The 49,421-nt window shown below is 55.9% G+C and carries 39 protein-coding genes and 1 pseudogene; 30 read left to right on the top strand and 10 right to left on the bottom strand.

Annotated elements, in window-relative coordinates:
- The first annotated feature begins 176 nt into the window (after positions 1 to 176).
- From MDG893_RS14915 to MDG893_RS14870, 11 genes are all read left to right on the top strand, one after another.
- Entirely contained in the window at positions 177 to 794 is a 618-nt protein-coding gene (locus tag MDG893_RS14915; RefSeq protein ID WP_007154644.1) for an NUDIX domain-containing protein, read from the top strand.
- A 1-nt stretch (position 795) separates the two neighbouring features.
- Positions 796 to 1,281, top strand: coding sequence for a DUF1249 domain-containing protein (locus MDG893_RS14910; protein WP_007154643.1), 486 nt, complete (start codon positions 796 to 798; stop codon positions 1,279 to 1,281).
- Positions 1,282 to 1,476: 195 nt separating this feature from the next.
- Positions 1,477 to 2,283: a 3',5'-cyclic-AMP phosphodiesterase gene (cpdA, locus tag MDG893_RS14905; protein ID WP_007154642.1), complete on the top strand. Its 807-nt coding sequence runs from the start codon at positions 1,477 to 1,479 to the stop codon at positions 2,281 to 2,283.
- Between the two features lie 108 nt (positions 2,284 to 2,391).
- Complete coding sequence (locus tag MDG893_RS14900) at positions 2,392 to 4,512, top strand: type VI secretion system Vgr family protein (RefSeq protein WP_007154641.1); 2,121 nt, start codon at positions 2,392 to 2,394, stop codon at positions 4,510 to 4,512.
- A gap of 1 nt (position 4,513) precedes the next feature.
- The gene (locus MDG893_RS14895) at positions 4,514 to 5,326 is read left to right on the top strand and encodes a DUF4123 domain-containing protein (RefSeq protein ID WP_157132854.1); all 813 of its coding nucleotides are present in this window, start codon (positions 4,514 to 4,516) and stop codon (positions 5,324 to 5,326) included.
- Positions 5,326 to 7,437, top strand: coding sequence for a LysM peptidoglycan-binding domain-containing protein (locus MDG893_RS14890; protein WP_007154639.1), 2,112 nt, complete (start codon positions 5,326 to 5,328; stop codon positions 7,435 to 7,437). The genes MDG893_RS14895 and MDG893_RS14890 overlap by 1 nt, the downstream gene beginning before the upstream one ends.
- A gap of 10 nt (positions 7,438 to 7,447) precedes the next feature.
- Positions 7,448 to 8,404 (top strand): formylglycine-generating enzyme family protein, encoded by a 957-nt coding sequence (locus MDG893_RS14885; protein ID WP_244264437.1) that lies wholly within the window; start codon positions 7,448 to 7,450, stop codon positions 8,402 to 8,404.
- Positions 8,405 to 8,436: 32 nt separating this feature from the next.
- Positions 8,437 to 9,048 (top strand): hypothetical protein, encoded by a 612-nt coding sequence (locus MDG893_RS14880; RefSeq protein WP_007154637.1) that lies wholly within the window; start codon positions 8,437 to 8,439, stop codon positions 9,046 to 9,048.
- Positions 9,049 to 9,184: 136 nt separating this feature from the next.
- Complete coding sequence (locus MDG893_RS14875) at positions 9,185 to 9,478, top strand: hypothetical protein (protein ID WP_167319400.1); 294 nt, start codon at positions 9,185 to 9,187, stop codon at positions 9,476 to 9,478.
- The gene (locus tag MDG893_RS20530; protein WP_007154635.1) at positions 9,475 to 9,966 is read left to right on the top strand and encodes a hypothetical protein; all 492 of its coding nucleotides are present in this window, start codon (positions 9,475 to 9,477) and stop codon (positions 9,964 to 9,966) included. The genes MDG893_RS14875 and MDG893_RS20530 overlap by 4 nt, the downstream gene beginning before the upstream one ends.
- Positions 9,930 to 10,562: a hypothetical protein gene (locus tag MDG893_RS14870; RefSeq protein ID WP_050776512.1), complete on the top strand. Its 633-nt coding sequence runs from the start codon at positions 9,930 to 9,932 to the stop codon at positions 10,560 to 10,562. Before MDG893_RS20530 ends, MDG893_RS14870 begins: the two co-directional genes overlap by 37 nt.
- 30 nt (positions 10,563 to 10,592) lie before the next feature.
- Here the strand turns inward: MDG893_RS14870 and metE are convergent, their stop codons facing one another.
- Positions 10,593 to 12,866 carry a 5-methyltetrahydropteroyltriglutamate--homocysteine S-methyltransferase gene (gene metE / locus MDG893_RS14865; protein ID WP_007154633.1) on the bottom strand — a complete coding sequence of 758 codons (2,274 nt, stop codon included), beginning with the start codon at positions 12,864 to 12,866 and terminating at the stop codon, positions 10,593 to 10,595.
- 113 nt (positions 12,867 to 12,979) lie between these two features.
- On the opposite strand from metE, the gene MDG893_RS14860 reads away from it, so the two are divergent.
- From MDG893_RS14860 to MDG893_RS14850, 3 genes are all read left to right on the top strand, one after another.
- Positions 12,980 to 13,876 (top strand): LysR family transcriptional regulator, encoded by an 897-nt coding sequence (locus MDG893_RS14860; protein ID WP_007154632.1) that lies wholly within the window; start codon positions 12,980 to 12,982, stop codon positions 13,874 to 13,876.
- 93 nt (positions 13,877 to 13,969) lie between these two features.
- Positions 13,970 to 14,362 (top strand): glycine cleavage system protein GcvH, encoded by a 393-nt coding sequence (gene gcvH / locus MDG893_RS14855; RefSeq protein ID WP_040474656.1) that lies wholly within the window; start codon positions 13,970 to 13,972, stop codon positions 14,360 to 14,362.
- Positions 14,363 to 14,562: 200 nt separating this feature from the next.
- On the top strand, positions 14,563 to 15,759 hold the full coding sequence (locus tag MDG893_RS14850) for a class I SAM-dependent rRNA methyltransferase (RefSeq protein ID WP_007154630.1): 1,197 nt from the start codon (positions 14,563 to 14,565) through the stop codon (positions 15,757 to 15,759).
- Positions 15,760 to 15,808: 49 nt separating this feature from the next.
- Here MDG893_RS14850 and MDG893_RS14845 read toward each other — a convergent pair whose 3' ends face one another.
- On the bottom strand, positions 15,809 to 16,465 hold the full coding sequence (locus MDG893_RS14845; RefSeq protein ID WP_007154629.1) for a histidinol-phosphatase: 657 nt from the start codon (positions 16,463 to 16,465) through the stop codon (positions 15,809 to 15,811).
- A 174-nt stretch (positions 16,466 to 16,639) separates the two neighbouring features.
- On the opposite strand from MDG893_RS14845, the gene MDG893_RS14840 reads away from it, so the two are divergent.
- From MDG893_RS14840 to MDG893_RS14830, 3 genes are all read left to right on the top strand, one after another.
- Positions 16,640 to 17,170 carry an RNA pyrophosphohydrolase gene (locus tag MDG893_RS14840; protein WP_007154628.1) on the top strand — a complete coding sequence of 177 codons (531 nt, stop codon included), beginning with the start codon at positions 16,640 to 16,642 and terminating at the stop codon, positions 17,168 to 17,170.
- Positions 17,171 to 17,185: 15 nt separating this feature from the next.
- Positions 17,186 to 19,492, top strand: coding sequence for a phosphoenolpyruvate--protein phosphotransferase (gene ptsP / locus MDG893_RS14835; protein WP_007154627.1), 2,307 nt, complete (start codon positions 17,186 to 17,188; stop codon positions 19,490 to 19,492).
- A gap of 98 nt (positions 19,493 to 19,590) precedes the next feature.
- Positions 19,591 to 20,835, top strand: a complete 1,245-nt coding sequence (locus MDG893_RS14830) for a patatin-like phospholipase family protein (RefSeq protein WP_007154626.1) — start codon at positions 19,591 to 19,593, stop codon at positions 20,833 to 20,835.
- Between the two features lie 93 nt (positions 20,836 to 20,928).
- Here the strand turns inward: MDG893_RS14830 and hslU are convergent, their stop codons facing one another.
- The 6 genes from hslU to MDG893_RS14800 all read right to left on the bottom strand — a co-directional run bounded on the left by hslU (position 20,929) and on the right by MDG893_RS14800 (position 28,670).
- Positions 20,929 to 22,257 (bottom strand): ATP-dependent protease ATPase subunit HslU, encoded by a 1,329-nt coding sequence (gene hslU / locus MDG893_RS14825; protein WP_040474655.1) that lies wholly within the window; start codon positions 22,255 to 22,257, stop codon positions 20,929 to 20,931.
- A 12-nt stretch (positions 22,258 to 22,269) separates the two neighbouring features.
- Complete coding sequence (gene hslV, locus MDG893_RS14820; protein WP_007154624.1) at positions 22,270 to 22,800, bottom strand: ATP-dependent protease subunit HslV; 531 nt, start codon at positions 22,798 to 22,800, stop codon at positions 22,270 to 22,272.
- Positions 22,801 to 22,897: 97 nt separating this feature from the next.
- Positions 22,898 to 23,533 (bottom strand): SPOR domain-containing protein, encoded by a 636-nt coding sequence (locus MDG893_RS14815; protein ID WP_007154623.1) that lies wholly within the window; start codon positions 23,531 to 23,533, stop codon positions 22,898 to 22,900.
- A 55-nt stretch (positions 23,534 to 23,588) separates the two neighbouring features.
- Positions 23,589 to 25,274, bottom strand: a complete 1,686-nt coding sequence (gene argS / locus MDG893_RS14810; protein WP_007154622.1) for an arginine--tRNA ligase — start codon at positions 25,272 to 25,274, stop codon at positions 23,589 to 23,591.
- 183 nt (positions 25,275 to 25,457) lie between these two features.
- Complete coding sequence (locus MDG893_RS14805) at positions 25,458 to 26,306, bottom strand: hypothetical protein (protein ID WP_040474654.1); 849 nt, start codon at positions 26,304 to 26,306, stop codon at positions 25,458 to 25,460.
- A 183-nt stretch (positions 26,307 to 26,489) separates the two neighbouring features.
- Positions 26,490 to 28,670: a primosomal protein N' gene (locus MDG893_RS14800; protein WP_007154620.1), complete on the bottom strand. Its 2,181-nt coding sequence runs from the start codon at positions 28,668 to 28,670 to the stop codon at positions 26,490 to 26,492.
- A gap of 260 nt (positions 28,671 to 28,930) precedes the next feature.
- Between MDG893_RS14800 and rpmE the strand changes: the two genes are divergently transcribed.
- Both rpmE and MDG893_RS14790 read left to right on the top strand, forming a co-directional pair.
- The gene (gene rpmE, locus MDG893_RS14795) at positions 28,931 to 29,152 is read left to right on the top strand and encodes a 50S ribosomal protein L31 (protein WP_007154619.1); all 222 of its coding nucleotides are present in this window, start codon (positions 28,931 to 28,933) and stop codon (positions 29,150 to 29,152) included.
- Positions 29,153 to 29,383: 231 nt separating this feature from the next.
- On the top strand, positions 29,384 to 30,649 hold the full coding sequence (locus tag MDG893_RS14790) for a malic enzyme-like NAD(P)-binding protein (RefSeq protein ID WP_007154618.1): 1,266 nt from the start codon (positions 29,384 to 29,386) through the stop codon (positions 30,647 to 30,649).
- 100 nt (positions 30,650 to 30,749) lie between these two features.
- Here the strand turns inward: MDG893_RS14790 and MDG893_RS14785 are convergent, their stop codons facing one another.
- Entirely contained in the window at positions 30,750 to 33,236 is a 2,487-nt protein-coding gene (locus tag MDG893_RS14785) for a penicillin-binding protein 1A (protein ID WP_040474653.1), read from the bottom strand.
- 214 nt (positions 33,237 to 33,450) lie between these two features.
- Between MDG893_RS14785 and MDG893_RS14780 the strand changes: the two genes are divergently transcribed.
- The 11 genes from MDG893_RS14780 to hemE all read left to right on the top strand — a co-directional run bounded on the left by MDG893_RS14780 (position 33,451) and on the right by hemE (position 49,060).
- On the top strand, positions 33,451 to 34,515 hold the full coding sequence (locus MDG893_RS14780) for a pilus assembly protein PilM (RefSeq protein ID WP_007154616.1): 1,065 nt from the start codon (positions 33,451 to 33,453) through the stop codon (positions 34,513 to 34,515).
- Positions 34,515 to 35,078 (top strand): PilN domain-containing protein, encoded by a 564-nt coding sequence (locus MDG893_RS14775; protein WP_007154615.1) that lies wholly within the window; start codon positions 34,515 to 34,517, stop codon positions 35,076 to 35,078. Before MDG893_RS14780 ends, MDG893_RS14775 begins: the two co-directional genes overlap by 1 nt.
- Positions 35,078 to 35,689, top strand: a complete 612-nt coding sequence (locus MDG893_RS14770; protein ID WP_007154614.1) for a type IV pilus inner membrane component PilO — start codon at positions 35,078 to 35,080, stop codon at positions 35,687 to 35,689. The genes MDG893_RS14775 and MDG893_RS14770 overlap by 1 nt, the downstream gene beginning before the upstream one ends.
- A gap of 2 nt (positions 35,690 to 35,691) precedes the next feature.
- The gene (locus tag MDG893_RS14765; protein WP_007154613.1) at positions 35,692 to 36,240 is read left to right on the top strand and encodes a pilus assembly protein PilP; all 549 of its coding nucleotides are present in this window, start codon (positions 35,692 to 35,694) and stop codon (positions 36,238 to 36,240) included.
- A 65-nt stretch (positions 36,241 to 36,305) separates the two neighbouring features.
- Entirely contained in the window at positions 36,306 to 38,390 is a 2,085-nt protein-coding gene (locus MDG893_RS14760; protein ID WP_007154612.1) for a type IV pilus secretin PilQ, read from the top strand.
- A 130-nt stretch (positions 38,391 to 38,520) separates the two neighbouring features.
- Positions 38,521 to 39,087, top strand: coding sequence for a shikimate kinase AroK (gene aroK / locus MDG893_RS14755; protein WP_040474651.1), 567 nt, complete (start codon positions 38,521 to 38,523; stop codon positions 39,085 to 39,087).
- Complete coding sequence (gene aroB / locus MDG893_RS14750; RefSeq protein ID WP_007154610.1) at positions 39,080 to 40,174, top strand: 3-dehydroquinate synthase; 1,095 nt, start codon at positions 39,080 to 39,082, stop codon at positions 40,172 to 40,174. Before aroK ends, aroB begins: the two co-directional genes overlap by 8 nt.
- A gap of 29 nt (positions 40,175 to 40,203) precedes the next feature.
- Complete coding sequence (locus tag MDG893_RS14745; RefSeq protein WP_040474650.1) at positions 40,204 to 41,667, top strand: AAA family ATPase; 1,464 nt, start codon at positions 40,204 to 40,206, stop codon at positions 41,665 to 41,667.
- 255 nt (positions 41,668 to 41,922) lie between these two features.
- Complete coding sequence (gene gltB, locus MDG893_RS14740) at positions 41,923 to 46,371, top strand: glutamate synthase large subunit (RefSeq protein WP_007154608.1); 4,449 nt, start codon at positions 41,923 to 41,925, stop codon at positions 46,369 to 46,371.
- A 77-nt stretch (positions 46,372 to 46,448) separates the two neighbouring features.
- Positions 46,449 to 47,867 carry a glutamate synthase subunit beta gene (locus MDG893_RS14735; RefSeq protein WP_007154607.1) on the top strand — a complete coding sequence of 473 codons (1,419 nt, stop codon included), beginning with the start codon at positions 46,449 to 46,451 and terminating at the stop codon, positions 47,865 to 47,867.
- 122 nt (positions 47,868 to 47,989) lie between these two features.
- A complete protein-coding gene (gene hemE, locus MDG893_RS14730; protein ID WP_007154606.1) occupies positions 47,990 to 49,060 on the top strand; it encodes a uroporphyrinogen decarboxylase in 1,071 nt (356 codons plus the stop codon).
- A gap of 18 nt (positions 49,061 to 49,078) precedes the next feature.
- On the opposite strand, the pseudogene MDG893_RS21365 reads toward hemE, so the two are convergent.
- Positions 49,079 to 49,421: pseudogene (locus tag MDG893_RS21365) on the bottom strand (glycosyltransferase); the annotation flags it as partial.

Raw genomic sequence — 49,421 nt, 5'->3', positions numbered from 1 at the left:
CCAAAACTGTGCGGAGCCATGGATGGCGGAGCCCAAGCGCCCCATGGAATGGGCTTGAGCGTGTTTTGGGAGGCTAGCCCCACGTGGTCTTGCACCCAAGTCAGTCCGCAACAAGGCTTGCACCCAAACCAAAACACCGGCTATCGTTCAGAATCGTTCTCAAAAACAGATCTGAAATGACCAAACCGTTCCAGTTTAAAGACCGCGACGTAAAAATCGAAAAACGCGAAACCGTGTTCCATGGCTTCTTCCGCATGGACAAACTCTGGTTGACACATCCGCGCTTTGACGGCGGGCAAATGCCAACCTTCACCCGCGAATTGTTCATCCGTGGCGACGCTACCTGCGTACTACCCTACGATCCCGATCGTGACGAAGTTGTTCTTCTCGAACAGTTCCGCCTCGGTGCTCTGGGTCGGAAGCAGTCCCCGTGGCTACTGGAACTCGTGGCCGGCATGAACGAGGAGGGTGAGTCGCCTGAAGACGTCGCCCAGCGAGAGGGCCAGGAAGAAGCCGGCCTGACCTTCAAACCGCTGAACAAGATCTGTGACTATTTGGTGTCTCCCGGCGGAAGTACGGAGCTGATTCACCTCTACTGCGGTCGCATCAGCACCGAGTCGGCGGGTGGTCTGTTTGGTATGGAGCACGAACATGAAGATATCCGTGCTCACGTATTCAGCGCCGACGAAGCCATCGCAATGATTTATGATGGACGTATCAATAACGCTGCCGCGATCATCGCGCTGCAGTGGTTGCAGTTGAATCGCCCGCGCTTGCGGGAAGGTTGGAGCTGATATGACAGAGTGGGTCATGAAACCCCGGCGCTACGTACCGGATCTGAGACGTTTCGGCGCGCTGTGTGATGGAAATTACATGCGGCTTCATCGCCTGCGGAGGCTGGAGGCGAAAGGCCGCCCCGTTTGTGAATTCGAGCTTCACCGTGAGGACCAGTACCTGGGCCGTGTTCGCATCGAAGTGCTGCAAACCACAAAGTTTACGGAAACCCTGCTGCTTGAGCAGGTTCACAACTCCGGGCGTTGGCTGAATAATCCCCAGTTAACGGTTCGGGTCTATCACGATGCCACCATGGCAGAGGTGATCAGCTGCTACCGCGACCGGCAGATAGCTCCGGTGAACGACTACCCGAACCGCTTTATGCACCACCCGGACGAGAAAGTTCAGGTCAACAGTTTCTTGGCCGACTGGCTTGATTACTGCCTGCGTTTCGGCCACTTGCCGATGGAACATGCCGCCTGGTCCGCCGGAGAGGGCGTGGACTAAGGTTGTATGTCTGCTCTGCATCCAATGGCATAGAGTGCTCGTAGACTGTGCGAGAGTTGTCAAAACCGGCAATTGCCTGGGAAAGCCTGAACAGAATGTGATGAATATTCTGGATGCCGGCGAAAAAACTCAATAACCTGCCAGTAGGTCTGCTTCACCGGTGTGTGTTGCGCAAACGCAAGAACCACGAGTGCCATGACAGAGAACGACAACCAGCGTGCCCTCCGGGTGCTACAACTGACTGACCCGCACCTGATGGCCGATCCGGCGGGTGGGCTGCTGGGTGTCAATACGAGGGATAGCCTCGATGCCGTGATTGCTCAGGTTTTCCGGAACCATGGCCAGCCGGACCTGATCCTCGCTACGGGTGATATTGCCCAGGACGCGAGCGAAGAAGCCTACCGCCTGTTTGGCGACAAACTGAACGTCTTTCAGTGTGACTCGGCCTGGATGGCCGGTAATCATGACGATTCGCCACTGTTATCACGTGTTGCCGCCGAACGAGGAGCTGATCAGCGCCATATTCTTCAGGGTGGGTGGCAGTTTGTGCTGTTGGACACCTCGGTTCCCGGTAAGGTATTTGGTGAGTTGGCGGAGTCTGAACTGGCGTTTCTTGAGACGACGCTGAGTGACAATCCCGATCTGCCCGCTCTGATCGCTCTTCATCACCATCCGATCGAAATCGATACCCGCTGGATGTCACCGATCGGGCTTCGCAATCGAGACGCTTTCTGGCAGGTGATAGACCGTTTTCCGCAGGTAAAAATCGTCCTCTGGGGGCATATCCACCAGGAACTGGATCAAACCCGCAAGGGTGCACGCCTGCTGGCGACGCCGTCTACCTGCATACAGTTTACGGCCGGTTCCGTGGAATTTTCGGTGGAAGATAAGGCACCGGGGTACCGGTGGTTTGAATTGCGGCCGTCGGGCGAATTTTCCACCGAGGTCAGCCGCGCAACGGATTTTGTGTTCGAGTTGGATAGCAACAGCACCGGATATTAGCTGCTTGCTGATCGGCGGTCGGCCTGTTAATAACCACCTTATTGCGTATATAATTCTGGCTTCGCTCAGGACGAGCAAGAGACATTCACTTCTTCAGGGATCGAAGACATGCCCCAGGCAACCGGACTGCAGTTCACGGCCACCCTTGGCCAACTCCCCAAAGACCTGTTCGTGGTCGCCCGTTTCGAGCTGACCGAGACCCTCTCCAAGCTGTGCCACTGCAAGCTGGAACTGGCCAGTACCTCGCCCGACATCGCCCCCGAAGACGTGCTCGAACAGCCCGTGGACCTGGTGATGTGGCAGGACGGAGTACCGCTGCGACGCTTTACCGGCGTGGTCAACGAATTCGTTCGGGGCGACTCCGGCCACCGCCGCACCCGCTACGACGTCATCGTCCAGCCCCCGCTGTGGCGCCTCGACCTGATGCACAACAGCCGCATCTTCCAGACCCAGAGCACCGACACCATCGTGCGCACCCTGCTGGAAGAGCGGGGCATCATCGACACCGTCTTTGATTTGAAACGGACCCCCGAAGAACGGGAATACTGCGTCCAGCACCGGGAAAGCGACCTGGCCTTTGTCGAACGGCTGGCCGCCGAAGAAGGCTGGCACTATCGGTTTAACCACGGCGACGTCAATGGCGAAGAGCCATCCGCCCTCATCATCGCCGACCACCACGGCGACGCCCCCAAACTGGACCCGGTGGAGTACAACGCCAAGGCCGGCGGCAGCACCCGCCAGAGCACCGTCTACCAGTTCCGCTACCGGGAACGGGTCCGGGCCGCCTCCGTGGCCATGAAGGACTACACCTTCAAGAACCCCGCCTATGCCCTGATGCACGAACACCAGGCCGACAAACTCGACGGCCAGCGGGAAGACTACCAGCACTACGACTACCCCGGCCGTTTCAAAGCGGATGCCAGCGGCCAGCCCTTTACCGAAACCCGGCTGGACGCCCTCAGGAACGACGCCGCCATCGCCGATGGCCAGAGCAACCGCCCCGACTTCACCGTGGGTGCCAAAGTCGAACTCACCGACCACGACAACCCGCGCCTGAACCGGGAATGGCTGTTCACCAGCATCACCCACACCGGCGAACAACCCCAGGCTTTGGAAGAGGACGGCAACAACGGCGCCACCACCTACCACAACGCCTTCAACGCCATCCCGGCGGACAGGACCTGGCGGCCCCAGGTGGACCACCGCCCGATGATGGACGGCCCCCAGATTGCCATTGTCACCGGACCGGAAGGCGAAGAGATCCACTGCGACGAACACGGACGCGTCAAAGTCCGGTTCCCGTGGGACCGCTACAGTAACAACGACGAGCACAGCAGCGCCTGGCTCAGAGTCAGCCAGGGCTGGGCCGGTGGCCAGTATGGGTTCATGGCCCTGCCGAGAATCGGCAACGAAGTCATCGTCAGCTTCCTGGACGGCGATCCGGACCAGCCGATCATTACCGGAAGAACCTACCACGCCACCAACACACCGCCGTATGCGTTGCCGGAACATAAAACCAGAACCACCCTCAAGACCCAGACCCATAAGGGCGAGGGCAGCAACGAACTTCGGTTTGAAGACGAAGCGGATAAGCAACAGATCTACGTCCATGCCCAGAAAGACCTGGACCTGCTGACGGAGAACAACCGCACGGAAGTCATCAAAAACGACAGCCACCTGACCGTGGACAACCACCGCAAGGCCCACATCAAGGGCAATGACCACACCACGGTGGATGGTGAGAAGCGGGAGTCCATCGGCGGCGACGTCAGCCTCACCGTCAACGGCAGCCATCACAGCAAACAGGGCAAGAACCAGCTCATCGAAGCCGGCAGCGAAATCCACCACAAGGCCGGCATGAAAATCGTGATCGAGGCGGGTGCGGAAGTGACCCTCAAGGCTGGGGGGAGTTTTGTGAAGGTGGATCCCAGTGGTGTGACCGTTTCAGGGCCCATGGTGAAGATGAATTCCGGGGGTGGGCCGGGTGCGGGCACCCCTGTAGCAGCTCAAGCGCCGGATGTACCGAAGAGTTTAAGTGCAGAAGGATTCAACAAGGGGGAAGGGACCCTGGCGGAAACTGGACAGCGCAACAATGCTTCGCCCCAACCGAGTCCGGTGTCGAAGCTCAAGGCGGTTGCTCGGGATGATGTCGCTCTGAGTAGGCAATGTGGGCGACAGGAAGATGGCATCTGCACCTCCGAGCCCTGTGCATGTGCCGGGGAGGTTTGACGTGACATTTCCCGATTTTGGAGCAACTCATAGCGGTGACCTATTCCTGATTCTGGATGGGGCACGGATCGATGCCCCCCGGTTCATTTACGAGCGTGATGACCGACCTGAAATGGATCTTTTGTACCGAAGTACGCCTCACGAGCCGGTTAAAGAAGTCAGCCCCTGTATTGTCCGCCCTTCTGAAAACAGTCGGTTGCGGGGAGACGTGAATAATTGGAGATCGGATGGAATTGCTATCGAATCGAGTGCAGATATTCATATGCTCGGAAATCATTTGCGTAGTCTGATCAGTGTACGGTTGCCGGACGGGGCTCTCGCCTATCTCCGTTTCTATTCCCCGAGCCAGATTGAACCCCTTCTGTCATCATTTTCAGATCACGAGCTGACGAGATTCAGCGGACCGGTTACGAGGTGGCACTATTTTGCACCGGTAGACGGGTGGAAAACCGTTGAGGTTCCGGGCACAAGTGAGAGTCAGGAGGCGTCGAATGAGGGATGGTTCCAGCTTAGAGAGGAACATCTCCGCGCGATTGAAGCCTGCAATGAAGCTGTGTTCCGGAAAAAGTTAGTTCATCAGGCCGGGTGGCCAGTCACTCCAGAGTCAATGTCTAAAATCGACCAGATCGTGCTGAGGGCCAGATCGTTTGGCTTCCAAGCCCAAGGGGACATCGCCACCTATGCTGAGCTCGCCTGCTATTACGGCGAGCGATTGGAAGAGCCGAACGCTCTGGCTGTACTGAAGTCGGAAGACAAACCAGCGGGGCAGCGGTTGGAGATAATCGACAGCATGATGTCATATGGAGATACATAATGCCTGCAAGCTATGAAGTTGTTTCTGGGGACACCCTGTCCGCTATAGCCAGACAGCACAACGCAACGGTTACTCGCTTGCTTCGTCTGAATCCTTCAATAGAAAACCCCAATCGGATAAATCCGGGCCAGAAACTCGCAGTTCCTGCCGCCGACGAGGTCATCACAGCGCGCTCGGAGCCGGGCAAAGCCGTCGAGCAGTCACCCTGTCAGGACAAGGTCGTGGAGATCTACCACGCGACCGGGTCTAATGAGCTGATCCTGCTGACAGAGGAAGAAGAGAAAGAGCTGGATGCGGAAGAGAAGGCTATTTGTCAGTTGATCGAAGCTTTCTATTCCGAGCTTGAGAGCCTTTCTGAGGGCACAGAGGACGCCGATAGCACACCTTCGGAAGGCGAGGGTCAGGTATTGACACCAGTCCAGCAACGCAAGCAGGAAATCATTGAACATCTAGCGGATTTGGGAGCGATTCCGGAAGGCGTGCAAACAACACCGAAGCTTACCGAAATCAAGCGTTTGTCTGGCAAAAAACACCGAACTTATGTGCGCTCCGACAAGATGAAAATCCACCCGCGTCGTTACAGTATCGCTGCCCGGGACAAAGCCCGCAGTGAGGGTTGGCTAACAGAGGACGGTATTGATGGCGGAAAACTTGCGGATTCACTGCAAAGCAAGCTCAAGGTGAAAGTGAATCTAGAGCTGGGGAGCCCTGACCCGAATGGGGCTATCATGCAGTCGCTCAATCAGTTTTACGATGAAGCAACCTGGTCAATCTGGGGGAAGAACCAGGAAAAACAGGTAGCTGAAACGGGTTTTGATGCCTCCGCCGAGGCACAGTTCATGCGCTTTGCCGCTGGAGCGAGCGGGTATGCAGAAATTAACCCCGCTAACGGGAAAGTGCATCTCCAGGCCAAGGCGGAAGCTCAGTATGCGCTTGCCGAAGGGAAAGTCACCATTGAGCAGGCCTTCCCTGCAAGCAACCGAAGTGAAATCCGTGTTTATTACCGGGAAGGTGGCTGGAATGGCCCGCTAAAGCATGAATCTCTCGGGCATTTTCAGGCTGCTCTCGCGATTACAGCCTCAGGTTTTGCCGGTGCGTCCGCCATTTTGGCAGGCAATATACATGTCGATAGCTCAGAGGGCATCCCGAAGATCAAAGGCATCGCCGCCCGAAAGAAAGGTCAGAGCATGGGGGGCGAGGCTAACGTCTTTGCCGGCATTCGCGGTGGTTGTGAGCTCACAGGTGAACTGCGCTGGCAGGACGTGCTCTCCGCTGACAGCAACTGGGATACGCTCTGTAAGATTGGCCAGAAGGTCGAGGCTGCGTTGGGGGCAGCAGGTGAGTTTGAGGCGCGGCTAATGTTCAGTGATCGGACTGGCAAATTCTACTTTAACCTTCACGCGGGCTTGGTTCTGGGGGTGGGTGCTGCGGGCAGTTTCATTCTAGAAGTGGGTGTCAATCAGATCTTTAAAATGATCCACTTTATTTACAATGCTTTGCTCGAGGTCGATTTTAGATATCTGGAATTGTTTGACCCAGATACGGAAGCCTTTGTTTGGTATAAACGTTTAGCGCTTTTTTCCTTAAGCAAAGGCCTTTCTGGCGTTCAAACTGCCTCAGAGCTTGCAAATGGTACTGTGCTTTATGTGCAGGAATATATTGAAGATTTCTTCTCCGGTCGGGATATGGAAAAGAAGAGCTATAAGCTTGCAGAGAACCTTTCGAATGATCTGGTGCGGGGAGAGGAAGCTGTCTTCATGCACTCCCCTCCGGAAGTGAAAGGGGTCATGCTGGATGCCATTCTTTACGACTGGTGGCTCACACCTGGTTTCTCAGAGGATAGGGAAATAAAGATCGGTGCGGTTAAAAAAGCTATGGAGAGCTTTCAGGGTTGGCGTGACTTTGAGGAAACCCTGAAACGCATGAATAGTGACGGACAGGCGAAAACGGAACAGCTTGATCGAAACCTTGAGCGTTTGTTCGAGTTTGTGGGTAAGAGCAAACCCGAAAGGAACTTGTTTATTCGCCAGCTTAAAAATCGGAAAGCTATTGCGGGCCGTCCCGTTCAGCGTGATCCATTCGGCGCTTGTCGTATCTGTGGCCTTGCCTAGGGAACTTACAATGAATTGGAAATATCTTTGTCGCACCGCCTTCATGCTATCGATTGTTGTGGGAGTGAGCGGTTGCGAGATCTTTAGCGATAGCCCTGAACCTGAAGCGATTGAGTCGGTTGTCAAGCAGGCCGTTGACAATCAGGTGTACGTTAAGGGTGGCACTTTCGAGCTAGGAGATATCGGAGATGAATCGGGGAGGCCCTATGTCACTCTGGCTTCGCATTCCAGACCTGCTGTCAATGTAACCTTGGATAGTTATTCAATCTCCCGTTATGAAACTACTTGGGGAGAATTCCGTGTCTACCTTGAGGATGTCGGTCATCTTGATCAGTACACGGAAAAAGTGTCTACAAGAAAGTATATACAGTCTTCGGATGACCCACTGTCGCCACATTACCACCGAAAGCCGGCCCGGTCGCCAAACTATGTTGAAGCAGAGGGGTTTTGCCAGTGGCTGGCTGAAAAAGCCGGGTTGCCATTTGCGCTCCCTACAGAAGCTCAATGGGAGTTTGCTGCTAGAAATAGAGGTCAGGACGTTCCCTATGCTACCGATTCGGGAAGAGTTGAGACGGATCCCTATCTGCAGCGCCCGACAGAGTATGTTGATCCATCTATTCCACCTTCAGGCAATACGCTAATGCACTCTTCCGCTAAGTTTGAACGGCGTTCTGTGGGTAGTTATCCTCCAAATCCGCTGGGCTTGTATGATATGACTGGCAACGTGTCGGAATGGACGCAGGACTGGTTTCAGGAAGATTATTACCAACATGCCCCTCATCGTAATCCTGCCGGTCCAGCAAACCCCGTGGATCCAAACGACCCTCGCAAAACGGTCAGGGATTGGGCTGGCAGGGGAGACCACTTCGGTGGGGGTGGCACGGTCTTCGCGAGATCCGGGCGACCTTTGGATGCACCTGGCAATGGCTTCCGCTGCGTGGTCAATTCTCCCAAGCCAATCAACTAAATCGTGGTCCAGATACGAAAGGGAGCTTCTAAGTGCAAAGAAAGTCTGGAACCGACTGGTCGCTGCTCTGGTCGGCCGTAAAAGACAACGCCAGTTCCTTCTTCATTTTGCTTGGAATCGGCTTGGCTTTTGGCCTTGTCGGAGGGGGCATCTTTGCTACTGGCTTTGGCGAAGTGGGAGCCATGGCTTTCGGTGGCCTGTTCGCTCTGATTGGATCGGCAACGTTTGTCACAGCTTTCGTCACCGCTCGCTCCAGCGTGAGTTACTACTACGACCAGGCCTTGTTGCGAAAATATGGGGTTGAGGTCGATGGGATCTTGACCGGTAAATCGACTGAATGTCAGTTCCATCAGGAGTACGACCATAATAACAATCCCATGGGTGAGGGCTATCACCTGTGCAATTTGCTCGTAGAGTATGATTTCCAGTTCAACGGAAGAAACTACAGTGGTGCTTATTATCTCAGCAAGGCCGGGCTGTTTGATAAGTTACGAGAGGGTGATCCCCTGCCGCTGAAGGTGCTCCGCCTGGACCCCTCGGTTTATAAAGTGCGGGAGCGTCGGCTTGCCAATATGCTCAAAGGCCGGGAACCAGACGGCCCCTCCCAGATTCCGGACGGAGCCGAAATCAGCCAACTGCTCTAGCGGTTTTTGCTTTGCATCAATCCATGCTCCTGGTTTCATTCCGATCCCCTTTTCTTCCGACAAAGTGTTGCCTAGCAGGTCGCATACTACTGAACGGGCGATGTTCGTGAAGAATAACCATTCACGGGTGACCTGGGTGCCCGAACCGGAAGATCACGCTGTACATTTTCTGACAGAACGAAACTTGGCTGGTGGTGAAACTCATGCGTTTGGTCATAGTGAAAGGCGAACGATCAGCCTGAGGGTGGTTTTGCAGGCACTTATCGAGAGCGAAATAGGGTCATTCAGGGTCCCTATGCCGGTACTGGATGATTACGAGGCGTTTGATACCAGTCGCCATAGTTCGCTGCCGGACAAACAGCCCCAAGCTTTGAACCCGTTCGACAATGAGCCAGTGCCCTACTGGGCAGTGAAAGAGGTTGCCGTGTGAGTGAGAGTGGTCAAACCCATCGCCAAGGGAAAACCGGTTTCCGGGCCGATCAAATCCCCGCATTGCCGAAGTCCCCAAAGAAACGTGAACGGGTAGGTGAGGATCTTCAACCTGTCGGTGATTACGCAGGAATCGAGCCTTATCACCGGGTGTGCGAAGATGTAGGTGCCACCCAACACCAAGATCAGAACGACCCGGATGGCTTTTCCTCTGGAGAGTGGTGGTGGGACCAGCGTCAGATTCGCTTCCTTAACGGGAAAGTATTTATTGGTTTTTCGGCTTTGCTGCTATTTATTCCCTATGTATGGGGCACTGCTTTGGTTGGTGGTGGCGGAATATTGGCGTTATATTTCGCTGATTTGGTAGATATACCTAAAGTTTTAAAGTTTTTTTGGATTCTCTTTGCTGGTTTTGCCTGGATAGCAGCCTCTTTCTATATCCTGATAAAACAATGCCCTGGGTCATGGGCGGTTTCGCCTTGCTACTGAGACCATTCGACAAACTACTTGGCAAGCTCCTGGATCGTGGCCTGGATGCAGGCGAAAGCGCCTTCAACCGTGAGACGGGTGAGGTCAGCTTCGCTCTACCGGGAGGTAAGAAACTGACCGCGCCCTTCGAGGCGTTTGATGCCTACGTGGAGCGCGTGGTCCAGCATGGTGGTATCTTCTACCGCCTGATGTTTGTTCACCGATACACCGGTAAGCAATTCAGCCAGACGTCCCTGAGCCGGATTGAGCCGACCAAGGAAGAAGTAATGGCTTTGTGGGATATGCTGCAGCGGTATATGGATGTCTCCCAGCCCCTGTCGGATGTGCCGAGACTGGAACCCTTCCGCCACCTAGATCCGGTAACGGCGGAGCATGACCAGCGCACCGGTCGCAATCCCCGGTTCTGGCGTGACCTGGATCTGGAAGCCTGGAAGCAGGGTGAAGGAGCCGAATGGCTGAAGCGCCAGGCGGAGTACCCTTGGGATAAACGCACCTGCAAGCTGACACCTCAGATTGGAAAGATTTCCATGGAGGCCTATAGGGCAAAGGTGGCTTCCTCAAGTAACCATGGAGAACTTAAAGAATCGGTGATGTAAGGCAGAGGCATGAGCCTCTGCCTCAGAATACTAAGCCTCCCGCAACTCCCGAGCCGCAGCCACCATCCCCTTGAGCGCCGGAATCACCTCCTCCCAAGACCGGGTTTTCAGCCCGCAGTCCGGGTTGATCCACAGCCGCTCGGCGGGGATCCGCTCTGCAGCCTTGTTCATCAGCGACACGATCTGCTCGGTACCCGGCACGTTGGGTGAGTGAATGTCGTAAACGCCGGGGCCGATGTCGTTGGGGTACTGGAAGCCCTTGAATGCATCCAGCAGTTCCATGTCAGACCGGGAGGTTTCAATGGTGATGACATCGGCGTCCATGCGGGCGATGGCTTCGATGATGTCGTTGAATTCCGAATAACACATATGGGTGTGTATCTGAGTGTCGTCCTTCACGCCGTTGGACGTAATCCGGAAGGCTTCGATGGCCCAGTCGAGATAGGTCTGCCAGTCGCTCTGGCGCAAGGGCAGACCTTCTCGCAGGGCGGCTTCGTCAATCTGGATGATGTTCACGCCAGCCTGTTCCAAGTCCAGTACTTCCTCGCGGATGGCCAGTGCCAGTTGCAGACAGGTGTCTTTCCGGGGCTGGTCGTCGCGCACGAAAGACCAGTTCAGGATGGTGACCGGGCCGGTGAGCATCCCTTTCAGGGGCTTGTTTGTCAGCGACTGGGCGTAACGGATCCATTTCACGGTCATGGCTTTGGGCCGGGAGATATCGCCGAACAGGATGGGTGGTTTCACGCAGCGGGAACCGTAGGACTGTACCCAGCCGAAGCGGCTGAACACGTAGCCTTCCAGTTGCTCGCCGAAGTACTCCACCATGTCGTTACGTTCCGCCTCGCCGTGGACCAGCACGTCCAGCCCCAGTTGTTCCTGCTCTTGGACGCAGTGGCGGATTTCTGTGCGGATTCGGTCCTGGTATTCCTCTGGTGCGAGTTCGCCCTTGCGAAACTTGAGCCGCGTTTGGCGGATATCCTTGGTCTGGGGGAACGAGCCGATGGTGGTTGTGGGGTAGCGCGGCAGCTTCAGGTGGCTTGCCTGGATCGCTGAGCGCTGCTGGTAGCGGCTCTTGCGTTGACCCAGCTCAGGCGTGATCGCCGCGACAGCCTTGCGAACCTGTGGGTCCGTCACGCGGGTTGAGTTCCTGCGGCTGAGTATGGCGTCTGCATTGCTCTTCAGTTCCCTGGCCACTGAATCCTTACCATCGGTAAGCGCCGTTGCCAGCAACTGCAGTTCTTCCAGCTTTTGCCGCGCAAAGGCCAGCCAGGAGCGTATTTCCGGGTCCATGGTGGTTTCGTTGTTCAGGTCCACCGGCGCATGGAGAAGCGAGCAGGATGGCGCTATCCACAGCCGTTCTTGCAGCGTCTGGTAGACCGGTTCGAGCCAGTCGAGGGTTGCCTGCAGGTCTGTCTTCCAGATATTGCGGCCGTCAATCACGCCCAGTGAGAGTACCTTGTGCCCCGGCAGCCAGTCAGTCACGCGGGATACTTCGTCACGGGCGTTTGTCGCATCCAGGTGCAGGCCGGCAACCGGTAGTTCACAGGCCAGTTGCAGGTTTTCCCGCAATTGGCCGAAATAGGTGGTCAGCAACAGTTTTACCGGGCTTGCCTTGAGGTTGTGGTAAGCCAGGTTCAGGGCGTGCCGCCAGTCGCCTCCCAATTCTGTGACCAGGATTGGCTCGTCAATCTGCACCCACTCTGCGCCATTGTCGGCAAGAAGCTGTAACAGCTCAGCATAGACCGGCAGTAAGTCATCCAGCAGGCTGAGCCGGTCTGTATCGTCCTTGGATTTGCCAAGCCAGAGATAGGTGACAGGGCCGATGATAACCGGCTTGGCGTTAACGCCCGCGGCTTTGGCTTCGGCCAGTTGTTCCAGTAAGCGCGATGGATTCAGGGTGAACTGTGTATCCGCGCCAAACTCCGGGACAATATAGTGGTAGTTGGTGTCGAACCATTTGGTCATTTCTCCGGCATGCACGCCACAGCAATCGTCGTCCGCTGGAGAGCGGCCACGGGCAATGCGGAAGTAGCGGGCCAGTTCGTGGTCATCGGCCTTGCCTGAGCGCTTTGGCAGGTTGCCGAGTGTGGCGCTCATGTCCAGTACCTGGTCGTAGAGCGAGAAGTCGCCGACCGGCGCCAGCGTGAGGGGGCGCTGGTGTCGCCAGTTGCTGGCGCGGAGCTCGGCTGCGGTTTGCTGTAGGTTGTCTTCGCTTAACTCGCCTTTCCAATAGCCCTCAAGGGCAAATTTGAGTTCGCGACGTTCGCCAATCCTGGGAAAGCCCAGGTTATGGGTGGTTACCATGATGAATCTCCTGTCGTCATTCAGTCGGGTCATCAAGGCTAGTGCTAATCTGTCATGAAAAATAATGGTAAAATCTCATGAATCCATGAATGTTTTTCAAGTAAGGCCGGCCAATGATCGAGCGCAATCATCTGGAGATCGTCCGTGAAGTGGATCGGAGCGGCTCATTGACGGCGGCGGCGGACGCCCTTTGCCTCACCCAGTCTGCCCTCAGTCATGCCATGAAGAAGCTGGAGCAACAGTTGGGAACGCCCGTATGGGTGCGTGAAGGCCGTAAACTGCGGCCAACTCAATCCGGGTTGTATTTGCTGTCACTCGCGAATCGTTTGTTGCCGCAGTTCGAGCATGCCGAGGAATTGGTGGGTCAGATTGCCCGAGGGCAACGGGGCAGTCTGCGAATTGGTATGGAATGTCACCCCTGTTACCAGTGGTTGCTCAAGGTGGTCGGGCCGTATCTTGAGGAATGGCCCGGCGTGGATGTGGATGTGAAGCAGCGCTTCCAGTTTGGCGGTATCGGTGCTTTGTTTGGCTACGACATCGATGTGTTGGTGACGCCGGACCCATTGCACCGCAAGGGGCTCGTGTACGAGCCGGTCTTTGATTACGAGCAGGTTCTCGTAGTGCCGAGCGATCACCCACTGGCCTCCAGGCCTTGGGCTGAGCCATCTGATCTTGAAAGTGAGACCCTGATTACCTATCCGGTGGATGCCGAGCGGCTGGACATCTATACCCGGTTTCTGGTGCCGGCCCACAGCAGCCCGGCACGGCATAAGACCATTGAAACCACGGACATCATGCTGCAAATGGTCGCGGCAGGGCGGGGGGTATCGGCACTGCCCCGTTGGCTGGTGGAAGAGTACGCCCATCAGATGCCGATCAGCCCGGTACGGCTTGGTCGAGAGGGTATTGATAAGCAGATTTTCCTGGGCCTCCGTGAGCGGGATGTGGATGTGGCCTATCTTCAGTCGTTCATGGAGATGGCGCGGGAGACAACCTGGGGACTGATTTGAAGCCGGAATGGGTTGCAACTTTGGTTGAGATGTTCGCGGGGGCGTCGTTCTTCGGTTAAAATGCGCGAAATTATTCATCGGGGATATCTGACCATGAGCGAAACACCCACGGATCTGAAATACATTGAGACTCACCAGTGGGTGCGTGTGGCCGATGACGGCACCGCAACCATTGGTATTACGGACTTTGCCCAGGATCAGCTGGGGGATATCGTTTTTATCGGTGTTCCGGATGTGGGTTCGACGGTAACTGGTGCTGAAGAGGCGGGAGTTGCCGAGTCGGTGAAGTCGGCGTCAGATGTGTTTAGTCCGGTGACCGGTGAGGTGATTGAGGTCAATGAGAGCCTTGAGGATGAGCCTGAGAAGGTGAATGAGGATCCTTATGGTGATGGCTGGTTGTTCCGGGTGCGGTTGGCGGATGCCGGTGAGTTGGATGGCCTGATGGATGCTGCGGCTTATGCGGAGCATGTTGCTGCCGAGGAATAATTTTGTGCGGATGGTGGAAGAGCGAGCGGTCAGGGCTGCCCAAAACACGCTGTAAATACGTCCCTGTACGCTTGAGCTCCGCCATCCATGGCTCCGCACAGTTTTGGGCAGCCCTGCCCACTCCCTCCCATAGTTCGGCTGCCCGCGCCGACACTTAATGTATAATTTGCGCTTTTTCCCAACTCTGACAGGTGGTTGTTATGAATTTCCCGGTCTTATATTTACGTAAAGGCGCCGAGCGCCGTTTGAGAGCCGGCCATCTGTGGGTCTACAGCAATGAAGTGGATACCCATCGCTCCCCGCTGACCGAGTTTGAAGCCGGAGCCCAGGCTGAACTGCGCGCGGCCAACGATAAACCCATGGGAACGGTGTTTGTAAACCCGCATGCGCTAATCTGTGGCCGGCTGATCAGCCGGAATGCCGCCCATGGCATGACGCCGCAAAGGCTTACCGAGCGGGTGGAGACGGCGCTGGCGTTGCGGGAGCGGTTGTTTGATAAGCCGTTTTATCGCTGGGTGTTTGGTGACAGTGACGGGCTTTCCGGGCTGGTGATTGATCGGTTTGATGATGTGGTAGTGGTTCAGATTTCCACGGCCGGTATGGAGCAGATGAAGGAGTCGATTGTTCGTGCGGTTCAGAGGTTGGCGCATCCGCGGGCGATTATCCTCAAGAACGACGGCAAGATGCGTAAGGTGGAGGGGTTGGATACCTACATTGAGCAGGCCCATGGCCCGGAGATTGATCTCCTGCCGGTTGAGGAAAATGGCGTGCGCTTTGAAGTCCCCATGGAGGGAGGACAGAAAACGGGGTGGTTCTATGATCACCGCATGAACCGGCAGCGCCTTCAGGCCTATGCGCCGGGCAAGCGCGTGCTGGATGTGTTCAGCTATGTGGGTGGCTGGGGGATCCAGGCGGCTTGTGCCGGGGCTACGCAGGTGACCTGTGTAGACAGCTCCGCGGGTGCCATCGATTCCGTTCATCACAATGCGAAGATCAATGGCCTTGATAACATCGAGACGATAGAGGGTGATGCCTTCGACGCCCTGAAAGCGCTGTGCGATGAGAAGGAAAAGTTCGACATTGTTGTGCTGGACCCACCGGCACTGATCCCCCGGCGGCGTGACCAGAAGGCTGGGGAAGAGGCTTATGCCCGCCTGAACCAGTTGGGACTTCGGCTGCTTGATCGGGATGGACTACTGGTGTCGGCTTCCTGCTCTATGCATCTGTCCCAAGAGAAGCTGACGGATATTATCCGTAGTAGTGGTCGCAAAATTGACCGGTTTGTTCAGTTATTGGAACAAGGCCACCAAGCGCCGGATCATCCGGTAGTACCGGGGATTCCGGAGACGGATTATATTAAAAGCTGTTTTGTTCGGTCGTTGACTGGGTTTCTTTGAGGTCCGGGCACTCCCTCCCTGGGGCCTTCCCGGGCACATAGGCAGATAGTTACCCGCGAAGGCTCATAATCTTCCAGCCATTTTCTTTCGCAATGTTTTCAAGCGTCGGGTCCGGGTCTACCGCTACCGGATTTTCGACTTTGCGTAGTAGAGGCGCATCGTTGTGGGAGTCGCTGTAGAACCACGCGCCTTCAAGGCTTTCCCCGGTTGATTCCAGCCAATCATTCAGGCGGGCTACCTTCCCGTCCTGAAAGCTGGGAATACCTGCAACCTCTCCCGTATAACGCCCATTGACCATCTCTGGTTCAGTGGCTATCAGATGTCCAATGCCCAGCAGTTCTGCCACCGGCTCGGTCACAAACCGGTTGGTCGCGGTGATGATCATCAGCGTGTGGCCTTCGGCCCGGTGGCTATCCAGCAATGCCTTGGCCTTGGCAAGCATCATAGGCTGGATTTTTTTCGCCATAAACTGATCGCGCCAGGCCAGCAGCTGTTCCGTGTCATGCCGCGCAAGAGGCTGAAGGGCAAAGCTCAGGTAGCGCATGATGTCCAGCTCGCCATTCAGATAGTCCTCATAGAAGCGGTCGTTCGCCTGCCGGTATTCTTCCGCATCCACGATGGATTCCTCCACCAGGAACTCCCCCCAGGCATGGTCACTGTCTCCTGCGAGCAAGGTGTTATCAAGATCAAAAATTGCGAGCGTCAACTTGTATACCTCCGGCAAAAACGACGACTGTCACAGGCGCGATAGTCTAGCATGACGCGCCGCCGTCGGCTTCGTTTGCCGAAGCCTTGGGATTCTGTAAGAATGAGAGCAACTTGGATAAATCCGGCCGGTGAATTTTTAATCCGGCCAACCGACTTTTAAGAGGACTGTGCCGTGATCGATTCAGACGGTTTCAGACCCAACGTCGGAATCATTCTGGCCAATCACAGGGGGGAAGTCCTCTGGGCAAGGCGAATCGGGCAGGACTCCTGGCAGTTCCCTCAAGGTGGTATCAACCGCAACGAATCACCGGAGGAGGCTCTCTACAGGGAGCTGGCAGAGGAAATTGGCCTCGGCACAGACGATGTGGAAATCATCAGCTGTACTCGTGGCTGGCTGAGGTACCGCCTCCCTCGCAGGATGGTGCGGCACAATTCGCACCCGGTCTGTGTGGGACAAAAACAGAAATGGTTCCTGCTGAGGATGCTTTCGCCGGATGCGCAGGTGCGCGTAGACGGCACGGACTCGCCGGAATTCGACGGCTGGCAGTGGGTTAGCTACTGGTACCCGCTTGGGCAGGTCGTCTCGTTCAAACGCGAGGTCTATCGACGTGCGCTGCGAGAGCTCGCGCCGCGGCTGTTTTACAACATGGAACAGTGGCGCCAGAGCGAGCCTTCCCGACGCGCGAAGGACACACAGAAATGACGGATTGAACCCGCCATGCTGAGCATACTGCGAAGTCTTGTACAAGAGGTAAACAGCGCCCGCGATTTGCAGGAGGCGCTGGATGTCATTGTTTCGCGGGTGCAGAAAGCCATGGATACTGAGGTTTGCTCGGTCTATCTGCTTGATCCAGCTACGAATCGCTACATTTTGATGGCCACGGAAGGCTTGTATCAGCAAGCAGTAGGGCAGGTCAGCCTGGCTTATTCCGAAGGCCTGATTGGTCTGGTTGGCTCCCGGGAGGAGCCTATCAACCTTGAAGATGCTCCGTCCCATCCCCGCTACCGTTACTTTCCTGAAACCGGCGAAGAGCGTTTCCGCTCGTTCCTGGGTGTTCCCATCATTCACCATCGCCGGGTTCTTGGCGTTCTTGTTGTTCAGCAGCGGGAAAGTTCGCGCTGCTTTGACGAGGGTGAAGAGGCGTTCCTGGTAACTGTTTCGGCACAGTTGGCCGGTGTGATCGCTCACAGTGAGGCGACCGGTGCTATAAGTGGTCTCTCCCTGACGGGTGAAGAGGCTACCGATGTGAGTTTCAGCGGTGTGCCGGGCGCTCCGGGCGTGGCCATCGGTAAGGGTGTAGTGGTCTATCCGGCAGCGGACCTGGACGTGGTGCCGGAAAAGCCCACGGATGATGTTGAACTGGAGTTGTCTCTGTTCGACGGAGCGGTAACAGCGGTTCGGGAAGACATTGAGCGGGTAGCGGCCCGGCTTGCTTCCCAGCTTCGCCCGGAAGAGCAGGCTCTGTTCGATGTCTATTTGCGTATGCTTGGCGATGACGCAATGCCGGGTGAGGTGGGCAACCGAATCAAGGAAGGCTTCTGGGCCCAGGGTGCACTGAAACAGGTGGTTCAGCAGTACGTTCGCCACTTTGAAATGATGGACGATCACTACCTGCAGGAACGGGCTGTGGACATCCGCGACCTCGGCCGCCGTTTGTTGTCCCACTTGCAGGAAGGTGAGCAGAAAGACACGGTCTATCCTGAGAACACTGTCCTTGTCAGTGAAGAACTGACACCGGCCATGCTCGGAGAGGTTCCCAAGGGGCAACTGGTCGGTTTGGTGTCGGTTAAGGGCTCCAGCAACTCCCACGTTGCCATCCTGGCCCGTGCCATGGGTGTTCCCACCGTCATGGGGCTTGTGGATATTCCGGTCAACCAACTGGATGGCAAGGACCTGATTGTTGATGGCTTTGAAGGGCAGATTTTTGCGTCACCCTCCACGGACCTGAGGAACTTCTACCAGGAAATCTGTGACGAGGAAGACGAGTTGGTCAAAGGGCTGGAAGCCCTGCGGGACCTGCCTTGCGAAACCACGGATAACCATCGGGTATCACTGCTGGTGAATACCGGTTTGATGACCGATGTGGTGCGTTCTCTGAGCCACGGTGCCGAAGGTATCGGTCTGTACCGCACCGAAGTCCCGTTTATGATCAAGGACCGATTCCCGTCGGAACAGGAGCAACGCGAATACTACCGAGAGCAACTGGAAGCCTTTGCCCCGAACCCTGTCACCATGCGTACGCTGGACATCGGCGGCGACAAGGCGCTGACGTACTTCCCGATACAGGAAGAGAACCCGTTTCTCGGCTGGCGCGGTATCCGGGTAACTCTGGACCATCCAGAGATATTCCTGGTGCAGGTGCGGGCAATGCTCAAGGCGAGTGAGGGTCTGAACAATCTGCAGATCATGCTGCCGATGATCAGCAATATTTCAGAAGTGGAGGAGTCCCTACACCTGATTTACCGGGTTTATCATGAGGTCAGGGAGGAAGGTTACAATATCCATATGCCCAAGGTCGGGGTAATGGTGGAGATTCCGGCGGCGGTGTATCAGATTCGAGAGCTGGCGGATCGCGTCGATTTTCTCTCCGTTGGCTCCAACGACCTGACCCAATACTTGCTGGCGGTGGATCGCAACAATCCCAGGGTCGCGCAGCTGTATCATTCCTATCATCCCGCCGTGTTGCAGGCGCTGGTGCGCGTGGCCCAGGACGCCCATGCGGTGGGCAAGCCCGTCGGTATTTGTGGTGAACTGGCGGGTGACCCTGGCGGCGCACTGCTGTTGATGGCGATGGGCTACGATTCCCTGTCCATGAACGCCGCCAGCCTGCCGAAGGTCAAATCTGTCATTCGCAGTGTTAGCCGCGAATGGTCCGCACAGCTGCTTGAGGATGTGTTGTTGCTGGATTCGCCGCACGTTATAAAAAGCTGCGTGGATCTGGCCCTGCGCAATGCCGGATTTGGCCGCTATCTGCGCCCGGGCAAGTCCAGCGCCATTGCCCATACCGAAAAGGCCCTTTCGTGAAGGCGTATGGCCAATTGGTCCTATATAGGGTGTGTACTCTAAAACTGGCTGCTAGTGTTAAAAACAATAAGCCAACCGCACCCGCATGGGGATATTGAATGACGGCAACCACAACAGCGATTAAGCCCGAACCTCGCATCGGCCTTGCCCTCGGCGGCGGTGGCCCGCTGGGAGGTATCTATGAAATCGGGGCATTGCGCGCGCTGGATGAGGCGTTGGATGGCCTCGATTTTAATAATATTGATGTCTACGTGGGGGTGAATGCCGGCTCTTTTGTTGCGGCTAATCTGGCCAACCAGATGACCACCGCCCAGTTGTGTCGGATTTTCGTGCGCAATGAAGCGGAAGTACACCCCTTCCATCCGGAAGTGTTCTATCGCCCGGCCTTCCGGGAGCTGGGCAGTCGCCTGCTGGCGGTTCCGGGTTTGGTGACGACGGCAGTGCGGCGGTTTGTGAATAACCCTTATGACCAGAGCTTGCTGGAAGCTCTGACGATCCTCGCGCAGGCCGCACCTGCAGGCCTTTTTGATAATGAAGGCTTGCATGAGTATCTGCAGCGGGCCTTCACCATGCTGGGGCGGACCAACGATTTCCGGCAGCTCAAGCGCAGTCTGTACATCGTTGCGGCGGATGTGGAAAGCACCGAGGCGGTCTGCTTTGGTGCCCCCGGTTTTGATCACGTGCCTATTTCAAAGGCTATCCAGGCGAGTACATCGTCTCCGGGTATCTATGTTCCCGTCACCATTGACGGGCGCTACTACGTGGATGGCACCCTGAGAAAGGGACTGCACGCGTCTGTGGCGTTTGAGGATGGTGCGGATCTGGTTTTTGCGGTCAATCCACAGGTTCCCATTGATGCGAGTTCTGCTGTGCGGGCCGGTACCATGGGGCCGGGTGAACTGACCCGGTCAGGTATGCCCAACCTGCTGTCCCAGATGTTCCGCACCATGGTGTACTCACGGATGCAGTCGGGCATTGCGCAGTACACCCGGGATTACCCGGACAAGGATATCCTGCTGTTTGAGCCGACCCGTGACGATGCCAAGCTGTTCTTCTCCAATGTGTTCAGTTTCCAGTCCCGTCGAATGGTATGTGAGCATGCCTACCAGATGACGCGGCGCGATCTGCTGAACCGCGCGGACGAGCTGGAGCCGAAGCTGGCGAAGTATGGTATTCGTCTGCGTCGGGATCGCCTGGAAGACGAGCAGCGGACCATCAGTACCAGCCTGTACGGTGAGATGCTTCCCCTCTATGTGGCGAAAGGCCGCAAGAAACGAGCTCAGAAAGGAAAGCTGGCAACCGGCTTTGACAATGTGTCGGAGCTGTTCAGCAAGGCGCTGTAGTGGGCGTGATTCAGCAATCTGGAGGGAGCTAGGAGGGCGCGCGAAGAACGCGCCCCCCAATCGGGTACATTCGGGCCTTCCAGCCCTTGCGGGTCACAGGATATAGCGGCTCAGGTCTTCGTCTTCAGCCAACTCACCCAGCTTCTCGTCCACAAACGCCGCGGTAACCTCGAAGCTGTCGGTGACCTGATCACCCGCCTCGTAAGACAGACTTTCCAGCAGTCGTTCCAGTACCGTATGTAGGCGTCTTGCACCGATATTTTCCGTGGTTTCGTTGACCTTGTAGGCAACCTCGGCAATACGCGCGATGGCGTCCTCTGTGAAGGTCAGTTTGACGCCCTCTGTGCCCATCAGGGCTTCGTACTGTTGTACCAGAGAGGAATCTGGCTCCGTGAGGATGCGCTTGAAGTCATCCGGGGTCAGTGCCTGCAGCTCAACACGGATCGGCAGGCGGCCCTGTAATTCCGGGATCAGGTCAGACGGCTTCGACAGGTGAAACGCGCCGGACGCGATAAACAGGATGTGATCCGTTCGCACGGAACCATACTTGGTGCTGACGGTGCTGCCTTCGATCAGGGGCAGCAGGTCCCGTTGCACGCCTTCCCGGGACACATCGGATGAGGTGTTCTCGGAGCGCTTGGCCACCTTGTCGATTTCGTCGATGAAGACGATGCCATTCTGCTCGACGGTCTGAATGGCTTTTTGCTTGATTTCTTCTTCGTTGACCAGCTTGGCGGCTTCCTCGTCGCGAACGTGCTTCATGGCGTCAGCAACCTTCATCTTGCGGGTCTTGCGCTTATCAGAGGACATGCTCGAGAACATGTTCTGTAGCTGGCTGGTCATCTCCTCCATGCCGGGAGGTGCCATGATTTCAACGCCCGCGCCGCTGTTGCGCAGGTCGATTTCGATTTCCTTGTCGTCCAGCTCGCCCTCACGCAGTTTCTTGCGGAACAGCTGGCGGGTGGAAGAGTCTTCGGTTTTCTGGCTGTCTTCCTTGAAGTCCCGGGGTGGCGGGATAAGGGCATCCAGAATACGTTCCTCGGCTGCATCCATGGCGCGATGCTCGTGGCGTTTCATTTCCTTCTCGCGCAGCATCTTGATGGCCATGTCCGCCAGATCACGGATAATGGATTCGACATCACGGCCCACATAGCCCACTTCGGTAAACTTGGTCGCTTCCACTTTCAGGAAAGGGGCGTCAGCCAGTTTGGCGAGACGGCGTGCGATTTCAGTTTTGCCAACACCAGTGGGGCCGATCATGAGGATGTTTTTCGGTGTGATCTCCTCGCGCAGACCACTGTCCAGCTGCATCCTGCGCCAGCGATTGCGCAGGGCGATGGCTACGGAACGCTTGGCCTCTTCCTGGCCCACGATGTGTTTGTTGAGCTCGTGGACAATCTCACGGGGGGTCATTGCAGACATGCTAGCTCCGAATCAATCGTTGGCTGAGAGCACTTCGAGGGTGCGATTGTGGTTGGTGTAGATGCAGATGTCGGCCGCGATATCCAGGCCCTTCTCCACAATCTCGTTGGCTTTCAGGTCGGTGTTTTCCAGCAGGGCTCTTGCGGACGCCTGTGCAAACGGACCGCCGGAGCCGATCGCGATCAACCCCTGTTCTGGTTCGATAACATCGCCGTTGCCGGTGATGATCAGTGACGCGGTCTTGTCGGCAACGGCCAACAGAGCTTCCAGCCGGCGTAGAGCCCGGTCCGTTCGCCAGTCTTTGGCCAGTTCGACAGCGGCCCGCGTAAGATTACCCTGGTGTTTCTCGAGTTGGGCTTCAAAGCGCTCGAATAGGGTGAACGCGTCGGCGGTACCACCCGCAAAACCGGCCAGCACCTTGTCGTTATAGAGTCGGCGAACCTTGCGGGCATTGCCCTTCATTACAGTATTGCCGAGGGAGACCTGGCCGTCGCCACCCATGGCCACTTCGTCGTCACGCCTGACAGAAAGTATGGTAGTCATTCTGGCTCCACTTGCCTGATAGAAAACAGTATTCAGCAGTTATGGAGGCGGGGGGCCGGTTTTCAAGGGCGGGAGGAAAGAGAGTCAGGAGGGCGACTTAGCCCTCCTTGGGAATCTTCCTGACCAGAGGCTGGATATTGAGGTTGACCAGCTTGTCGATGGCTGCATTCATCTGGCTGCGAGAGGTGAAGGGGCCCACATTGACGCGGTACCAGATGCTTCCGCTGTCGAGATCAATGCGTTTGACCTGGGCGCGGAGGCCTTGGAACGCGATTTCGGCCCGCTGCCTCTCCGCATCCTGCTGTTGGCGGAAAGACCCGGTCTGCACCAGGTAATCAAACGTTTGCTGTCCCGGCCCTGGGGTATATTCCTCGACCTCGGGAGGAACCACCTCCGAGTCTGGAAGCATGTCGTAAAAGCGAAAGCCGGGTTTTTCTTTTGCGGCGGTTTCCGGTGGCTTCTCCTTTGCAGCAGCAGGCGATTCGGCTGCTGTGCCTTTTTCACCCTGGCGAGGCTCGGATGTGGGGAGTGAATTGAGATAGGCAATAAAGCCGATAAAGCCACCCACGGCTGCCAGTGACAGAATCCACTTCAATGACAAGCCGCCCCGCTGTGATTTGGCGGCGGCAGGGCGTTTTGGAGGCTGCGTTTGCTTACGCGCAGGCCTCGCGGATTTTGTGGATGTTGCCGGTTTGTTGGCCGGTCTGGATTTGCGGGCATAGTCTCGGGACATGGCCGGGTTAGTTCCTGTTGCGTGCCTGAATATTCAGATTATTAAGTCTGACTTGCTACATTTCATCGGGAGCGCTCACGCCAAGCAGGTCGAGACCATTGGCGATCACCTGCCGCACGGCAAGGTACAGTGAAACGCGAGCATCCCTAATCGCTGTATCTTCGATCAGAACTTTGTGGGCGTTGTAGTAGGTGTGGAACTGCCCGGCAAGATCCCTGAGATAGTGCGTCAGGTGATGTGGTTCCCGCAATTTGGCTGAGCTTTCTATCAATTCAGGGTACTTGGCCAGTTGGTTGGCCAAATCCTTTTCCTCGTCGAGTGTCAGCAAGGACAGGTCGCCCACGCATTCGTTCAGACCGCGTTCAACCCCTTCTTCTTTCAGCTTTCTAAGCACGCTGCAAATACGTGCATGGGCATACTGGATGTAATAGACCGGATTTTCATTGGTCTGGGAGCGGGCCAGATCGATGTCGAAGGTCAACTGAGAGTCGACTCTGCGAGCAGCAAGGAAAAAACGGGTAGCATCGCGGCCCACTTCGTCGATCAGGTCGCGGACGGTGACGTAACTGCCCGCGCGCTTGGAAATCTTAACTTCCTGCCCAGACCGGGTCACCATCACCATCTGGTGGAGAACGTAGTCCGGCCATCCCTTGGGGATACTAGCGCTCAGCGCTTGCAGGCCGGCACGAACACGGGTGACGGTAGAGTGGTGATCGGCACCCTGCTCATTGATAACCGTGGTAAAACCCCGTTGCCACTTGTCCAGGTGGTAGGCCACGTCCGGCAGGAAATAGGTGTAGCCGCCGTCTTTCTTGCGCATTACGCGGTCTTTGTCGTCACCGAATTCGGTGGTTTTTAACCACATGGCGCCATCGTGTTCGTAGGTATAGCCGTTTTCCTGCAGGCGCTCCACGGTTTCTTCTACCTTGCCGTCTTCATACAACGATGACTCGAGGAAATACACGTCGAATTCCACGCCAAAGGCTTTCAGATCCAGGTCCTGCTCACGACGCAGGTAGGCAACGGCAAATTCCTGGATGGCTTGTTGATCCTCCGGATCGGCTTTACCAGTGACTTCCCGGTCGTCCGCGGTAACGGTTTCGCCGGCGAGGTAGGCATTGGCCACATCGGTGATGTAGTCGCCGCGGTAGCCATCGGCAGGCCAGTTTTCGTCGTCTGGTGTCAGCCCTTTCACCCGTGACTGCACTGAAAGCGCCAGGTTGTTGATCTGAGCGCCCGCATCGTTGTAATAAAACTCACGGGTGACGTCGTAACCGTTGGCTTCCAGCAGGCGGCTAAGGCAGTCGCCAATCGCTGCGCCACGGCCATGGCCCACGTGCAGGGGGCCAGTTGGGTTGGCGGAGACAAACTCCACCTGGACCTTCTCGCCCTTGCCGTTGTTATTGCGACCGTACTGCCCGGCGTTGTCGAGAATGGTGTTGACCACCTCAAAGGCGCTGGCAGTGCTCATGAAAAAGTTGATAAAACCGGGGCCTGCAATTTCAACTTTCTCGACAGCGCTGCTGTCCGGCAACCGTTCCACCAATGCCTCTGCCAGCTTTCGTGGCGGGCAACCCGCCGCCTTCGATGCGACCAGAGCAATGTTGCAGGCGTAGTCACCGTGGGATTTGTCCTTGGTGTTGCCTACCTGTGGTGTAAAGGTTTGATCTGCTGGCAAGGTGCCTTCAGATTGCAGGGTCGCCAGCGCAGACTGGAGAAGTTCGGATACGGTCTCTTTCATGCTGTCGGATGACTCGGTCTACAGGAGAAATGTAAGAACGGCGGAAAGCGGCCCACCGGAGGTTTGAAGGCAGCTATTATCGCGGAAAGGTGCGGGCGACTCAAATTACGCTGCTTGGAACCCGTCGTTATTATCCCGAGTTGAAAATGCTGGGGGCGATGGTCCAGTCAGGTAAGTGCGGCTTCAGTCTCCCTGGAAAGGAAGGATGACCGTACCGTTGGCGCTCATGAAGCTTATTCGGAAGTTAATGCTGTCGTAGGAGCCCAAGCCGTTATAGCGTCCATTGCGTTCGGACGGCGATGAGATAGATGTGGGTCCGCAGTTGGTGGCATCGAAGGTAACGTCAAAAACGTTAACGTTCGAGGATTGGATCGAAATCTGCCCATCAAATACACAGCCAGTCGAATCCGATCCGGATAGGCCGCCTTGGCTTCCGATCGTGAACGTCGTTGTTTGATCAAGGGAGAGGTAGGAATCAGACAGGATGCCTGGCGAGATTGATTCGTTACTCAGATCGACCAGTCTTATCAGGGCCGCGCTGGCATTGTAATCCCCGCTGACGCTGTAGCTGAGGCTTTGAGAGTCTTCCACAATTCCGTTGAGGCTACCCTCCGCCCGATTCCACTGGTCGGTGTAAAACAGGTTGGCTGCACTTCCGCTGAGTCGGGTGCCTTCAGAGTCTGCTTCAACATTGCCAAATACAGAATTAACCGAGTTGATGGCGGTCACAAAACGACCAGAGCCGCTTATCCAGGTGACAGCTTCATCGGAACCGCCGGTATTAGAGGTAATGTCGGTTAAGTAGACGCCAGGTCTGAGGCCTGTATCGCCACCATCATTGGCACTTCCCAGGCTGTCCGAGGAGCCGTTCGTACCGTCGACCAGAGGGGTAGACCAGGCACCACCTTCAGCCAGTGCCGTGGGGTTGCTTCCGTCAGCGAGTGGCTGGGAGTTCTCGTCGCCACCACAGGCTGTGATCAAAAGGCAAGCCGCAACAAGAGGTAAGCGTGTACTGAGCACCATCCCTGACATTTAAAGCTCCAATCTCATTGTGTTGTTTTTACTTCGTGTCGACGTTTTGTTCGCCATCCCGATACTGGCCAAGCTCAATGTAATACATGCATGTTAGCAGGCTTCGATGGCTAAGAAATACTCGATCCATTAGCGGGTTGTAAAATATTGCAAAAATGCCGTCGTTGTCGCAGTTCTGGCGGGTTACCCGGTTTCCAGTGGATCGACGTCGATGGCCCATTTAACATCCGCGGGAAGCCTCATCAGGTCAAGATCCTGGCAAAGTAATGCCAGTTGACGGTTTAGTCGCACTCGGTTATTTGAGACCATAATCAATTGGGCTCTGTGCCGATCGGCCCTGCGCGCTATCAGTGCTGGTAACGGTCCCCAGGACTCAATGCCGCAGTCCGATGCCTTTGATTTCATGTCGTCAAGCAGTTTGAGGCTCGATGACATGACGTCCGACTCGGCCCGAAGTATCGCCATTGCCCGGTAGGGTGGGAGTTGGCCCGTTTCTCGTTCGGCAAGCAACTGGTCAGCGACAGGTAGATAGTAGCCCACGGCTAATGAACGCAGCAGTGGGTGGTCGCTATGGCAGGTCTGCACCAGTACTTCCCCGGTTTTTTCCCCGCGACCGGCCCGTCCGCTAACCTGCAGCAGGGTTTGAATCAATTGCTCGGGGGCGCGAAAGTCCACACTGAATAGGCCGCCATCGGCGTTGACGACAACCACCAGCGTCACGTTCGGGAAGTCGTGGCCTTTGGCCAGCATCTGCGTACCTACCAGTATACAGGGGCTGCCGCTGTTCACTGTATCGAGAATACCCTGAATGCTGCCTTTACGTTGAGTGCTGTCTCGATCAACCCGCACGACGGGGATGTCAGGAAACTGTGCTGCCAATACGTCTTCGCTTCTTTCAGTGCCTTGGCCGACTGGCTTGAATGCCTCACTGTCGCATTTTGGGCAGTGGTCCGTTGCGGCGGTCTGGAAGTCACAATGGTGGCAGCGCATGGCCCGGTCGCGGCGGTGGTAAGTCAGGCGTGTGTCGCAGCGAGGGCATTCAACCATGTGGCCGCAGTCGAAACACATCATGATTGGGGCAAACCCTCGGCGATTTACATACACCAAAGCTTGCTGTCCGGCGTTCAGGCATTTCTCGATGGCGCTTATCGCCGGGCGTGAAAGTCCGCCTTCCAGGGGGCGGCTGCGGATGTCCAGTAACTTGATTGTTGGTAGTTTGGCATTGCCTGCGCGCTCCTCAAGCCGAACCAGGGTGTATTTGCCGGTCAGGGCATTATGGTAGGACTCCATGGAGGGGGTCGCAGAACCAAGAATAACGGGGCAGTTGTTCAGGTGGGCGCGATAGATCGCTGTGTCCCTGCCAGAATAGCGGAATCCCTCTCCCTGTTTATAGGAGCTGTCGTGTTCCTCATCCACGACGATGGTCTTCAGGTTAGTGAAGGGGAGCAGTACAGCTGAGCGAGTGCCGATCAGTATCACTGGTTCGCCATTGCGAATTCTCAACCAGGTTGAGAGTCGTTCGCTGTCTTTTAGTGCTGAGTGCCACACCGCGATACGCGATCCGAAATAGTATTGGAAACGGGCTACGGTCTGTGGCGTCAGGTTGATCTCAGGTACCAGAACGAGCGCCTGATGATTATCGTCCAGATGAGTCTTGAGGTAATGCAGATAAAGCTCGGTTTTCCCGCTGCCTGTGATTCCGAACAGGAGTGTTGTGGTGAAGCCGTCATCAGGCGATGGAAGTTGGTCGGCAGCTTCTTGTTGGGCCGGAGACAGCACGGGGATACGATTCCGGGTTTCCTCTGTTGCACCATCTGTGGAGGGTGGCGTGGTCTCGCGGATCAGTTCTTTCTCCTGAAGGCTTCGAATTTGCGACTGTGTGAAACCAGCTCGCACAATCTGTTTGCTGCCAGCGCCTCCGGGTTGGCGCTTCAGCCATGCCAGCAGTTCCTTCTGTCGCTTTGCGTTACCGGGGAGCAGCGCTGGATCGCCGCAGGCTTGCCAGTAAGGTTCTACCTTTTCCACGGCAGGCCTGCCGCGACGAAGCGCTGGCGGTAGCGCGGTAAAAAGGCATTCACCCAGCGGGTGCTGATAGTAATCAGACGCCCAGCTGAGAAGGCGGAAGGTTTCCGGGGGCAGTGCCGGCCATGCCTCGGCAGCGGATCGGACTGGTTTAAGGGTAATGCCCTCCGGTGGTTGTGCGTCTGTTTCGACCACCAGTCCGGTAGCTGATTGTCGTCCGAAGGGAACCGTTACACGCTGGCCTCGCTGCAACGTCATGTGATCTGGCAGCAGGTAATCGAACAGCCGCCGGATAGGGCGGTTCAATGCTATACGCGCAGTTCGGGGCACATGTGGCTCCATGGCGATGAAGGTGTCACGGTATCTGCCTATCCTTTTGAAGGGCTGCAATCCGGCGTGTCCCGTGTCGGGCGGGATGATAAGACGGTCCGGGGCTTGCCTGATACCGCATTTGCAAGTAAGATTCGCGGTCTGTTTCCGGCAGGGCATGATTGTGCCCCGTCTTCTCAATTGATTCAAACATGCGGTGCCCGACACCCGGGTTGTTTAGAAACGCCGACAATCCCGTGATCTGGTAGCGGCATGACCGATAGAGGTTCGCCATGAAAGAAGGTATTCACCCCAAGTATGCCGAGATTACTGCTACCTGTTCCTGCGGTAATGTTCTCAAGACCCGTTCCACGTTCACTCAGGACCTGACTCTGGATGTATGCTCCCAGTGTCACCCGTTCTACACAGGCAAGCAGAAAGTGATGGATACCGGTGGCCGTATCGACCGTTTCCAGAAGCGTTTCGGTGGTCGCATCGGTGGCAAGAAAGCCTGATCCGAATGTTGATTGCGAAAAAGCGCCTTGCGAGGCGCTTTTTTTGTATCTGCAGGCTCGTCCTGAAGGGCGCGCCTGTTGTGAATGTATACGCAAAAAGCCGTATTGACTGATTGACAAATGGTCAATCTGGCCTTGTCTGATGCTGCCCTTCGAGCCATAATGTCGCGCTCCGCTGGGCAAGGCCCGGTGGCTTATTACCTCTTAAACGTGACAAACGGAACAGTGGCAATGTCTCAAGATCTGAAAGAAGCAGCCCTTGAATACCACGCCAAGCCGCGGCCTGGTAAGCTGAGTGTGGAAATCACCAAGCCCACCAAGACCTCCCGCGACCTTTCGCTGGCGTACAGCCCCGGGGTTGCCGAGCCGGTCCGCGAGATCGCTAAGGACCCCGAGAACGCTTACAAGTACACCGCCAAGGGTAACCTGGTAGCCGTGATTTCAGACGGCACTGCAATCCTTGGTCTGGGTAATCTCGGTCCCCTGGCGAGCAAGCCGGTTATGGAAGGCAAAGGCGTACTGTTCAAGCGCTTTGCTGGAATTGATGTGTTCGATATCGAGGTCAATTCCGAGAGTCCCCAGGCTTTTATTGAAACGGTAGAGCGTATTGCTGATACCTTCGGTGGTATCAACCTTGAGGATATCAAGGCCCCTGAGTGCTTCGAAATCGAACGCGCGCTGATCGAAAAGTGCAGTGTGCCCATCTTCCATGATGATCAGCATGGTACTGCGATTGTGACAGCTGCGGGCATGATTAATGCCCTTGAGTTGCAGGGTAAGAAAATCGATGAAGCCAAAGTGGTTTGCCTCGGAGCTGGCGCTGCGGCTATCGCTTGCATGAAGCTGCTGATCAGCTGTGGCGTTCGGTCCGAGAACATTTACATGCTGGACCGCAAGGGTGTGATTCATTCCGGCCGCGATGACCTGAACCAGTACAAAGCGATGTTTGCCAACGAGACAGACAAGCGCACGCTTGACGACGCTATGGACGGTGCTGATGTGTTTCTTGGTCTGTCCGGCCCGGATCTGTTGAGTGCTGAGCAGCTAAAGCTCATGGCTCCGAATCCGATTGTATTCGCCTGCTCTAACCCAGATCCTGAAATCAGCCCTGAAGTGGCGCTGGCCACACGTGATGACCTGGTCATGGCGACGGGCCGCTCGGACTATCCGAACCAGGTGAACAACGTTCTTGGCTTCCCATTCATTTTCCGTGGTGCTCTGGATGTGAGAGCAACCGCGATCAACGAAGAAATGAAAGTGGCTGCGGTTCACGCGATTCGCGAGTTGGCGAAAGAGCCGGTTCCGCAGGAGATCTGTGAAGCGTATGACGTTGCAAGCTTTGAGTTTGGCCGGGAGTACATCATTCCCAAGCCGATGGACGTGCGCCTGCTGGAAGTTGTTCCAGCGGCAGTTGCGCGCGCGGCGGTCGACTCAGGCGTAGCCCGCAACGGTTATCCGGCCCATTACCCGCTGAAATCAATGGACGATATCATCTGATATAGAGTCCAATTGAATTTCGGGAAATAAAAAAACCGGCGATTGTTAAGTCGCCGGTTTTTTTGTGGTCGAGGGAGTTTTTCTGCCCGGTTTTCTGGTGTCAGAATATCTGTCTCGACAGGTCATCGTTACTGCCATTGTTGCTGCCGCCCGAAGACTCGTCCTGCGGGTCAAGCGGTGGCGGAGCATCCTCCTCGCGGAATATTTCGAACATGGCGCCTTCTTGTCCCGGTCTTGCGCGCCTGCCTGTTTCCGGGTCGATGCGGATGTTAACGATGCCGTTGGGGCGCGCCATCAACGATGGTGGCTCGCCCTCTAGGGCCACTTTCATGTAATCAATCCATACGGGTAGGGCAGTGCTGGCGCCGAACTCTCGACGACCGAGGGGTTGTGGTTGGTCAAAACCAACCCATACAGTGGTGGCGACGTCATGGTTGAAGCCGCCGAACCAAGTGTCTCTCTGTTCATTGGTGGTGCCGGTTTTGCCGCTGATATCATCCCGCCCCAGGGCCTGAGCACGGCGGCCGGTGCCCCGTCTGATCACGTCCCGCATCATTGAGTGCAGGATATATACGGAGCGCTCATCAGCCAGGCGCCTGGCAACGCGAATTTCTTTCTCGTCGTCGGAGTTGTTCTCCTGTTTCTCAGTGCAGTTTTCATCGCAGAGTTTGACGTCAGGCGCTTCGAAGATTGTTTCGTCGTTGATATCCGAAATCTGGCTGATGAGATAGGGCTCGACATCGTAGCCGCCGTTGGCGATCACTGCGAACCCCCGGGCCAGGTCCATCGGTGTCAGGAGTCCGCTGCCCAATGAGAGCGACAGGTCTTTTTGCATGTCCTCAGTGGGGATCTGGAGTTGCTCAAGGTAGTCTATGGTGTTCTGGATGCCCAGATCCCGAAGTAGGCGCACTGACACCAGGTTGCGGGACCGGTAAAGGGCTTCTCTCAGGCGAGTAGGGCCGTAAAATTGTCCTGATGAGTTCTGTGGGCGCCATGTGGTTTCCAGTTCGGAGTCGTCAAACACAATCGGTGCATCGTTGTAGATGGTTGCGGGTGTCATGCCGCTTTCAAGCGCGCTCAGGTACAGGAATGGCTTGAAGGTTGAGCCAGGCTGTCTCCGCGCCTGGGTGGCGCGATTGTATTTGTTCTGGCTGAAGCTGTATCCGCCGGCGAGTGCTTCAATGGCGCCGGTTCTTGCGTCAAGGGAAATCAGCGCGCCCTGTACTTCGGGTACCTGCGATAGAGCAACGCGCCTGATATCGGCGATATCCAGGGGTTGTTGTTCATCGCTGTGCTTCTCGGAGCCGGATTCGTCTGGCTGCTCAGGGGTCATTACTACCATGGGTTTTACGTAAACGATGTCACCCACAGCGACCACGTCGGATGGTTTTTCTGGCTCAGGCCCGGTCAGGTTTTCGGTTTTGTATCGTTTTGCCCAGGTCATTGTGGAGAATGCCATTACGGATTCGCCAAGCTGGCGGGCGTATAGATCAACTTCACTGTCTTCGTCTCTTACCCGGGTTACAGCTGCCGGCACGAGTTCGGCTACGCGGGGGTAATTTGCCATCAGATTGGCGAGGTTGTCGGGAGCAAGTTGTTCTTCGTCCACCCGCCCAATGGGGCCGCGGAAGCCGTGGCGTTGGTCGTAGGCCTCCAATCCTGCTCTCAGGGCTCTGGTCGCTTCCTGTTGCTTCTTGCTTTCAACGGTCAGCTTGACTTCATAGCCGTCGGTGTAGGCAGCATCGCCGAATCGCCTGACCAGCTCGGCCCGGGCCATTTCAGCAACGTGGTCGGCATCAACCTCGGTAGATGGTGCGTTAAAGCTTGCAGTCAGCGGAGCATTGGTCGCAAGTTCATAGGCGTCATTGGTGATGTATTGAAGGTCGCGCATGCGACCAAGTATCCAGTTACGGCGAATCTGTGCCCGTTCGGGGTTTGCCAGGGGGTTATAGGCTGAGGGAGCTTTTGGCAGCCCGGCAAGCATGGCCATTTCTGCCAGAGAAAGCTCGGTCACGGGTTTGTCGTAATACACCTGGGCGGCGGCAGCAATGCCATAAGCGCGATTGCCCAGGTAAATCTTGTTGAGGTAGAGCTCCATGATGCGGTTTTTATCCAGTTCACGCTCGATCTGAAGAGCAAGAAGTATCTCGTTGAACTTGCGAATAAACGTCCGATCGCGTGACAAAAAGTAATTTTTTGCAACCTGCATTGTGATGGTACTGCCACCGGACTGGATCTCTCCGGTGGAAACCAGTTCGATGGCAGCCCGCATCAGGCCTTTAATGTCGACCCCGAAGTGTTCGTAAAAACGGGCGTCTTCGGCTGCCATAAAGGCATGTAACTGAATTGTAGGGATCTGTTCTATTGTGACCGGTGCCCTTCTCTTTTCACCGAATTCTGCTATTAATTTGTCGTCTGCGCTGTAGACCCTCAATGGGGTCTGCAATTTGATGTCCAGGAGTTGCTCCACAGGAGGCAAACCGGGGCGGAGATAAAGGTAAAATCCTGACGCCACGATTGTGGCGAGACTGAGTCCAGTGAGAAAGAGCCATGCAAACAGGCGAGATGTACGCAACAAATGAGACATTTTTTTCTGACAACTGTTGGATATAGGTCTATCATTTGAGAAATTGCTTTAGGAAGGGCTAGCCGCTTCCCGGGTGCAATGCTTCTCAATTAAAGAAGAACGAGCATTGTAGACGGAAAACTAAAGAAATTCTCTTAAATAAAAAACACATATGAAAGAACTCCGTCGGGAGTTTTCATAACCCGGTGCATGTAACCAGGTATAGGGTGAGCGCGTGTTCGGATTGTTAGGAAAAAAATCCAGTTCGGTGCTGGGCGTGGATATCAGTTCCAGCTCGGTCAAGCTACTGGAACTATCGAAGCAGGGCGACCGTTACAAGGTCGAGAGCTACGCAGTGGAGCCACTACCGGCCAATGCTGTGGTAGAGAAAAACATCACGGATGTTGAGGCGGTGGGCGAAGTGCTCAAACGTGTCGCATCCAAATCACGCACGGGCGTCAAGCAAGTAGCTGTGGCCGTCTCCGGCTCTGCCGTTATTACCAAGTTGATCCAGATGGACGGTGGTCTTAACGAGTTTGAGATGGAAGACCAGATCACGCTTGAAGCCGACCAGTATATTCCTTATCCATTGGATGAGGTGGCCATCGACTTCGAGGTTCAGGGGCCCTCTGAGGCTAATCCGGATCAGGTCGATGTACTTCTGGCGGCGTGCCGCAAAGAAAACGTCGATATTCGGGAAGACGCTCTCGAGATTGCGTCCTTGACCACCAAGATTGTGGACGTCGAAGCCTACGCACTCGAGCGTGCATACGCCCTCATCGAGCCTCAGCTTGATTCCCATGGTGAGGAGCTTGTTGTGGCAATCGTCGATATCGGCGCCACCATGACCACATTGAGCGTGTTGGCAGAAGGTAAGACGGTTTACACTCGCGAGCAGATTTTCGGTGGTAAACAACTCACCGAGGAAATTCAGCGTCGTTACGGTCTGTCCCTTGAAGAGGCCGGCCTTGCCAAGAAGCAGGGTGGCCTTCCCGATGACTACGATTCTGAAGTACTGACGCCTTTCCGGGAAGCGGTCGTTCAGCAGGTTGCAAGGGCGCTGCAGTTCTTCTTCGGCGCCAGCCAGTACAATGCAGTTGACTACGTAGTTCTGGCTGGCGGCACGGCATCTATTCAGGGGCTGACAGAAATGGTCGAGGAAAAAACGGGCACGCCCACGCTGGTTGCAAATCCGTTCGCGGACATGGCGGTGGGGTCAAGAGTGAATGCGTCTTCGCTGAGCAATGATGCGCCTTCACTCATGATTGCCTGTGGGCTGGCAATGAGGAGCTTTGACTGATGGCAAAGATTAACCTCAGACCCTGGCGCGAAGAACTCCGGGCGGAGAAACAAAAGCAGTTTGTGGTGATGATTCTTGGCGCGGCCATTATTGCTGGCGGCCTGGTTTTCCTCTGGAAAACCGATATGGACAATCGAATCGCTTACCAGGAATCCAGGAACGCCTATATCGAGACTGCCACCAAGCAGTTGGATAAGCAGATCAAGGAAATTGAGGACTTGAAGCGCAAGCGGGACGAACTGCTATCGCGCATGCAGGTTATTCAGGATCTCCAGGGCAAGCGCCCGGTTATCGTGCGGGTTTTTGACGAACTGGTTCGCACGCTGCCTGATGGACTTTTTTACACGAGCCTCAAGAAGACCGGAGACACGGTCGATGTCGTTGGGATGTCGGAGTCCAACAGCCGAATTTCTGCCTTGATGAGGCGTTTTGAAGAGTCTGACTGGTTCACTAATCCCAACCTGTCAAACGTGTCTGCGGCCGATAACCGTCGTGCTGGCTACAGCCAGTTCAATCTCTCGGTGCAGCAACAAACACCAGAGCCCGAAGGGGAGGACAAATAATGAGCCTCGCGGACTCACTCAAAAACCTCAATGAATTTGATATCAATGACTTGGATGTCAATAATGCCGGTATTTGGCCGGCACCGATTAAGGCAATCGTAGCGCTTATTATTTTTGGCCTGATACTGGGTGGCGGTTACTGGTTCTTTGTCAAGGACCAGTATGCTCAGCTTGACCGGGTAGAAAAGACGGAGCAGGAGCTTCGAAAGCGTTACGAAGACAAGGCTTACCAAGTGGCTAATCTTGAAGTCTTCAAGGCGCAAATGGAGGAAATGGAAGAAACCTTCGGTGCACTAGTGCGTCAGCTTCCTAGTGAAACCGAAGTGCCTGGTCTACTGGAGGATATTACCAATACGGCGTTGGGTAGTGGCCTCTCGCTCCAGGAAGTCAAGTTGCAGGGTGAGCAGCGGCGTGACTTCTACGCGGAGCTTCCGATCAACATCCGGGTCTCGGGTTCTTACCATGAATTGGCAACGTTTGTAAGCAGTGTGGCGAGCTTGCCGCGGATTGTGACGTTGCATGACCTAACGATAACACCAACAGGCGGTGATGGAGAGCAGCTGAATATGCAGGTTCTTGCACGTACCTACCGCTACCGGGCTGGAGAATGAGCATGGAGCGACAGCATGCGGCAAAAGCCTGGATGGGTATTTGTCTGGTATCTTTCCTGACGGCGTGTTCTCAGGGAAGTGGTTTTTCCGATCTTGATAAGTTTATGGCAGATACCCGGGCCAAGCCCCGGGGGCATGTTGAACCCTTGCCGGAGTTCAAAGCTTACGAGGCTTTCAGTTATTCGGCGGCAGATCGTAGAGCGCCTTTCGAACCGCCTATTGATGTGCAGCTCACCATGGTTGATCAGGAGCCAGAAAGCGATATCGAGCCGAATCTCGACCGACCGCGAGAGGTTCTTGAGAACTTCGATCTGAAAGGGCTGGCTATGGTTGGTACCTTGAGTGATACCTCTGGGAATCTGTTTGCACTGATCAGGGATAACACCGGCGGCATACACAGGGTACGCACCGGAAACTATATGGGGCAGAACTATGGCCGGATTATTGGTGTCAATGAAACCCGGATCGAGCTAATTGAAATCGTTCCCAATGGCCGGGGCGGATGGGTCGAGCGTCCACGCTCGCTGTCGCTGGATGAGAATGAGGGCTAAGGAGCGGCATTATGATTACTGAAAGAAACATGCATGAACAAAAAAGTTTGGGGTCGAGGCTAGCGATGTTCAGAAAACTCAATGTATACGTCAGCGTGATTGCTTTTGGGTTGTTATCCGGCCTGGCCAATGCGGTCACGCTGGAAGACGTGTCGTTTTCGTCGCTGTCCGGGGATCGGGTGGAGGTGACGCTGGCGTTTGATGGCCAGCCGCCGGAGCCGACCGGGTACACCATTGAGCGACCTGCCAGGATCGCAGTGGACCTCCGGGACACGACCAGCGGCCTCGACAGTCGCAATATCTCGCTCGGGGGCGGTAACGCCCAGAGCATGACGGTTGTCGAAACCAAGGATCGCACTCGCCTGATCTTCAATCTGGCAGAGCTGGCCCCCTATGAGACGGTGCGCACCCAGAACAGCCTGGTCGTCACAATCGGTAGTCAGGGCAGTGGCGTCGCAGCCTCGAATTCGACTTCTTCCTCTACGCCAACCACAACTGCTTCGGGCGGACAGTCGGTCTCATCGGCTGGCAACGATCTGGCAGGGGTTGATTTCAGGCGAGGGCAGAATGGCGAAGGGCGTGTGATTGTGGATCTGGGTAGTGCCAATGCGTCCGTGGATTTGTCAGAACTCGGGGGCAAGATTCGCTTGACGATGGATGGTACCAGTGTGCCTGACAACCTTCGCCGCCGCCTCGACGTTACCGATTTTGCGACACCGGTAACCCGCATTGACACCTACACGGAAGATGGTAGTGCGGTTGTGGAAATCCGTCCGGAAGGTAATTACGACTACATTGCCTACCAGTCCGGTTCCCAGTTTACCGTCAGCGTGGAAAAGCTGACAGAAGAAGAAGCCGAGTCTCGTCGAGAGGAGAAGTTTCCGTACACCGGTGACAAACTCTCTCTCAACTTCCAGGATATTGAAGTTCGTTCGGTATTGCAGTTGATTGCAGACTTTACTGGTCTGAATCTTGTTGCCAGTGACACTGTCAGTGGCAGTATAACGCTGCGTTTGCAGAACGTGCCTTGGGATCAGGCTCTGGACCTGATTTTGAAGACCAAGGGGTTGGACAAACGCCAGATAGGTAACGTACTGCTGGTTGCTCCGGCTGATGAAATTGCCGCCCGTGAAAAGCTTGAGCTGGAGACGTCCAAGCAAATCGCTGAGCTTGCACCGGTTCGTCTGGATATCATTCAGGTAAACTACGCTAAGGCTGCGGATGTTGTTGCGTTGATTCAGGCGGATGAAGAACTGATTTCCTCCCGGGGATTTGTGTCTTCGGATGCGCGCACCAACACCATTAGTGTTCGTGAAACCTCGGAAAAGCTTGACGAGATTCGCCGCCTGGTTTCGACCTGGGATGTGCCGGTTCGTCAGGTTTCCATTGAAGCCCGAATTGTAAGGGCTCAGACCAATGTTGCCGAAAACCTGGGGGTTCGCTGGGGTGGTGCCGCCTATGATGTCAGGGGCGATGGCAGTGTAATCTCTGTCGGCGGCTCTCAGGGAGCTGTTGGTGAGGCTCGCGATGCGGCTAATGGTAACAACAACACCATAACTTTTCCTGGCGCTCTGGCAGTTGATCTCGGTGTTACTGGTCAGGGGGCGTCGTCTTTTGCTGTCGGTTGGGGCAGTGACGACTTCCTTGTGGATTTGGAGCTGTCCGCTCTGGAAAGCGATGGGCAGGCAGAAGTTGTCTCCCAGCCCCGTGTTGTCACAGCTGATCGCCAGACCGCCAAGATCAAGTCCGGTGAGGAGATTCCTTACCAAGAGGCCTCTTCCAGTGGAGCGACTTCGGTATCGTTCAAGGAAGCGGCTCTATCGCTCGAAGTAACGCCGCAGATTACCCCTGACGACAAGATCATCATGGATCTCGTCGTCAACCAAGATTCTCGCGGTGAGGTAACCGCCGGTATTCCGGCGATCAATACCAACGAAGTAACGACGCAGGTGTTGGTTGGAAACGGCGAAACTGTGGTCCTGGGGGGGATCTTCCAATCAGAAGTAGCTACCACAACTACCAAGACGCCTTTCCTGGGTGATATTCCTTACCTGGGCCGGCTCTTCAAGCGCACTGAGCATATTGATGAACGTAGCGAACTGTTGATCTTCATCACGCCGAAGATCATCAAGAGCGACCTGATTCAGTAATCCGGTTGCCTCCAACAAAAAAAACCGCCGTGTTTCGCACGGCGGTTTTTTGTTGGTTCATTTCCTGAAACTTATGGAAAACGTTACCCTGTGATATTCTCACGCGCCGGAATGTAGATGAGCGTAAGTTATGTCCTTGCCAAAAAGAGTTGTCCTGGTCGGCCCAATGGGTGCGGGAAAAAGCACAATTGGTCGCATGCTGGCCAAGGAGCTGGGGTATCGCTTTCTCGATTCCGATCGGATTATTGAAGAGCGGTGCGGCGCAAATATTCCCTGGATCTTCGACGTAGAAGGGGAAGACGGCTTTCGGCATCGTGAAACGGCCATGTTGGCGGAGTTGTCGGCCCACCCACAGACCGTGCTGGCGACCGGCGGTGGTGCGGTGATGAAAGACGAGAATCATGCGCATCTCAAGCGCGACTCCGTCGTGGTATACCTCAAAACCTCGATTGAACAGCAGGTTGAAAGAACGAGACGGGATCGCAATCGTCCTCTGTTGCAGAATGATGACCCCGAGGCGGTCCTTAGAAACCTGTTTGCCGTGCGGGACCCCATCTATTCGCAATTGGCCGATGTGGTCATGTTTACTGATCGCAAAAGCCCGAGGCTGGTTGTCCGGCAATTGGTGAACCGAATTAACCCGAGGACACCTCGTCACAAAAGGCAAATACGTAAGGAAGGCAGAAATCATGCGTGACTCACTGCGGGAGTTGACGGTTGAGCTGGGCGATCGAAGTTACCCAATCGTTATCGGTCAGGGACTGCTGGGTAGCTACGATCTGAGTTCCTTTGTCTCTGGCTCTCAGGTCATGATCGTCACCAACGAAACGGTTGCGCCCTTGTACCTTGAGTCAGCCCGCGCCTGTTTTCCCGGAAAGCAAGTCGATACGGTTGTGCTTCCGGACGGTGAAAAATACAAGGATTGGCAGACGCTGAACCGTATCTTCGACGGTTTACTGGAGAAGCGTCATTCCCGCAAAACCACGCTTGTTGCATTAGGAGGTGGCGTGATCGGAGATATGACCGGGTTTGCAGCCGCTTCCTACCAGCGCGGTGTCTCTTTTATCCAGATCCCGACGACATTGTTGTCGCAGGTGGACTCCTCAGTCGGCGGAAAAACCGGCATCAATCACCCGTTGGGCAAGAATATGATCGGTGCCTTCCATCAACCGGAAGTCGTACTGATCGATACCGACAGCCTGAGAAGCCTTTCTCCGCGGGAAGTGTCCGCAGGCCTGGCTGAAATCATCAAATACGGCCTGATTCGGGACACCGATTTTCTCGCTTGGCTGGAGCAGGAAATTACGTCGCTCATTGATCTCGAAACAGCAGCCCTGGTGGAAGCGATCTATCGCTCATGCGCCTGTAAGGCGGACGTTGTTGCGAAGGATGAAAGGGAAGGCGGGTTGCGAGCGATACTCAACCTGGGGCACACGTTTGGTCATGCCATCGAGACGTTTGCTGGATACGGCAATTGGCTGCACGGCGAGGCTGTTGGTACCGGCATGATGATGGCTGCGGATCTGTCCTTGCGCCAGGGCATGATAACGGAAGAAGACCGTGCCAGGGTGGTATGCATTATCGAGCGGGCCAAGCTTCCGGGACTGGCACCGGTGGGTATGTCCCCCGACGATTTTTTGCGATTGATGGCGGTCGACAAGAAGAATGTGGATGGCTCGCTACGTCTGGTTCTCCTACGCAGGCTCGGGGATGCTGTGGTGACGGATGCGGTGGATATGCGAGAACTGGATGCCACGCTTCGGGTCTTTTGCAGCGAAGTCTGAACAGGTATTGATCTGGGATAAAGCAGGGAATGACGGTGAACAACGAAGGGCTCAATAGTCATGACGGTGGTGGTTTGTTTCCACGACTCCAGGAGCGTTATGGGTTAAGGGCCGATCCGTTGGATATGGAAACGCCCTTCTTTCCGGATGCCTCTCGCCACCATGCCTTGGAAACGCTTCGCCATCTCTGTGGCTTTGGTGACCTCGCTTTGCTTCTCACTGGTGATGTGGGGGCGGGCAAAAGTCGGTTGCTTGCCGAGCTGGTGAAAAGTGAGTCTTCCCGTCTCGATTTTCATCGGGTATCGGCTGCGGCATTGACGAGTACGCAGGCGCTGTCACGGGCGCTGCTCGGTATTGCGCACAAGGGGTTGAACCCTGGCGAAGGTGCGCGTGACGCTATTTACGGCTTTTTCCGATGGTCTGAAATCAGGGCCCGGAAGGGTCAGAGGATGGTTCTGCTGATCGATGATGCGGATCGTGCCCCAGCCGAGCTGCTGAGACTGTTGTTTTCTGCCTTTGAGGCCGCGGACCGATCTGCGGCGGCGGTTCCTGTGTTCAGTGGCAGCGGGCGATTGATCGAGATGCTCGGGTTGTCAGGGGATGGTGCAGGTGTGCATCAGATTCATCTGCGTCCGCTGACAAAAGAAGAAGTCGCCGCTTATCTCGAGCCCCGAATTCACCGCGCTGGAGGCAAGTCCAAGGAGTTGTTGTCGCCAGCGAGGTTGTCACAATTGCATAATTTGAGTCAGGGGAGTTTTTCCCGTCTCAAGCGTGTTACACCTGCCGTATGGTTGGATATGGCATCGACAGGAAATGCTGCCAAACGGACCTTTTCGGTGCCGATTAATCTGCGTTGGCCCGCGCTGGCCCTGGTCATGCTTGTTGGTTCCTGGTGGCTTGTATCCCAACAATATGACGACTCTGTTGCAAGGGAGCAGTCAGAACCTGAGCCGAAAACCGTACGCAAAAGCATCACCATCGGCCCTGACAGCGCGGATATTGAGCCGATTGAGACCGACACAGGATTGTCGGAGCCAGTCGTCGAGCCAAAGTTGCCAGCGGTGGATGAATCTGATCAGGCTGTTCCAGAGCCAGAGCCAGAGCCAGAGCCAGAGCCAGAGCCAGAGCCAGAGCCAGAGCCAGAGCCAGAGCCAGAGCCAGAGCCAGAGCCAGAGCCAGAGCCAGAGCCAGAGCCAGACTTTGCCCCCTCCCGTCCATCTGCATTTATGAATCTTGAGAGCGTACGGCAGCGTGAAGGCTGGACAGTTCAGTTAATTGCCGGGAATCAGGAACAAACGGTGCTGAATTTGATGGATCGGCATCGGTCCATTTCCGGTATACTCTACACTTATACTCAAAGGCAGGGGCAGGACTGGTTTGTTGGCTTCTACGGCGAGTTTTCCTCGCGCGATGAGGCCCGAAAAGCGGTTGAGCGCCTTCCCCAGGCCCTGCGGGACCAGTCTCCCTGGATCAGGCGATCACGCGATTTCTGACTTTCTTCGCCTGCCTGTATTCTTGTTTTATTCTATAAAAACAACAACCTAAGCTCCTATTTCATGATTTGTGCTGTCTGGCGCAGCGCTCGTATTGAACGTACTTGCCTCTTAAAATAAAAACGCTTTGGTTTGAGTACGTATTTCTACGCGTGTAAAATAGTCAGCCCCCATTTTCAGTGTCGAAGGGTGAGTTTATTGTCTGATTGCCAATAACCCTTTGATTGAAAAGCATTTCTACGCGAGAGAACGCTTATGATGACAGGTTTGTATCATCCCGACGAATTCAGGGACAACTGTGGCTTCGGTCTGATCGCCCATATGAAGGGCGAGGCCAGCCACAAGTTGTTGCAAACTGCCATCGAGTCACTGACCTGCATGACCCACCGTGGTGGTATCGCTGCAGACGGAAAGACCGGCGATGGTTGTGGCCTCCTGATCCAGAGCCCGGATGCCTTTTTGCGCAAGGCCGCCAAAGCAGAATTTGGCAAGGAGCCCGAAGAGCTGTTCGCTGTGGGCCAGGTATTCCTTAACCCGGATGAGAACAAGGCTTCTGCGGGCCGTGCTGCTGTTGAAAATCGCCTGACAGAGCAGGGTCTGGAAATCATGGGTTGGCGTAAGGTTCCAACCGACGACAGCTGCCTTGGGCCGATGGCGCTCGACTGTTTGCCCTGGATTGAGCAGGTGTTTGTGGTTCCCGCCGGTAAAACCGAGCAGGAATTCGCCATCGCGTTGTTTGTCGGCCGCCGCCACGCTGAGCGGGACATGGCCGATGACTCCGAATTCTATATCTGTAGCCTGTCTCATCGCACCTTGGCCTACAAAGGACTGATGATGCCGGCGGATCTGGCGAACTTCTACAAGGATCTGGGTGATCCGGACCTGCAAACCGCTATCTGTGTCTTTCACCAGCGCTTTTCTACCAATACCATGCCGCGTTGGCCGCTGGCGCAGCCTTTCCGCTATCTCGCCCACAATGGGGAAATCAACACCGTTGACGGTAACCGTAACTGGGCGATTGCCCGTGCCGCAAAATTCAGCGCACCGGAACTACCGGACCTACAGACGCTGCAGCCGCTGGTTAACCTGACGGGCTCAGATTCATCCAGCATGGACAATATGCTGGAAGTACTTCTGGCCGGTGGTGTCGACCTGTTCCGCGCCGTGAGAATGATGATTCCGCCTGCCTGGCAGAACGTGGATACCATGGATTCCGAGTTGCGGGCATTCTATGAGTACAACTCCATGCACATGGAGCCCTGGGATGGCCCCGCTGGTCTGGTTCTCTCCGACGGTCGTTATGCCGTCTGTATGCTGGACCGGAACGGCCTGCGCCCGGCTCGCTGGGTAATCACCAAAGACGACTTCATCACCCTGGCGTCCGAGATCGGCACCTATGGTTATAAGCCCGAAGATGTGGTGGCCAAGGGACGTGTCGGTCCGGGGCAAATGCTTGCTATTGATACCGAGTCCGGCGAAGTCCTGCATACGAAAGATGTGGATGATCGCCTGAAGTCGGCGCAACCCTACAAGCGCTGGCTGCGGGAGAATTCCCTACGGGTGGAGACCACGCTGAATCAGGACACGCCTGACTTCAAGCTGATGCAGTCAGACGAACTCCATATTCACCAGAAGATGTTCATGGTGTCTTATGAGGAGCGCGATCAGGTACTGCGCCCGCTGGCGGAAAACGGCCAGGAGGCAGTGGGGTCCATGGGGGACGACACGCCCATGGCAGTGTTGTCGAGCCGTGTCCGGCACGTGGCTGACTACTTCCGTCAGAAATTTGCTCAGGTGACCAACCCGGCCATAGATCCGCTCAGGGAGTCCATCGTGATGTCCCTGGAGACGTGCATTGGTGCGGAACGTAACGTGTTCGAGGAAACACCGGAGCACGCCAACCGAATCATTCTGACAACACCGGTACTGTCGCCGGCTAAGTACCTGAAGATTGCTAACAACGATCGGCCCGGATTCGAAGTCGCTCGAATCAACATGAGCTACAGCCCTGAAATGGGGCTTGAGCAGGCCGTGCGTAAAGTGTGCGACGAGGCTGAGCAGGCAGTTCGCAGTGGCAAGGTCATCCTGATCCTGACCGACAAGGACCTGAAAGAGGGGGAGCTGCCGGTCAACGCTATGATGGCAACCGGCGCCGTTCACCATCACTTGGTCAAGAAAGGCCTTCGGTGTGACTCCAACATCCTGGTTGAAACCGGTTGGGCCCGCGATCCGCACCAGTTTGCTGTGCTGTTTGGCTTTGGCGCTACCGCGGTCTATCCGTATCTGGCGTACCAGGTGCTTAACGACCTGATTCGCACCGGCGAATTGATGATGGACCCCATTGATGCGAAGAACAACTATCGCAAGGGCGTCAACAAGGGCCTGCTGAAGATTCTGTCCAAGATGGGGATCTCTACCATCACCTCCTACCGGGGGGCGCAGCTGTTTGAGGCGATTGGCCTGGCGGACGACGTAGTGGACCTGTGTTTCAAAGGTGTTCCCAGCCGTATCCAGGGCGCCGGTTTCTTTGATTTCCAGCAGGATCAGGAACAACTGGCGGCCGTGGCCTGGAAACATCGCAAGCCTATCTCCCAGGGCGGCCTGTTGAAGTATGTCCACGGCCAGGAGTACCACGCTTTCAATCCAGATGTGGTGGGTAAGCTCCAGGAAGCCGTGACCAGCGGTGATTACGGGCAGTACATGGAGTACGCCGGGCTGGTGAACGAGCGCCCGGTGTCCACGCTCAGGGATCTTCTGGGGCTTCGCAAGGACATCGAGGCGGTTGATCTGTCGGAGGTGGAGCCGGTGGAGAATATCTTCCCGCGCTTCGACTCGGCGGCAATGTCCCTGGGTGCGTTGTCTCCGGAGGCTCACGAAGCTCTCGCAGTGGCAATGAATACCTTGGGTGGTCGCTCCAACTCCGGTGAAGGCGGGGAAGATCCGGCCCGTTATGGCACGGAGAAACGTTCCAAGATCAAGCAGGTGGCATCTGGCCGCTTCGGCGTCACCGCAGAATACCTGCGCAGCGCCGACGTCATGCAGATCAAGGTGGCCCAGGGTGCCAAGCCCGGTGAGGGCGGTCAGCTACCCGGTGGCAAGGTCAATGACCTGATTGCCCGCCTGCGTTATTCGGTGCCTGGCGTGACGCTAATCTCGCCGCCACCGCACCACGATATTTATTCGATTGAGGATCTCGCGCAGTTGATCTTCGATCTGAAGCAAGTCAATCCGAGTGCACTGGTGTCGGTAAAACTGGTGTCGGAGCCTGGTGTCGGTACCATCGCTGCTGGCGTGGCCAAAGCCTACGCGGACCTTATCACCGTCTCGGGCTATGACGGTGGTACAGCAGCCAGCCCTTTGACGTCCATCCGTTACGCGGGCTCGCCCTGGGAGCTGGGTCTGAGTGAAACCCAGCAAGCGCTGCGTGCCAACGACCTGCGGGGCAAGATCCGCTTGCAGACCGATGGCGGTATCAAGACCGGTCTGGACGTGGTCAAGGGTGCCATCCTGGGCGCAGAAAGCTTCGGCTTTGGCACCACACCAATGGTGGCTCTGGGTTGTAAGTATCTGCGTATCTGTCACCTGAACAACTGTGCCACCGGGGTTGCGACCCAGAACGAGCACCTGCGGGAAGAGCACTTCAAGGGTACCGTTGAGATGGCCATGAACTTCTTCCGGTTCGTGGCGACCGAGACCCGGGAGTGGATGGCCAAGCTGGGCGTTCGCAACCTTGAGGAGCTGGTAGGGCGTGTTGATCTGTTGGAGCGCCTGCCAGGCGACACCCCACGCCAGAAGAAGCTGGATCTGACGCGTCTGTTGTCGAACGACCACATTCCGGCGGATAAGCCCAACACATGCCAGGTGGAGCGCAATCATCCGTTTGACGAAGGCAAGCTTGCTGAGCAAATGGTGAAAGACACTGCAGAGGCGATAGCCAGCAAGGCTGGTGGTACCTGGTCCTATAGGGTCACCAACTGTGACCGCTCGATTGGTGCGCGCCTGTCGGGAGAGATTGCCCAGTTACACGGCAACCAGGGCATGGTCTCGGCGCCCATCACCCTGGATCTGACTGGCACCGCCGGCCAGAGTTTCGGTGTCTGGAACGTGGGTGGGCTTAACCTGCTTCTGGAAGGCGATGCCAACGACTATGTCGGCAAAGGTATGACTGGTGGCAAACTGGTAATTCGGCCGCCATCCGGTAGTGGCTTCAAAACCCAGGATACCTCGATTGTAGGCAACACCTGCCTTTACGGCGCAACCGGTGGCAAGCTGTTTGCCGCTGGCACCGCCGGCGAGCGCTTCGGTGTTCGTAACTCCGGCGCCCATGCGGTGATAGAAGGTGTGGGCGATCACTGCTGCGAATACATGACAGGCGGCCTGATCACGGTTCTTGGCAGCACTGGCCACAACTTCGGTGCCGGCATGACGGGTGGTTTTGCCTACGTGCTGGACTTGAACAACACCTTCGTGGACAAGTACAACCATGAGCTGGTGGAGATTCAGCGGATATCCAGCGAGGAAATGGAGTCCTACCGTAATCACCTGCGCGGTGTGGTCCGCGAGCATATTTCTGAAACCGCAAGCGAGTGGGCAGAGCATATTCTTGACAATTTCGATGACTACATTGGCCGCTTCTGGCTGGTCAAACCCAAGGCGGCGAACCTTCGCAGCCTGCTGGCCAGCACCCGGGCACGTCCCGAGTAAAGGCGGTTGAAACAGGTAGAGGGCATTGCTGGAGAGGTAATGCCCACGTCGAAATTGAGTCTGATGAGAGCGTCACAATGAAAGAACGACTGAGTAACGACTTCCAGTTTGTCGAAGTAGGGCGTGTCGACCCGAAAAAAGTACCGGCAAAGAAGCGCAAAAAAGAGTTTGGTGAAATTTACCATCCATTCACTCAGGATAATGCCGCGTCGCAATCGCACCGTTGCCTTGAATGCGGCAATCCGTATTGTGAGTGGAAGTGCCCGGTACACAACTACATCCCGAACTGGCTGAAGCTGGTGTCGGAAGGCAACATCATGAGGGCAGTGGAGCTCTGTCACCAGACCAACTCTCTGCCGGAAGTCTGTGGCCGCGTTTGCCCCCAGGATCGTCTTTGTGAAGGGGCCTGTACCCTGAACGATGGCTATGGCGCAGTAACCATCGGGTCGGTGGAAAAATACATTACCGATACAGCCTTTGCTCTGGGCTGGAAGCCGGATATGTCTGCCGTCAAATGGACAGACAAAAAAGTGGCGGTGATTGGTGCCGGCCCTGCTGGCCTTGGCTGTGCCGACGTTCTGGTGCGCAATGGCGTAAAGCCGGTGGTTTTCGATATCTATCCGGAAATCGGCGGCCTGCTGACCTTCGGTATCCCTGAATTCAAGCTTGAAAAGTCTGTGATGACTCGCCGCCGCAAAGTTTTTGAGGAAATGGGCGTGGAGTTCCGTCTTTCCACTGAAGTAGGCAAAGACGTGATGATGGCGGATATCCTCGAAGAGTACGATGCTGTCTTCATGGGCATGGGAACCTACACATACATGAAAGGCGGTTTCCCGGGCGAAGATCTGCCTGGCGTTCATGATGCGCTGCCATTCCTGGTCTCGAACGTGAATCGTCGTCTTGGGTTTGAGAAAGACGCCGACGATTTCATCGACATGAAAGGCAAGCGAGTGGTTGTGCTCGGTGGCGGCGATACCGCCATGGACTGCAATCGCACCTCGATTCGTCAACAGGCAGCGAGCGTCACCTGTGCCTACCGTCGTGACGAACAGAACATGCCGGGTTCGCGTCGGGAAGTGTCCAACGCCAAGGAAGAAGGCGTTAAGTTCATGTTTAACCGTCAACCGATCGCTATTATTGGCGAAGATCGGGTTGAGGGGGTCAAGGTGGTTCAGACTCGCCTCGGCGAGCCTGACGAAAACGGCCGTCGTCGTCCGGAAGTGGTCGCTGGCAGTGAAGAAGTGATTCCGGCCGATGCGGTTCTGGTGGCTTTCGGATTCCGCCCAAGCCCGGCCGACTGGTTTGACGAGCTGAAGGTAAACACCGACGACTCTGGTCGTGTCAGCGCCCCGGAGGAAGTGGAGTTCGGCTTCCAGACCAGCAACCCCAAGATATTCGCCGGTGGCGATATGGTCCGTGGTTCGGATCTGGTCGTAACGGCTATCTGGGAGGGCCGCCAGGCGGCGGAAGGTATCATGGATTACCTGGATATCTGATAGCCTCCGGTTTTATCTGGACGAGAAGGGCGGCTTGCGGATGGCGGGCCGCCCTTTTTTATTGCCACAAACCGGGTATCATTGCCCTCCTAACTTTTGACAGACAGCAGACTGGGAATGCTATGACCGAGCTGAAAAACGACCGTTTCCTGCGTGCGCTGATGCGTCAGCCCGTTGATCGCACACCGGTATGGATGATGCGTCAGGCAGGCCGATACCTGCCAGAATACCGCGCGACCCGGGCGAAAGCCGGCGATTTTCTCAGTCTGTGCAAGAACACACCTTTGGCCTGTGAGGTCACGTTGCAGCCACTGGAGCGTTTCCCTCTGGACGCTGCCATTCTATTCTCGGACATCCTCACTATTCCTGATGCGCTGGGGCTTGGTCTGTACTTCGAAACCGGCGAAGGCCCGAAATTCCGCAACACTGTCCGTTCTGCTGCAGACGTAGCCGCGTTGCCCAAGATCAATGCGGAAGTAGACCTGGATTACGTAATGAATGCAGTGTCCACCATCCGTGGCGCGCTCAATGGCAGCGTTCCGCTAATCGGCTTCTCTGGCAGCCCCTGGACGCTTGCCACGTACATGATCGAAGGTGGTTCCTCTAAGGACTTCCGCGAGGCCAAAAAACTGATGTACGGCCAGCCGGAGGTGATGCATCAGTTGCTGGACCATTTGGCAGACTCGGTGATTGATTACCTGAACGGACAGATTCGAGCTGGCGCCCAGGCGGTCCAGATCTTCGATACCTGGGGCGGCGTGCTGAGTAGTTGGGCGTATCAGGAGTTTTCCCTCAACTACATGAAAAAAATCGTCGCCGGCCTGATTCGAGAGAACGACGGGCGTCGCGTACCCGTTATCCTGTTCACAAAGAATGGCGGCCAGTGGCTGGAGTCGATAGCGGAATCCGGTGCTGACGCGGTCGGTCTGGACTGGACAACGGACATTGGCAAAGCCCGTGCTCGCATTGGCGATCAGGTTGCCCTACAGGGCAACATGGATCCGGCCATGCTGTACGCGCCGCCTGAGCGGATTCGCCAGGAAGTGGCCGATATCCTGTCCCGCTACGGCACCGGCCCTGGCCACATCTTCAACCTCGGGCATGGCATCACCCCGGACGTTGACCCGGAGCATGCCGGGGCGTTTATCCGTGCGGTGACTGAGCTGAGTCCGGAGTATCACCTGCAAGACTGATGGTTGGGAAGTAGCGGGTCGCGAGACGCTGACAAAGACGGTTTCATCGCCGATGCCCAGGGAGCCCCGCAACTTGCGAACGTCGCTGTCGTCCACTTCCTGGAACCTCTGGTACTCAATGCCTGTTGGCTGCACGAACGTGGGGCTTTTCACGCCGATCATCCGCAGGTATTCCTCGGTAGAGTATGTGGGCACGATCACGCCGTCGCATTTGTTCGCGAAGCGCTTGATCAGCTCGTGGGAGATCAGTTGCGGAACAGATTGCCTGGCAGCGGCACGAAGTGGGCGTAGTGCTCAAGGCGGGTATGGTAGTGTATACCGCCGGCACCTTCAGCGTCGTGCCACAAACAGCCCCAGCGAT

It is taken from the genome of Marinobacter algicola DG893, assembly GCF_000170835.1.
Classification (GTDB): domain Bacteria; phylum Pseudomonadota; class Gammaproteobacteria; order Pseudomonadales; family Oleiphilaceae; genus Marinobacter; species Marinobacter algicola.
Note: the sequence above shows the minus strand (reverse complement) of the source record. Positions and strands in the feature narration are given on the sequence as shown.

Coding starts and splice junctions, on each gene's coding strand:
- MDG893_RS14870 (WP_050776512.1), top strand. CDS start 9,930: ATGCCCTGGGTCATGGGCGGTTTCGCCTTGCTACTGAGACCATTCGAC.
- MDG893_RS14770 (WP_007154614.1), top strand. CDS start 35,078: ATGAGCCTCGCGGACTCACTCAAAAACCTCAATGAATTTGATATCAAT.
- MDG893_RS14915 (WP_007154644.1), top strand. CDS start 177: ATGACCAAACCGTTCCAGTTTAAAGACCGCGACGTAAAAATCGAAAAA.
- MDG893_RS14745 (WP_040474650.1), top strand. CDS start 40,204: ATGACGGTGAACAACGAAGGGCTCAATAGTCATGACGGTGGTGGTTTG.
- MDG893_RS14890 (WP_007154639.1), top strand. CDS start 5,326: ATGCCTGCAAGCTATGAAGTTGTTTCTGGGGACACCCTGTCCGCTATA.
- MDG893_RS14765 (WP_007154613.1), top strand. CDS start 35,692: ATGGAGCGACAGCATGCGGCAAAAGCCTGGATGGGTATTTGTCTGGTA.
- argS (WP_007154622.1), bottom strand. CDS start 25,274: ATGAAAGAGACCGTATCCGAACTTCTCCAGTCTGCGCTGGCGACCCTG.
- MDG893_RS14830 (WP_007154626.1), top strand. CDS start 19,591: ATGACGGCAACCACAACAGCGATTAAGCCCGAACCTCGCATCGGCCTT.
- MDG893_RS14800 (WP_007154620.1), bottom strand. CDS start 28,670: ATGGAGCCACATGTGCCCCGAACTGCGCGTATAGCATTGAACCGCCCT.
- MDG893_RS14735 (WP_007154607.1), top strand. CDS start 46,449: ATGAAAGAACGACTGAGTAACGACTTCCAGTTTGTCGAAGTAGGGCGT.
- cpdA (WP_007154642.1), top strand. CDS start 1,477: ATGACAGAGAACGACAACCAGCGTGCCCTCCGGGTGCTACAACTGACT.
- hemE (WP_007154606.1), top strand. CDS start 47,990: ATGACCGAGCTGAAAAACGACCGTTTCCTGCGTGCGCTGATGCGTCAG.
- MDG893_RS14775 (WP_007154615.1), top strand. CDS start 34,515: ATGGCAAAGATTAACCTCAGACCCTGGCGCGAAGAACTCCGGGCGGAG.
- MDG893_RS14900 (WP_007154641.1), top strand. CDS start 2,392: ATGCCCCAGGCAACCGGACTGCAGTTCACGGCCACCCTTGGCCAACTC.
- gltB (WP_007154608.1), top strand. CDS start 41,923: ATGATGACAGGTTTGTATCATCCCGACGAATTCAGGGACAACTGTGGC.
- MDG893_RS14850 (WP_007154630.1), top strand. CDS start 14,563: ATGAATTTCCCGGTCTTATATTTACGTAAAGGCGCCGAGCGCCGTTTG.
- gcvH (WP_040474656.1), top strand. CDS start 13,970: ATGAGCGAAACACCCACGGATCTGAAATACATTGAGACTCACCAGTGG.
- MDG893_RS14815 (WP_007154623.1), bottom strand. CDS start 23,533: ATGTCCCGAGACTATGCCCGCAAATCCAGACCGGCCAACAAACCGGCA.
- ptsP (WP_007154627.1), top strand. CDS start 17,186: ATGCTGAGCATACTGCGAAGTCTTGTACAAGAGGTAAACAGCGCCCGC.
- MDG893_RS14910 (WP_007154643.1), top strand. CDS start 796: ATGACAGAGTGGGTCATGAAACCCCGGCGCTACGTACCGGATCTGAGA.
- rpmE (WP_007154619.1), top strand. CDS start 28,931: ATGAAAGAAGGTATTCACCCCAAGTATGCCGAGATTACTGCTACCTGT.
- MDG893_RS14805 (WP_040474654.1), bottom strand. CDS start 26,306: ATGTCAGGGATGGTGCTCAGTACACGCTTACCTCTTGTTGCGGCTTGC.
- aroK (WP_040474651.1), top strand. CDS start 38,521: ATGTCCTTGCCAAAAAGAGTTGTCCTGGTCGGCCCAATGGGTGCGGGA.
- hslV (WP_007154624.1), bottom strand. CDS start 22,800: ATGACTACCATACTTTCTGTCAGGCGTGACGACGAAGTGGCCATGGGT.
- MDG893_RS14785 (WP_040474653.1), bottom strand. CDS start 33,236: ATGTCTCATTTGTTGCGTACATCTCGCCTGTTTGCATGGCTCTTTCTC.
- MDG893_RS14885 (WP_244264437.1), top strand. CDS start 7,448: ATGAATTGGAAATATCTTTGTCGCACCGCCTTCATGCTATCGATTGTT.
- aroB (WP_007154610.1), top strand. CDS start 39,080: ATGCGTGACTCACTGCGGGAGTTGACGGTTGAGCTGGGCGATCGAAGT.
- MDG893_RS14790 (WP_007154618.1), top strand. CDS start 29,384: ATGTCTCAAGATCTGAAAGAAGCAGCCCTTGAATACCACGCCAAGCCG.
- hslU (WP_040474655.1), bottom strand. CDS start 22,257: ATGTCTGCAATGACCCCCCGTGAGATTGTCCACGAGCTCAACAAACAC.
- MDG893_RS14760 (WP_007154612.1), top strand. CDS start 36,306: ATGTTCAGAAAACTCAATGTATACGTCAGCGTGATTGCTTTTGGGTTG.
- MDG893_RS14860 (WP_007154632.1), top strand. CDS start 12,980: ATGATCGAGCGCAATCATCTGGAGATCGTCCGTGAAGTGGATCGGAGC.
- metE (WP_007154633.1), bottom strand. CDS start 12,866: ATGGTAACCACCCATAACCTGGGCTTTCCCAGGATTGGCGAACGTCGC.